The 55732-nt window shown below is 60.5% G+C and carries 55 protein-coding genes and 4 pseudogenes (1 of these 59 cut by a window edge); 35 read left to right on the top strand and 24 right to left on the bottom strand.

The genetic code is table 11. The annotated features are described in order from the left end of the window. Positions 1-423, top strand: the 3' portion of a protein-coding gene (gene petA, locus U5O12_RS09365; protein WP_322578375.1) for a ubiquinol-cytochrome c reductase iron-sulfur subunit. 201 nt of this gene lie to the left of the window's left edge; 423 of the gene's 624 nt are visible here — the last part of the coding sequence; the start codon falls outside the window, past its left edge; its stop codon occupies positions 421-423. Between the two features lie 150 nt (positions 424-573). Here petA and U5O12_RS09360 read toward each other — a convergent pair whose 3' ends face one another. From U5O12_RS09360 to cydP, 8 genes are all read right to left on the bottom strand, one after another. Continuing rightward, complete coding sequence (locus U5O12_RS09360; protein ID WP_416221473.1) at positions 574-1068, bottom strand: Dps family protein; 495 nt, start codon at positions 1066-1068, stop codon at positions 574-576. Positions 1069-2862: 1794 nt separating this feature from the next. Continuing rightward, on the bottom strand, positions 2863-3021 hold the full coding sequence (locus U5O12_RS09355) for a hypothetical protein (protein WP_322578373.1): 159 nt from the start codon (positions 3019-3021) through the stop codon (positions 2863-2865). A gap of 548 nt (positions 3022-3569) precedes the next feature. Continuing rightward, positions 3570-3881: a hypothetical protein gene (locus U5O12_RS09350; protein WP_322578372.1), complete on the bottom strand. Its 312-nt coding sequence runs from the start codon at positions 3879-3881 to the stop codon at positions 3570-3572. 606 nt (positions 3882-4487) lie between these two features. Beyond that, a complete protein-coding gene (locus U5O12_RS09345) occupies positions 4488-4736 on the bottom strand; it encodes a cyd operon YbgE family protein (protein ID WP_322578371.1) in 249 nt (82 codons plus the stop codon). 37 nt (positions 4737-4773) lie between these two features. Continuing rightward, positions 4774-4893 (bottom strand): cytochrome bd-I oxidase subunit CydX, encoded by a 120-nt coding sequence (cydX, locus tag U5O12_RS09340; protein WP_322578370.1) that lies wholly within the window; start codon positions 4891-4893, stop codon positions 4774-4776. A 63-nt stretch (positions 4894-4956) separates the two neighbouring features. Continuing rightward, positions 4957-6093 (bottom strand): cytochrome d ubiquinol oxidase subunit II, encoded by a 1137-nt coding sequence (gene cydB / locus U5O12_RS09335; protein ID WP_322578369.1) that lies wholly within the window; start codon positions 6091-6093, stop codon positions 4957-4959. Positions 6094-6104: 11 nt separating this feature from the next. Then, entirely contained in the window at positions 6105-7676 is a 1572-nt protein-coding gene (locus U5O12_RS09330; RefSeq protein WP_322578368.1) for a cytochrome ubiquinol oxidase subunit I, read from the bottom strand. Further along, on the bottom strand, positions 7673-7855 hold the full coding sequence (cydP, locus tag U5O12_RS09325) for a cytochrome oxidase putative small subunit CydP (RefSeq protein ID WP_322578367.1): 183 nt from the start codon (positions 7853-7855) through the stop codon (positions 7673-7675). Before cydP ends, U5O12_RS09330 begins: the two co-directional genes overlap by 4 nt. Positions 7856-8105: 250 nt before the next feature. Here cydP and U5O12_RS09320 point away from each other — a divergent pair, with 250 nt between their 5' ends. Continuing rightward, a complete protein-coding gene (locus U5O12_RS09320) occupies positions 8106-9389 on the top strand; it encodes a sigma-54 interaction domain-containing protein (RefSeq protein ID WP_416221472.1) in 1284 nt (427 codons plus the stop codon). 30 nt (positions 9390-9419) lie between these two features. Here the strand turns inward: U5O12_RS09320 and U5O12_RS09315 are convergent, their stop codons facing one another. The 3 genes from U5O12_RS09315 to ccoG are packed head-to-tail and all read right to left on the bottom strand — an operon-like array spanning position 9420 to position 12034. Further along, complete coding sequence (locus tag U5O12_RS09315) at positions 9420-10313, bottom strand: DUF2892 domain-containing protein (RefSeq protein ID WP_322578365.1); 894 nt, start codon at positions 10311-10313, stop codon at positions 9420-9422. Beyond that, the gene (locus U5O12_RS09310) at positions 10306-10554 is read right to left on the bottom strand and encodes a hypothetical protein (RefSeq protein ID WP_322578364.1); all 249 of its coding nucleotides are present in this window, start codon (positions 10552-10554) and stop codon (positions 10306-10308) included. The genes U5O12_RS09315 and U5O12_RS09310 overlap by 8 nt, the downstream gene beginning before the upstream one ends. A gap of 10 nt (positions 10555-10564) precedes the next feature. Then, the gene (gene ccoG / locus U5O12_RS09305; protein WP_322578363.1) at positions 10565-12034 is read right to left on the bottom strand and encodes a cytochrome c oxidase accessory protein CcoG; all 1470 of its coding nucleotides are present in this window, start codon (positions 12032-12034) and stop codon (positions 10565-10567) included. Positions 12035-12267: 233 nt separating this feature from the next. Between ccoG and U5O12_RS09300 the strand changes: the two genes are divergently transcribed. The 8 genes from U5O12_RS09300 to U5O12_RS09265 all read left to right on the top strand — a co-directional run bounded on the left by U5O12_RS09300 (position 12268) and on the right by U5O12_RS09265 (position 21250). Continuing rightward, positions 12268-13356 (top strand): efflux RND transporter periplasmic adaptor subunit, encoded by a 1089-nt coding sequence (locus U5O12_RS09300; RefSeq protein WP_322578362.1) that lies wholly within the window; start codon positions 12268-12270, stop codon positions 13354-13356. Positions 13357-13382: 26 nt separating this feature from the next. After that, positions 13383-16691 carry an efflux RND transporter permease subunit gene (locus U5O12_RS09295; protein WP_322578361.1) on the top strand — a complete coding sequence of 1103 codons (3309 nt, stop codon included), beginning with the start codon at positions 13383-13385 and terminating at the stop codon, positions 16689-16691. Between the two features lie 27 nt (positions 16692-16718). Next, a complete protein-coding gene (locus tag U5O12_RS09290; protein ID WP_322578360.1) occupies positions 16719-18011 on the top strand; it encodes an FAD/NAD(P)-binding oxidoreductase in 1293 nt (430 codons plus the stop codon). Positions 18012-18050: 39 nt separating this feature from the next. After that, a complete protein-coding gene (locus U5O12_RS09285) occupies positions 18051-18275 on the top strand; it encodes a DUF2892 domain-containing protein (protein ID WP_322578359.1) in 225 nt (74 codons plus the stop codon). A 71-nt stretch (positions 18276-18346) separates the two neighbouring features. Next, a complete protein-coding gene (locus U5O12_RS09280; protein ID WP_322578358.1) occupies positions 18347-18640 on the top strand; it encodes a metal-sensing transcriptional repressor in 294 nt (97 codons plus the stop codon). Between the two features lie 24 nt (positions 18641-18664). After that, complete coding sequence (locus tag U5O12_RS09275) at positions 18665-19999, top strand: TolC family outer membrane protein (RefSeq protein ID WP_322578357.1); 1335 nt, start codon at positions 18665-18667, stop codon at positions 19997-19999. After that, the gene (locus U5O12_RS09270) at positions 19999-20229 is read left to right on the top strand and encodes a hypothetical protein (RefSeq protein WP_322578413.1); all 231 of its coding nucleotides are present in this window, start codon (positions 19999-20001) and stop codon (positions 20227-20229) included. Before U5O12_RS09275 ends, U5O12_RS09270 begins: the two co-directional genes overlap by 1 nt. A 124-nt stretch (positions 20230-20353) precedes the next feature. Further along, positions 20354-21250: a DMT family transporter gene (locus U5O12_RS09265; RefSeq protein WP_322578356.1), complete on the top strand. Its 897-nt coding sequence runs from the start codon at positions 20354-20356 to the stop codon at positions 21248-21250. A 35-nt stretch (positions 21251-21285) separates the two neighbouring features. Here U5O12_RS09265 and U5O12_RS09260 read toward each other — a convergent pair whose 3' ends face one another. The 4 genes from U5O12_RS09260 to U5O12_RS09245 form a co-directional block, all read right to left on the bottom strand. Next, positions 21286-22212 (bottom strand): NAD(P)-dependent oxidoreductase, encoded by a 927-nt coding sequence (locus U5O12_RS09260; RefSeq protein WP_322578355.1) that lies wholly within the window; start codon positions 22210-22212, stop codon positions 21286-21288. Between the two features lie 14 nt (positions 22213-22226). Next, complete coding sequence (locus U5O12_RS09255) at positions 22227-22604, bottom strand: tautomerase family protein (RefSeq protein ID WP_322578354.1); 378 nt, start codon at positions 22602-22604, stop codon at positions 22227-22229. A gap of 35 nt (positions 22605-22639) precedes the next feature. Further along, complete coding sequence (gene gloA / locus U5O12_RS09250; protein WP_322578353.1) at positions 22640-23077, bottom strand: lactoylglutathione lyase; 438 nt, start codon at positions 23075-23077, stop codon at positions 22640-22642. Positions 23078-23149: 72 nt separating this feature from the next. Next, positions 23150-23758: a hypothetical protein gene (locus U5O12_RS09245; protein ID WP_322578352.1), complete on the bottom strand. Its 609-nt coding sequence runs from the start codon at positions 23756-23758 to the stop codon at positions 23150-23152. On the opposite strand from U5O12_RS09245, the gene U5O12_RS09240 reads away from it, so the two are divergent. Beyond that, on the top strand, positions 23717-24658 hold the full coding sequence (locus U5O12_RS09240; protein WP_322578351.1) for a LysR family transcriptional regulator: 942 nt from the start codon (positions 23717-23719) through the stop codon (positions 24656-24658). The two genes, U5O12_RS09245 and U5O12_RS09240, sit on opposite strands and share 42 nt — an antisense overlap. 73 nt (positions 24659-24731) lie before the next feature. Then, positions 24732-27386: a TrlF family AAA-like ATPase gene (locus tag U5O12_RS09235; RefSeq protein WP_322578350.1), complete on the top strand. Its 2655-nt coding sequence runs from the start codon at positions 24732-24734 to the stop codon at positions 27384-27386. Between the two features lie 18 nt (positions 27387-27404). Here U5O12_RS09235 and U5O12_RS09230 read toward each other — a convergent pair. Then, positions 27405-28146: pseudogene (locus U5O12_RS09230) on the bottom strand (PLP-dependent transferase); the annotation flags it as partial. A gap of 594 nt (positions 28147-28740) precedes the next feature. On the opposite strand from U5O12_RS09230, the gene U5O12_RS09225 reads away from it, so the two are divergent. Further along, positions 28741-29400, top strand: coding sequence for a flagellar brake protein (locus tag U5O12_RS09225; RefSeq protein WP_322578349.1), 660 nt, complete (start codon positions 28741-28743; stop codon positions 29398-29400). Between the two features lie 130 nt (positions 29401-29530). Here U5O12_RS09225 and U5O12_RS09220 read toward each other — a convergent pair. After that, positions 29531-30224, bottom strand: a pseudogene (locus U5O12_RS09220) (sulfate ABC transporter substrate-binding protein). Positions 30225-30610: 386 nt separating this feature from the next. On the opposite strand from U5O12_RS09220, the gene U5O12_RS09215 reads away from it, so the two are divergent. From U5O12_RS09215 to U5O12_RS09185, 7 genes and pseudogenes are all read left to right on the top strand, one after another. Continuing rightward, positions 30611-31915, top strand: coding sequence for a sugar ABC transporter substrate-binding protein (locus tag U5O12_RS09215; RefSeq protein ID WP_322578348.1), 1305 nt, complete (start codon positions 30611-30613; stop codon positions 31913-31915). Positions 31916-32001: 86 nt separating this feature from the next. Then, positions 32002-32862 carry a sugar ABC transporter permease gene (locus U5O12_RS09210; RefSeq protein ID WP_322578347.1) on the top strand — a complete coding sequence of 287 codons (861 nt, stop codon included), beginning with the start codon at positions 32002-32004 and terminating at the stop codon, positions 32860-32862. A 10-nt stretch (positions 32863-32872) separates the two neighbouring features. Then, positions 32873-33703, top strand: a complete 831-nt coding sequence (locus U5O12_RS09205) for a carbohydrate ABC transporter permease (protein WP_322578346.1) — start codon at positions 32873-32875, stop codon at positions 33701-33703. Positions 33704-33734: 31 nt separating this feature from the next. Next, positions 33735-34771, top strand: a pseudogene (locus U5O12_RS09200) (ABC transporter ATP-binding protein). Next, on the top strand, positions 34768-35508 hold the full coding sequence (locus U5O12_RS09195; protein WP_322578345.1) for an SDR family oxidoreductase: 741 nt from the start codon (positions 34768-34770) through the stop codon (positions 35506-35508). The pseudogene U5O12_RS09200 and the gene U5O12_RS09195 overlap by 4 nt, the downstream one beginning before the upstream one ends. A 43-nt stretch (positions 35509-35551) precedes the next feature. Next, positions 35552-36952 carry a D-arabinitol 4-dehydrogenase gene (gene dalD / locus U5O12_RS09190; protein WP_322578344.1) on the top strand — a complete coding sequence of 467 codons (1401 nt, stop codon included), beginning with the start codon at positions 35552-35554 and terminating at the stop codon, positions 36950-36952. A gap of 52 nt (positions 36953-37004) precedes the next feature. Then, positions 37005-37973 (top strand): AraC family transcriptional regulator, encoded by a 969-nt coding sequence (locus U5O12_RS09185; RefSeq protein WP_322578342.1) that lies wholly within the window; start codon positions 37005-37007, stop codon positions 37971-37973. Here the strand turns inward: U5O12_RS09185 and U5O12_RS09180 are convergent. Together U5O12_RS09180 and U5O12_RS09175 are read right to left on the bottom strand one after the other, a co-directional pair. Next, on the bottom strand, positions 37961-38347 hold the full coding sequence (locus U5O12_RS09180) for an AraC family transcriptional regulator (protein ID WP_322578341.1): 387 nt from the start codon (positions 38345-38347) through the stop codon (positions 37961-37963). The genes U5O12_RS09185 and U5O12_RS09180 overlap by 13 nt on opposite strands. A 33-nt stretch (positions 38348-38380) precedes the next feature. Further along, the gene (locus U5O12_RS09175; RefSeq protein ID WP_322578340.1) at positions 38381-38761 is read right to left on the bottom strand and encodes a hypothetical protein; all 381 of its coding nucleotides are present in this window, start codon (positions 38759-38761) and stop codon (positions 38381-38383) included. A gap of 90 nt (positions 38762-38851) precedes the next feature. Here U5O12_RS09175 and U5O12_RS09170 point away from each other — a divergent pair. Then, positions 38852-39799 (top strand): annotated as a pseudogene (locus tag U5O12_RS09170) (DMT family transporter). Between the two features lie 195 nt (positions 39800-39994). Continuing rightward, on the top strand, positions 39995-41164 hold the full coding sequence (locus tag U5O12_RS09165; protein ID WP_322576672.1) for an IS4 family transposase: 1170 nt from the start codon (positions 39995-39997) through the stop codon (positions 41162-41164). Between the two features lie 20 nt (positions 41165-41184). Here U5O12_RS09165 and U5O12_RS09160 read toward each other — a convergent pair whose 3' ends face one another. Continuing rightward, a complete protein-coding gene (locus U5O12_RS09160) occupies positions 41185-41931 on the bottom strand; it encodes a TerC family protein (RefSeq protein WP_322578339.1) in 747 nt (248 codons plus the stop codon). A gap of 240 nt (positions 41932-42171) precedes the next feature. Between U5O12_RS09160 and U5O12_RS09155 the strand changes: the two genes are divergently transcribed. After that, on the top strand, positions 42172-43215 hold the full coding sequence (locus U5O12_RS09155) for an amidohydrolase family protein (protein WP_322578338.1): 1044 nt from the start codon (positions 42172-42174) through the stop codon (positions 43213-43215). A gap of 3 nt (positions 43216-43218) precedes the next feature. On the opposite strand, the gene U5O12_RS09150 is transcribed toward U5O12_RS09155, so the two are convergent. Genes U5O12_RS09150 through U5O12_RS09135 form a run of 4 tightly spaced genes read right to left on the bottom strand, consistent with a single transcriptional unit; the run spans position 43219 to position 47754 of the window. Continuing rightward, positions 43219-44142 (bottom strand): ABC transporter permease, encoded by a 924-nt coding sequence (locus tag U5O12_RS09150; protein ID WP_322578337.1) that lies wholly within the window; start codon positions 44140-44142, stop codon positions 43219-43221. Next, entirely contained in the window at positions 44139-45200 is a 1062-nt protein-coding gene (locus U5O12_RS09145) for an ABC transporter permease (RefSeq protein WP_322578336.1), read from the bottom strand. Before U5O12_RS09145 ends, U5O12_RS09150 begins: the two co-directional genes overlap by 4 nt. A gap of 7 nt (positions 45201-45207) precedes the next feature. Continuing rightward, positions 45208-46743 (bottom strand): ABC transporter ATP-binding protein, encoded by a 1536-nt coding sequence (locus U5O12_RS09140; RefSeq protein WP_322578335.1) that lies wholly within the window; start codon positions 46741-46743, stop codon positions 45208-45210. Positions 46744-46761: 18 nt separating this feature from the next. Further along, entirely contained in the window at positions 46762-47754 is a 993-nt protein-coding gene (locus U5O12_RS09135; RefSeq protein WP_322578334.1) for a BMP family protein, read from the bottom strand. Between U5O12_RS09135 and U5O12_RS21160 the strand changes: the two genes are divergently transcribed. The 12 genes from U5O12_RS21160 to U5O12_RS09080 form a co-directional block, all read left to right on the top strand. Next, positions 47651-48001, top strand: coding sequence for a DUF6647 family protein (locus U5O12_RS21160; protein WP_416221471.1), 351 nt, complete (start codon positions 47651-47653; stop codon positions 47999-48001). The two genes, U5O12_RS09135 and U5O12_RS21160, sit on opposite strands and share 104 nt — an antisense overlap. Positions 48002-48010: 9 nt before the next feature. Next, positions 48011-48997 carry an MYG1 family protein gene (locus U5O12_RS09130; RefSeq protein ID WP_322578333.1) on the top strand — a complete coding sequence of 329 codons (987 nt, stop codon included), beginning with the start codon at positions 48011-48013 and terminating at the stop codon, positions 48995-48997. 5 nt (positions 48998-49002) lie between these two features. Further along, on the top strand, positions 49003-49671 hold the full coding sequence (locus tag U5O12_RS09125) for an Mpv17/PMP22 family protein (RefSeq protein ID WP_322578332.1): 669 nt from the start codon (positions 49003-49005) through the stop codon (positions 49669-49671). A 334-nt stretch (positions 49672-50005) separates the two neighbouring features. Continuing rightward, a complete protein-coding gene (locus U5O12_RS09120; protein WP_322578331.1) occupies positions 50006-50839 on the top strand; it encodes a phosphogluconate dehydrogenase C-terminal domain-containing protein in 834 nt (277 codons plus the stop codon). 71 nt (positions 50840-50910) lie between these two features. Next, on the top strand, positions 50911-51855 hold the full coding sequence (locus U5O12_RS09115; protein WP_322578330.1) for a D-ribose ABC transporter substrate-binding protein: 945 nt from the start codon (positions 50911-50913) through the stop codon (positions 51853-51855). Positions 51856-51944: 89 nt separating this feature from the next. Continuing rightward, entirely contained in the window at positions 51945-52625 is a 681-nt protein-coding gene (locus U5O12_RS09110) for a DUF2291 domain-containing protein (protein ID WP_322578329.1), read from the top strand. Then, entirely contained in the window at positions 52622-52789 is a 168-nt protein-coding gene (locus tag U5O12_RS09105; protein ID WP_322578328.1) for a hypothetical protein, read from the top strand. The genes U5O12_RS09110 and U5O12_RS09105 overlap by 4 nt, the downstream gene beginning before the upstream one ends. Beyond that, positions 52786-53166, top strand: coding sequence for an ATP-binding cassette domain-containing protein (locus tag U5O12_RS09100; protein WP_322578327.1), 381 nt, complete (start codon positions 52786-52788; stop codon positions 53164-53166). The genes U5O12_RS09105 and U5O12_RS09100 overlap by 4 nt, the downstream gene beginning before the upstream one ends. 93 nt (positions 53167-53259) lie before the next feature. Continuing rightward, positions 53260-54171 carry an ATP-binding cassette domain-containing protein gene (locus tag U5O12_RS09095; protein WP_322578326.1) on the top strand — a complete coding sequence of 304 codons (912 nt, stop codon included), beginning with the start codon at positions 53260-53262 and terminating at the stop codon, positions 54169-54171. A gap of 30 nt (positions 54172-54201) precedes the next feature. Continuing rightward, positions 54202-55104 (top strand): ABC transporter permease, encoded by a 903-nt coding sequence (locus U5O12_RS09090; protein WP_322578325.1) that lies wholly within the window; start codon positions 54202-54204, stop codon positions 55102-55104. Continuing rightward, positions 55064-55270, top strand: coding sequence for a hypothetical protein (locus U5O12_RS09085; RefSeq protein ID WP_322578324.1), 207 nt, complete (start codon positions 55064-55066; stop codon positions 55268-55270). Before U5O12_RS09090 ends, U5O12_RS09085 begins: the two co-directional genes overlap by 41 nt. Positions 55271-55273: 3 nt before the next feature. After that, positions 55274-55732: Gfo/Idh/MocA family protein (locus tag U5O12_RS09080; RefSeq protein WP_322578323.1), on the top strand; the 459-nt coding region annotated here is incomplete at its 3' end.

The following is a 55732-nucleotide window of genomic DNA, read 5'->3' as shown; positions in this document are numbered from 1 at the left end:
CTGATGCCCGGCCAGACCAAAACCGTGGAGTGGCGTGGCAAGCCGGTGTGGATCACCCGCCGCAGTCCGGAGATGGTGGAGGCCCTTGCGGGCCAAGAAAGCAAGTTGGTAGACCCACAATCGCAACGCGAACAGCAGCCGGAATACGCCCAAAACGCCACCCGCTCGCGCACACCTGATGTGTTTGTGGCGGTGGGAATTTGTACCCACCTGGGCTGCTCACCCACTGCGGTGGCTGCCGGCACCAGCAACCCCAGCCTCGATGCGGATTGGGCGGGTGGCTTCTTCTGCCCCTGCCATGGCTCCACGTTCGATGGTGCGGGCCGGGTGTTCAAGAACAAACCCGCGCCCACCAACCTCGAAATTCCGCCCCACTACTTTGCCGGTGCCAACCGGGTCGTCATTGGCGAAGACGCAGCGTAAGCAAATTCACTCCTGAATTAATAGCTGCTCGCGCAGTATTTATAAGGATCCAGGGCACTTTTGACCATCAACCCGACACGTTGAGGCTTGGCTGCGGGGGGCGGATGGATTGCGTGCCGTTATTGCAGCAGCGTTCCAAGGCCGGGACACTTACTCCGCAATAAGGCTGCGCAGCATCCAGGCGGTCTTTTCGTGCACGTCGATACGCTGGGTCAGCACATCGGCAGTGGGTTGGTCGTTGGCTGCGTCCACCACAGGGAACAGCTTGCGCGCGGTGCGAGCTGTGGCCTCCTGGGCCGCCAGCAGGTGGTGGATCATGTCGTTGGCATTGGGCACGCCTTCCACTTCCTTGATGCTGGCGAGCTTCACAAACTCTTTGTAAGTGCCGGGCGCCGGAAAGCCCAGCGCACGAATGCGCTCTGCAATGATGTCGAGAGCTGCCCATTGCTCGGTGTACTGCGCCATGAACATGGCATGCAGGCTGTTGAACTGCGGGCCGGTCACGTTCCAGTGGAAGTTGTGGGTCATCAGGTACAGCGTGTAGCTGTCTGCCAAGAGGCCAGACAGGCCATCCGCAATTTTCTTGCGGTCGCCATCACTGATGCCGATGTCGATTGTCATTCTCTTGTTCAAAGTCTTTGCCATACCAGGTTCTCCTTCAATATCGTGCCCTTCGTGGGCTTGTCGTGTATGTAGCGGTGGCTGCAAGCAGTCAACGCAGGGTCAGTCTATCAACTTGGTCCAGGGCCCGGCGTTGTAAACCGCGTTAAACCCGTTTTTCTTCAACAACATCCGGGCCATCCCGCTGCGGGTACCGCTGGCACAGCACACCACTACAGGGGCTGATCTCGGAATCTCTGCCAACCGTCCACCCACTTTGCAGCGGAATGTTCACGTGCCTGGGCAGGCCCTGCGCAATTCTTGACTTGACGACACCACAACGCTCGCCAGCCCACGCAGCGCGGAAGCTGGCTGTCACTCTCGTGTATTCCCCGCGGATTCAAGTCCGAAGTGCAACTTTGAATTAACCGTTGGGTGGGCGAGAGGAAGCATCCGAGCCCCTCGACCGCCAAGTCAGTTGCCCAATACCTATACACATCTCACCCAACGAACCTACCAGATTGCCATCCTCGCCAAAGCCCATCATGACCAAAGTAGCATTGCGCAACTGATGGGGCGCCACAAGTCAACCTTAGTCGGGAGCTGCGCCGCAACCGGGGTTTGCGCGGCCACCGCCCCAAGCAAGCCCATCAGCTCCACAGGAGCGTATGTCTGCCTGCCAAACGGCCGCGGATTGCTATGCGATATGGGTCGTGGTGGATAGCAAACTTGACCTTGCCGGGTCCCGAACAAATCAGCGCTACCTTGAAGTCAATGGGCAACCGGGCGTCAGTCATGAGAGCACTATCAGCGGATCTACGCCGACACATGCGGGGCACTTTGCACCAACGCACGCTCCAGCCCGCAGAAGCGCGGGGGCCGGAGCGGCGGGCACCATTCCCAATCGTCTCGATAGAGCTACGCCCCACATCGTGGACCAGCGCGCCGATTTGGGGACTGGGAGGCCGATCTGGTCACCGGTGCAGGGCAGAAGCAGGCGCTGGTGACGATGAACGAGCGCACCTCTCGCTTTCTTTGATCGCCCCGTGCCTTCCGCCCGCCGTGGGCGACCCATTGCCTTGTTGCACCGTTCGCACATTCGTGCCCCCCCGCGGCGAGTTTGCGCAGCATGAGCGTGTGGCCTCATCCCTGAACGCACTTCTTCTTTGCGCTCCCTATCCTCCTGGAGCGCGGGGCCAACGAAACAGCGTCTATCCGTCAGTTCTTCCCAAAGAAGAGCCTTTGATTCCATCAAGCAAAAGACATTGCCTTTGCCATGGATCGCCTCAATCATCGTCCCGAAAGTGCCTGGGCTTCAAGACGCCCCATGAAGTTTTTATGAACCAGTTACAGTTCCATCAACAAGCCGTTGCACTTCGAGCTTAATCCGCCCACCATTTCAGCCCAACCATACTCCAACAGAAAGCCAGACTGATTCACTGTCGAAAAAATCATTCAAGTCTACGTGGGTGATTCAAGGTCGGGTGTCTGTGTTGATCATGGTCGGCCATCTGGGCGAAGGTGTTGATGAGTTGATCGCGAAAGAAACGGTCACCTGTTCCGTGAGCGCCTGCGCATGCACACATCCATTCGTCGCGAACCACCAGACCCACCGCATAGGAGCATGCCGCCGCAGCGCGGATGCCCTTTCTTTGCTTACAAAGAGGCCACCAAGCCAGCCAGACAAAAACTCGAACAGACTGTTTCACTACCCGCCAGCTTTCTGGTGCATCTGCGCACGTTACGCCTCCAGTTCATCCATTCGCTGTAGAAGCTATGCCCTTGGCGGACCGCAGCTCGCCACCCAACCTACGTAGGGGGTGGTTTCTGCCAACGCACTCATCGGTAGACCTTCAGGTAGTTGCCTTCGAACCATCGCTTGGCCCAGTGGAACAGGCGGCTGGGCGGCAACAGAACTACGTCTGCATTGCGGAACACTAGTGTGCCGTGGTCCAGCGCGTCGATGATGCAGATCAGCTCCACCTTGAAGGTGGCCAACCAGTCTCGCCGCGCAGTCCTCCCACTTTTCCGCAGGCTTGCTCCCATGGGGCTTGCTTTGGCATCCAGTCCGGCCCCGGAAAGCTGCCGGAATCACCCACTACATACACATGTTGTGCCCTTCTACGCGGCACTGGCATCGGCTTTGAGCATGCCGCCAGGTGAGCGAGTCAAGGAGTCTGATCAAACCACGATTGCCGGAAGACCGGCAGAACGGACAGGTCGGCGATTCACCACCTCCTGACACCTTGTCGCCTCAAGCCCTTTGTCCCTGCTTTCCTCTCATTTTTGTAACAGTGCGCAACACTTTGTACCCAGCCGTTCCAGCCGTTGGGGGTAAACACAATTTCAAACTTGTCGCACGGCCTCACACGAACTCCGCATACCACAAAAACTCAAACATGACCACCCCTACCGCCACTGCTCGTTGGGCCCGCAAACCACATGTGCCACCGGTCATAGCTCGCGCGGTCCCGGTTTCTCCGCGCGTCCCTCGCAGCGGGCGTGCCTCCTTTTATAAACGTCCGCCCAGCTGACACGCGTCGTGACTACATCACCCAAGTGGTGCGCACCGTGCGACCATCTTCGCTCAGTCCAGTGACATCAGCCGCGATGGGCGCACGTTCATACGACGTAAGAAATTGTCCAGCGGCACCACCAACTGTTCGCGGCGGCGCAGACCACTGGGATCCAGATGATGCCCGGTAGATAGTGGAGTTCGGCGTGAGGTGCAATGGTGTGATCCCGACCTTGCTTTGCGCTTTCGTTTCGCGCCGGTGAGAGTGCGCCGAGCCCGAACCGATGATGCTGTGTGCGGTGTGGTGGCATTGGTAGTTAGCCTCATCGTTGTGGAGGTTCATGGGCGAGAAACCATGGGCTAGGAATTCATCTCGGGAGCAACGGGCAAAAAGGGGTTCCAGCGGCGCCGGTCCATCACAGTGCTGACAACGTGGGTCGTCGGGCGTGCCCAGAGAACAGCAGCGTTTCGTTGGGCAATCTCAATATGTGTGCGGTTGTGCTGTCCCACAGTGCACCCGGTGCTGCGGCGAAGGGCTGGTGCGGGCAGTCGGCAATGGTTAATAGGCCACCGCAGAAACAGCGATCCCGCCAGCTAAAGCTCATGCAATTGGCTGTGTGGCCGGGCGTGTGCCACGCATGCATGACTTCGTCGCCAAAGGGAAATATGGCGCCGTGCTCCGGGCGAAAGCAATCAGGGGCTGGATGCCCCTGTATTCGCTGGGCGTTCCAACGTGGCCAGAGCCTGTATTCATCCTGGGGCTGGAGATCGTCGTGGTGGTGGGTGCAGTGCCCAGCGAAGACGGAATTGGTACTCAGCCAGCAAAGCGCGGATCAAAGGAAGGTCACGCGCCCGCGGGTCGACGAGAACAGCTTCCTCGGTGACCAAGACGGCCAAGAGGTAGGTGAGTTCCTCCGTTCTCTCATCGCGCAGGATGCGGAAATACACCTCACATGCTCCAGCGCAGGTAGGCGGCAAGCAGCAGGGCCACACTGCATGACCAGCCGGAAAAGAGTAGTTTCCATACGCTGGCGTGCGGGACAAAACCGACACCGCGCACCATGCCCGCACTCATGGCCCAGAACAGTGCGAACGCCAAGCCGTGGTCAGGGCTGCCGTCGGGTCGCGCAAAGGCCAGTGGGTAAATGCTTCCACCCAGCATGATGAGCAACGCGGCCAGCAGGCTGGGGAAATGCATGCTCGATGCGGATGGGTGTTGTCAACGCTGGTGGCGTTCATGGGCCGTCTTTCTTGCGTGCTACCGCACGACTCTCTTCGTTTTCACCCCACATGGCGTTGAGTACCGCCAGAAGCACCGCAAAACCAACACCTAAAACCCAAGCGAAGTACCACATAGAAAACCTTTCGCGGCGCAGTGCCGCGCCAATGAAGACAGAAGAAAAGGGCGAGAGTGGGCTTCAATAGGCCGCATGGTCGTTCTCGCGAATGTACGCCGCCGTAACTTTGCCGCGCATCACGCTGTACGCCCATGAGGTGTAGCCAATGATGAGTGGCATGAAAATCAACGTGGCCCAGAACATGAGGCCCAATGTGAGGTGGCTGGAGACGCTATCCCATGCCGTCAGGCTGGCAGACGGCATGGAGCTCGAAGGCATCACAAAGGGGAACATGGAGGCCCCTGCCGTACCGATTACACCCACCAGCGCGAGCGATGAGCTGACAAATGCGCTCAGGGTCCACCGCCTGCGCAGCAGTAACGCCGCCATCAGGGCTCCCAGCACGCCCAGAGCAGGCAGCAACCAAAGCAGGGGCTGCCGGCTGTAGTTGGCCATCCATGCTCCTGCTTCTCGGACCACCGTCTTGGTGAGCGGGTCGGGCAATCCATTCACATCCACGGAAGAGGTAATGCGGAAGCCCGGAATACTTTGCATCCATATGCCAGCGCCAATGAATGCCAGCACCATGACCAGGGCGGCGATCGTGGTTGCTTTGATCGTCCGTGACTGAATTTCGCCCTCGGTCCGGTGTGCCAGGTAGGCGCCTCCTTGCATCGTAATCATGGCGCTGCTCACGACCCCCGCCAGCAAAGCAAAGGGGTTGAGCAGCTCCCAGAAACTGCCGGTGTAAGTGGAAACCATGTACTGATCGAAATGAAACGGCACGCCCTGGAGCAAGTTGCCAAAGGCCACGCCGAAAATGAGCGGCGGGACAGAGCCACCGATAAACAGGCCCCAGTCCCAAGTGCTGCGCCAAGTGGCGTTGTGGATTTTGCTTCGGTAGTCAAAGCCGACTGGGCGAAAGAATAGCGCCCATAACACCACCAACATGGCCCAGTAAAAACCGCTGAAGGCCGTTGCGTAGACCAGTGGCCATGCTGCAAATATCGCTCCACCCCCGGTGATAAACCAGACTTGGTTGCCATCCCAGTGGGGGCCGACGGTATTGATCACCACGCGGCGCTCAACATCGTTGCGTCCCACAAATGGCAGGAGTGTCCCCACGCCCATATCGTGGCCATCCATGATGGCAAAACCGATTAGCAAGACGCCAACCAGTACCCACCAGATGATTTTCAGGGTTGAATAATCAAACATCGTGATTCCTTTTATGCGTGTGCCACGGTGCCATGCAGAGGTTCGTTGGCGTAGCGACCGGTGCCCAAGCTACCCGGTCCCATCCGGGCAAACTTGACCATCAGGTACATCTCCACCACCAGCAATACGGTGTAGAAGCCGATGAAGCCAGCGAGTGAACCGTAGAGGCTGTTTACGCTCAAGGTGGAGACGCTCAGGTGTGTTGGAAGTACGCCGTAGATCGTCCAAGGTTGGCGACCGTACTCGGCGACAAACCAACCAAGTTCGCACGCAAGCCAAGGTGCTGGCAGCATCCACAAGGCGGTTTTAAGCAGCCACGGTTTCTGCATACAGGCCGATTTCAACGTACTCCAAAAGGCAAGTCCGAACAGCAGAAGCATTGCAAAGCCAAGGCCAACCATGATTCGGAAAGCCCAGAACATGGGTGTGACACGCGGCACCGTGTCGTTGACTGCTCTTTCGATGATCTCTGGTGTGGCGGTATTGACGTCGACCACATATTTCTTGAGCAAGAGCCCAAATCCGAGATCGGTTTTATATTTTTCGAACACTTGTTTGGCGACGGCGTCTTCCCTGTTGGCGCGCAATGCTTCCAAAGCGTTCACTGCAATGATCCCTTGCTGGATGCGCTCGCGATTCTTGGCCTTGATATCGTGGATGCCGGGTATTTCTTTGGTGATGGAGCGTGTGCCGATCAGCCCCATGACCCATGGAATCTCAACCTCCCAGTTGTTTTTTTGTTCCACCTCATTGATGTCAGCGATGAGAGTAAGCCCTGCCGGCGCGGGCTTGGTCTCCCACATCGCTTCGATGGCTGCCATCTTTGTTTGCTGGGCTTCGCCGACGGTGTACCCGGATTCATCGCCCAATACGATCACACTCATCACGGAAGCGAGACCGAATGCTGCTGCAACCCGGAAGCTGCGCTTGGCAAATTCCACATCGCGTTTTTTAAGAAGGTACCAGCTGGAAACTGACAAAACAAACATCGCGCCGGTGACATACCCAGCAGATACTGTGTGCACAAATTTGGCCTGAGCGTCCGGGTTGAACACAATGGCCCAGAAGTCCGTCATTTCCATGCGCATGGTCTGGTAGCTGAACTCTGCGCCGACCGGGTTCTGCATCCAGCCGTTGGCAATCAAAATCCACAAGGCGGAGAGGTTGGTACCCACCGCCATCAGTGTGGTGACTAACAAGTGCTGCGTCTTGCTCAGGCGATCCCAGCCAAAGAAGAACAAACCAATCATGGTGGATTCAAGGAAGAAAGCCATGAGGCCTTCAATGGCCAATGGCGCCCCAAAGATGTCACCCACGTAGTGGGAGTAATAGGCCCAATTGGTACCGAACTGAAACTCCAGCGTGATGCCCGTGGTGACGCCGAGCGCGAAATTGATTCCGAACAGTTTCCCCCAGAAGCGCGTCATGTCCTTCCAGACCACATTCCCGGTCATCACATAGACGCTCTCCATGATCACCAAAAGCCAGACCATTCCGAGGGTCAGGGGGACGAAGAGAAAGTGGTACATGGCAGTCGCTGCAAATTGCTGCCGTGACAGATCCACCAGTTGTTCCGAAATCATGGTTGGGTTCCTTTTGCCTGGGTAAGGGCGGGTGCGAGAAACTGCGTGGAAACGCTGTTGCTATCAACCGGCACATGCTGTTCCCGCACAAAGAGCCACCACAAACCCATCAGTGCAACCAACTTGATGGCCAACACGATGATGAGTTTTTTAACGAGGGTCTTGTCTGAGAGATTCATGGCGGGACATCTTGATGCCGATCAACGCAGTCAAGATCCGTGCCATCACAAAAATATTAAAATATCCTTTTATATCAACCACTTACGTGCTTTTGTGTTTTGATCGTTACCTAGGATGGCAGTCGTAATGCGCCATAATTGGCACACAAAGCCATAAATGGCACATATGGGTTCGGTGAAATAGGAGACACATGTGGCACTACTACCAGAGTTGCTGTCTTATCTAGACGGTTTGCAAGAACCGCACATCTTGTTTGACAAGCAATACCGAATACTTGCTGCAAACAAGGCATATCGAAAGCAATTTAGCCCGGACCACAGCGTGGTGGGACGCACCTGTTACGAGGTGTCCCATCATTTCAGTGTTCCATGCGACCAAGCGGGGGAGTCGTGTCCTTTGGCCAGGGCCCGGGAGTCCGGGCAACGCGAGCGCGTATTGCACCTTCATCACACGCCCCGGGGTGAGGAATACGTCAACATTGAGTTGGCGCCATTGCTGGATGCCCACGGTGAGCAAACCTTTTACGTTGAAAAAATGCAGGCCCTGGAGGTTGCACACGGGAAGCCGGTTGCGAAAGGGCTCATTGGCCGCTCACCCGCTTTTCAATCGATGTTGGAGTTAGTGGCCCGGGTAGCACCCTCGATGGCTTCCGTCTTGCTTCTCGGAGAGTCAGGTACTGGCAAAGAGTTGGTAGCGCAGGCTTTGCATGAAGCCAGCGAGCGTTCGCGCAAGCCGTTTGTGGTGGTTGACTGTTCAAGCATTCCAGAGAATCTTTTCGAGTCAGAGATTTTTGGCCACGAACGTGGCGCTTTTACAGGCGCCACCAATGCGCGTGGCGGTTTGGTGGAGTCGGCCAGTGGAGGCACTCTGTTTCTGGATGAGGCTGGCGACATACCGCTGACGATGCAAGTCAAGCTACTGAGATTGCTGGAATCAGGCACCTATCGACGCGTCGGTAGCACGGAGTTGCGCCATGCAGACATCCGGGTGGTCTCCGCAACCCACAGAAACCTAACTGAAATGGTCGCGGCTGGCACATTTCGGGAAGACCTCTACTACAGATTGGGAACTTTCCCTGTCCATCTACCGCCGCTGCGGGACAGGAAAGAGGACATCCCTTTGCTTAGTGCCGCTTTGCTCGAACGGATTGATCCAAAGAGGAGGCTTCAATTGAGTGAGGCGGCGGAAAGCTACTTGAAGGCGCAGCCGTTTTACGGCAACGTACGCGAACTACGGAATCTTTTGGAACGCGGTTCAATCCTTTGTGATGGAGAAATCCTGGAGCCCGACCATCTGCAAAAAGCGACCCAATCGGGTGTTCAAAATCAGGTGAGACCGAGGGCTCTGCAGGGAGGTTTGGATGCAGTGTCTAGGTCAGAGCCTTCAAAAAAAACCTTAAAGGCGGTCGAGGACGAGGCCTTTAAAGCGCTTGTTTCTGCTCATCGCGGTAGCCGCACAGAGCTGGCTCGGAGCCTGGGCATCAGTACGCGCTCTCTCTACAGGAAGCTCAAAGCTTGCAGTTTGGAGTCCTAGCGAACGCCTCCTGACGGCCACTAAGGCTTTTTAGCCCCGCTGCAAATAGACTTTCACGAAGCTGCTTTTGAGTGTTTCGCCTAGGGCGGGCAGCGCATCTGTTTGCTGGTTGCGGGTCGCAGCAACCACCGCATCCAGGTTGCGCCGGATCGCCTGGATGTCCGCATCCTGGGCTTCTGCCTCCACGGCGGCAAGCTTGTCACTCACACCGGGATAAAGGGCTGCCAACTTGGCCATGTCCTTGGCCTGGGCAGCTTCAAGTACCAGCTCCATGGCGTCATGAAAATCAACCAGCGCCACCGCCAGCAAAGAGAAGCCATTGCGCTTGAACACCTCTTGAAACACAGGCCGCACTTGCTCCAGTGCTAGGTGCGCAGCGTGCAAATCGCCGGTCTTCACAAGCCCGGCCACGTCGCCCACCATCCGGCTTACCCGGTCCAGATCGGCAACCCATTGCGTATCGCCGCGCAGAGCAAACGGTTGGTAGTGGGTGTACTTGCTTGCAAACCCTTCCAGGGCCGGCACCAGCAGTGCGTACTGGGCATTGGCTTTTTCCCGTTCATTCTTGCCAGTCAGAAACAAGGTCTGTTTGTAGAACCCGTTCATGGCATTGAAGTCTTCAAGGAAGAACTTGCGACTGGCAAAAGCACTTGCGTAACTGCCCCCCACCAGCGTTGCCAGCAGCACGGCCCAGGCCACGCCGGTTCGTACCGGGCTAACCGCAACTGCGTTTGCGGTGCGGGTACGGATGCCCAGCAATCGGTACAGCGGGCAAAAATTCAGCGCAGCGGTGGCTAGCATCACCACACTGGCGGCATAGGCGACCCACTGCCAGGCCCCGCTGAGCCAAAAGAAACCCAGCATCAGCAGGCAAATGCCTGCTAGCGAGCGCACAAAACGGTCTATGGGGTGGGTATTAGCCATGGTCAGGTCCTTGGTTGAGTTCGGTGGCCGACAGGCCCAGGGTGTAGGTCAGCCAGCTGCTGGTCGCGGTGACGCTCCAGAAGGCGAAGAAGGCCAGCGTGTAAACGCCCTGCTGGCCCAGACCCCAGCCACGCGCCCAGCCTTGCAGGTCGTGTGGGTCAAACAGGGCAAACACCACCATCTCCATCACACAGGCCGCCAGAAACGCGGGCCAGACCACCAGCATCCACTTCTTTTGCATAACGCCTCCTTCAGCGGGGAACAATAAACACCGACTTCTCCACCACCTTGGCAGCGCTCTGCTGCGCAGAGATGGAAAACTCGAACGGATGGGAGCCCGCCACGGCGGCCTCGTAGGGGATTTGCACCCGCACCGCCACCCAGCGTGCTTGCGCGGGGCCAATGGCCAGCGTGGGCTGGTCCATGGAGGCCTCGATGCCGTCCAGTCCGGTGGCCTCCACCACAAACTCTTGCGCCTGCTCGGTGGCGTTCATGATCTGCAGGCGGTAAACGTTTTCCATCTTGCCGCCGGCCACGATGCGGGCCAGCGTGCCGCGGTCACGCACCACGTCTACCTTGAACGGGCTGCGCAGCGCCAGGCTCACACCCATGGCCACCAACACCGTAGCCAGAATGCCGACGTACACCAACACCCGCGGACGCAACACATGGCGCAGGGTCTGGGCGCGGGTCCAGTGTTGGTGCACTGCGTTTTGGGTGGAGTACTTCACCAGGCCACGGGGGTATCCCACCTTGTCCATCACCGAGTCACACACGTCGGCGCAGGCGCCACAGCCTATGCACTCGTACTGCAGGCCCTTGCGGATATCGATGCCTGTGGGGCACACCTGCACACACAGGCTGCAGTCCACACAAGCCCCCAGATTCAAGGCGCGTGGGTCGGCCTTTTTGGAGCGGGCGCCGCGTGGCTCACCGCGTTCGCTGTCGTAGGTCACGATAAGCGTGTCCTTGTCGAACATGGCGCTCTGAAAGCGGGCATACGGGCACATGTATTTGCACACCTGCTCGCGCATGTAGCCGGCAAAGCCATAGGTGGCAAAGCCGTAAAAGAAGATCCAGAAGGTTTCCCAGGGGCCCAGCGTCCACTGCAACACCGCGCCACCCAGGGCGTGGATGGGTGTGAAGTACCCCACAAACGTAAAACCCGTCCACAGGGCCAGTGTGATCCACATGCCTTGGGTGGCGCCTTTGCGCCAGACCTTGTCCCAGTTCCACGGGCCGGCGTCACGGCGCATGCGGGCCGAGCGGTCGCCCTCTGCAAGTTTCTCCAGCCACAAGAAGATTTCGGTGTACACGGTTTGCGGGCAGGCATAGCCGCACCACAGGCGGCCCGCCACTGCGGTGAACAGGAACAGTGAAAACGCCGAGATCACCAGAATGCCCGTGAGGTAGATGAAGTCCTGCGGGTAGAGCACCAGGTTGAAGATGTAGAAGCGCCGCGCGCCCAGGTCAAACAAGACCGCCTGGCGTTGGCCCCACTCCAGCCAAGGCGTGCAATAAAACACCAGCTGCGTCAGAAACACCAGTGCCCACCGCCACTTGGCGAAGTAGCCCGAAACACTGCGCGGATAAATCCTTTTGTGCGCCTCGTACAGGGCCACCATTTCCGGCTCGGCGCCAGGCGGCGCTTCGATGGGGCTGCGGTCGCCGGATACGGCGATGGGTATCACCTTGCGGTTGGAGTCGGCATCTGGGTTCATAAAAATACCTGAAGAGCTTTGACCATGTGTTGCATCTAAAGCATACGGGTATGGGTATAAAAAATGATGATTTAAATCAATTATTAACGCGAATCCCGTTGAATTTCGTCTCCAGCGCCTAGATGTTTCGGTGGGAGTTTGGCCAATCTGCGCAAGTTTGTGGGGAAATTTCAAAAATGTCTTGATACCCAATGGGGTATTAAATATACTACGTAGGGTATCAAGGAATCATCATGCCCCACATCACCTACATCCAGTCTCTGCGTCACCGTCACCTCGGCCTCATGGCAAGCATGGGCTTGGCTGCGGTGTTGGCATGGGTTCCCGCAAGCGTGAAGGCGCAGGCTTCCCCGACATTCACCGTCGGCCTGAAGCAAAGCGGCGCCAGCACCTTTCTGGACGGTGTGGTCCAACCCGTCAAACAGAGCACCGTGTCAGCCCAGGCGTCTGGCCGTATTGCCAGCTTTGTGGTGAAGGCGGGCGACAAGGTCAAAGCCGGCCAACTGCTCGCCACCATTGACGACCGCGAAGCCTCGGTAGGCCAGCAGCGCAGCCAGGCCCAGGTGGACCAAGCCGACGCTGACCTGCGCAACGCCAAGGCCAACTACGACCGCACCAAAGATTTGCAGGCCAAAGGCTTCATCAGCCAGGCCGCGCTGGACACCGCCGATGCCCAACTCAAAAGTGCCAAAGCCCAGCGCGACCAGGCCAGCGCCGCCATCCGCCAAAGCAGCCTGGCCCAGGGCTTTACCCGCGTGACCGCCCCGTTTGATGGCTGGGTGCTGCAGACTGACGCGCAAGCGGGCGACCTTGCCGTGCCCGGCAAGCCCCTGCTGGTGATCTACGCGCCCCTGCCCCTGCGCGTGGTGGTGCAAGTGCCAGCCTCCCGTGCAGCACTGGTGGGCGAGGCCGCCAATGTGCAAGTACAGGCCGGTGAAGCCCTGCCCGACGCCTGGATCACCCCTAGCGCCACCAGCGTCATCCCGTCTTCGGACCCAGTTTCGCAAACCACCGAGTGGCGCCTGGAACTGCCTGCCGCCCAAAGCGCGGGGCTGGTGCCCGGCCTGCAAGTGCGGGTGAAGTTCAGCGCCGCTGCAGCCGCCAACCGCAGCTTGCTGGTCGTGCCAGAGCAGGCCATCGTCCGCCGCGGTGAGCTGACGGCGGTGTACGTGAAGAGTGGCGAGGTCTTCACCCTGCGCGCCGTACGCCTGGGCCAAAAGTTGGGCGCCGAAGGCACCGAAGTACTGGCTGGTTTGAAGGCCGGTGACGTGGTGGCGCTGGACACGGTGCGCGCCGCACAGGCCCGCCCCTCCGCCAAATAAGCCGCCACCACCGAACCGAGGCTGCCATGCACGCTCCTGAATCCACTCCCCAAAAACTGGGTGCCTCCGGCCGCATTGCCGCAGCTTTCCAGTCCAACGCCCTCACACCTTTGTTGGCGCTGGTGGCGCTGCTGCTGGGCCTCTTTGCCGTGTTGGTCACCCCGCGCGAAGAAGAGCCCCAGATCAACGTCACCATGGCCAATGTGCTGATCCCCTTCCCCGGGGCCAGCAGTGCCGATGTGCAAAACATGGTGGCCAAACCTGCCGAACAGGTGCTGGGCCAGATTGCCGGCATCGAACACACCTACTCCGTCTCCCGCCCCGGTGTGGCAGTGCTCACCGTGCAGTTCAAGGTGGGCGTGCCCCGCACCGAAGCGCTGGTGCGCCTGTACGACGTGCTCAACGCCAACCAGGACTGGCTGCCCCGCGACCTGGGCACCCTGGCACCTATCGTCAAACCCAAGGGCATTGACGACGTGCCAGTGGTCGGCATCACACTCTGGAGCCCCGAGGGCACCCCCGCCAGCGAGCTGGAAGCCGTAGCCCACACGCTGGAAGCCGAACTCAAGTCGGTGCCCGGTGTGCGTGAAGTCACCACCATTGGTGCCCCCGGCCGCTCCATCCAGATCGACATCGACCCCACCCGCATGCGCGATCGGGGCGTGGATTTGCTGAGCCTGCAAAAAACCATTGCCGCCGCCAACTTCGGCATGCCCGCCGGTAGCGTGGTGGACAACCAGGCCAGCCCAGGCGGCGCTCAGATGCTGAGCGTGGAGGCCGGTGAGTTCTTGCGCAGTGCCGACGACGTGGCCGACATGGTGGTCGGTGTGAGCAAGGGCAAGCCCGTGTTCCTGCGTGACGTGGCCCGCATCAGCACCGGTACCCAACAGGCCGGCAGTTATGTGTGGTTCATGCAAGGCGCGGCCAATGGATCCAACCCCAGCGGCGTAGCCGCGCCGGCGGGCCAGGCGTTGCCTGCGGTAACCATCCAGGTCACCAAGAAGCCCGGCGAAAACGCAGTGGATGTATCGCGCGCCGTGGGCGAACGTTTGCAGGCGCTGCAAAACACCGTCATTCCCGGCGACATGCAAGCCACGGTGACCCGCGACTACGGCGAAACCGCCGCCGAAAAAGCCAACAAGCTGATCCAGAAGCTCGCTTTCGCCACCGGCTCCGTCATCTTGCTGGTGGGCTTTGCGCTGGGCCGCCGCGAGGCACTCATCGTGGGCGCGGCCGTGATCCTGACGCTCACCGCCACGCTGTTTGCCAGCTGGGCCTGGGGCTTCACGCTCAACCGCGTATCGCTGTTCGCCCTCATCTTCTCCATCGGCATTCTGGTGGACGACGCGATTGTGGTGGTTGAAAACATCCACCGCCACCAGCAGCTCACCCCACACGATTCGCTCAAAGACATCATCCCCCGCGCGGTGGACGAGGTGGGCGGCCCCACCATCCTGGCCACGCTGACCGTGATTGCGGCCCTGCTGCCCATGGCCTTTGTGTCCGGCCTCATGGGGCCGTACATGAGCCCCATCCCCATCAACTCCAGCCTGGGCATGGCCATTTCTCTGGCCATTGCCTTCACGGTGACGCCTTGGTTGGCGCTCAAATTCATGCGCGAGCATGGTGCGGGCCACGCGGCACACACCGCCACTGCCACGGCACAGCCCGGCAAAGTACAGCGCATTTTTGACCGTGTCTTGATGCCCTTTTTGCAAAGCACACGCAAGCGCTGGTATCTGTTGGGCGGCATTGTGGGCGCGCTTCTGCTCTCGGTCAGCCTGGCGCTGGTGCCCAGCTCCATGGTGGGCGTGGTGCTCAAGATGCTGCCCTTCGACAACAAAAGCGAGTTCCAGGTGGTGGTGGACATGCCCGCCGGCACCGCGCTGGAAGACACCGCCGCCGCCCTGCAAGACCTGAGCGCCTACCTGGCCCAACAGCCCGAGGTACTGAACCTGCAAGGCTACGCGGGCACTGCTTCACCCATCACCTTCAATGGCTTGGTGCGGCAGTACTACCTGCGCGCCGATGCCGAGCAGGGCGACCTGCAAGTGAACCTGGTGGACAAGCAACACCGCAGCGAAAAAAGCCATGTGATCGCCCAGCGCTTGCGCCCGGCGCTCGAAGAAATTGCTGCCAAACACGGCGCCCGCATCAAGGTGGTGGAAGTGCCACCCGGCCCACCCGTCATGTCGCCCCTGGTGGCTGAGGTGTATGGCCCCGACGAGGCCGGCCGCCAGGCGCTGGCTGCCAAGATTGCCCAGTCGTTTGACGCCACCGGTGACATCGTGGGTGTAGACACTAGCCTGCGTGAAGACGCCCCGCGCGCGTTCCTGCGCGTGCGCCGCCAGCGCGCCGAATCCCTGGGTATTCCGGTGGCTGCAGTGGCGCAGACCGTATCAGGCGCACTCAGCGGTGCCGATGCGGCTTACCTGCACGACGGCCAAAGCAAATACCCCGTGCCCGTGCGCATTCAGCTTCCGCTGGAAAGCCAGGTTGGGCTGGAGCGCATCCTGGGCCTGTCACTGCGGGCCGCCAATGGCCAACTGGTGCCACTGTCTGAGCTGGTCACCGTGGAGCGCGGCATCATCGACAAGCCCTTGTTCACCAAAGACCTCAAGGGCGTGAGTTATGTGTTCGGTGACATGGCCGGCAAGCTCGATTCGCCCTTGTACGGCCTGGCAGCCATCCGCAGCACCATGGCCAGCGCCGCCAAAGAAGGTGACGCCGCAGTGGGCGAATACTGGATTCACCAGCCCACCGACACCTACCGCGGCTACGCGCTCAAGTGGGATGGCGAATCACAAATTACCTACGACACCTTCCGCGACATGGGCGCCGCCTACGGCGTGGGCCTCATCCTCATCTATCTGCTGGTAGTGGCGCAATTCAAGAGTTACCTCACGCCGCTGGTCATCATGGCGCCCATTCCGCTCACCATCATTGGGGTGATGCCGGGCCATGCGCTGCTGAACGCGCAGTTCACCGCCACCAGCATGATCGGCATGATTGCGCTGGCCGGCATCATCGTGCGCAACTCCATCTTGTTGGTGGACTTTATTGAGCTGCAGGTGAGCCAAGGCATGGTCTTCCGCACTGCCGTGTTGCAGTCTGCTGCGGTGCGTGCCCAGCCCATTGTGCTGACCGGTGTGGCCGCCATGATCGGCGCCTTCTTCATCCTGGACGACCCCATCTTCAATGGCCTCGCCGTCTCCCTCATCTTCGGCATCTTGGTGTCCACCGTGCTCACGCTGGTGGTGATACCTGTCTTGTATTACGCGCTGTACCGGCGCCGTATGGAGTCGCGCGAAGACGCGGCCCTCTCAGGTACTTAAACCCTACTCAACCAGGAGACAAACACCATGGCCCATATCGTTATCGTTGGTGCAGGCATAGGCGGCATGCCCGCAGCATATGAAATCCGCGAGCTGCTCGGCAAAGAACACAAGATCACGGTCGTCAACAACACCGACTACTTCCAGTTCGTGCCCAGCAACCCGTGGATCGCGGTGGGCTGGCGCCAGCGTGAAGACATCACCCTGCCTATTGCGCCTTACCTCACACGCAAGGGCATAGGCTTTATCCCCAAAGGTGTCGAGAAGATTGATGCCGAAGCCAATCAGCTCACATTGGCGGGCGGCGAAACACTGGCCTACGACTACTTGGTCATCACCACCGGCCCCAAGCTGTCTTTCAGCGAAGTGCCAGGCGCTGGCCCGGCGGCTCACGGTGGTGGCGGCTTCACCCACTCGGTGTGCAGTGTGGACCATGCGCAAGCCTTCTGGGCTGACTATGAGAACTTCCTCAAGAACCCCGGCCCGGTCATCATCGGCGCCATGCCCGGCGCCAGCTGCTTTGGCCCGGCTTATGAGTTCGCGTTCATCCTCGACACCGACCTGCGCCGTCGCAAGCTGCGCCACTTGGTGCCCATCACCTATGTGAGCAGCGAACCCTACATCGGCCACCTGGGGCTGGGCGGCGTGGGCGACAGCAAGTCCATGCTGGAGTCCGAGATGCGCAACCGCGACATGAAGTGGATTACCAATGCGAAAACCACCAAGGTCGAAGAAGGCAAGATGTTTGTGACCCAGCTAGACGACTTGGGCAATGTCTACAAAGAACACGAGCTGGGCTTCAAGCTCTCCATGATGCTGCCCGCCTTTAAAGGCGTGGACGCCGTGGCGGCCGTGCCCAATCTGTGTAACCCGCGCGGCTTTGTGATCATTGACGAATACCAGCGCAGCAAGGCTTACAAGAACATCTTCTCCGCCGGCGTGTGCGTGGCTATTCCACCCGTAGAGGTCACCCCCGTGCCCACCGGTACACCCAAGACGGGCTACATGATCGAGAGCATGGTGGGTGCCATTGCGCACAACCTGGCCGACGATATCAACGGCGGCCCCGCCAATGCCAAGGGCACCTGGAACGCCATCTGCCTCGCTGATATGGGCGACACCGGCGCAGCCTTTGTGGCACTGCCGCAGATTCCCCCGCGCAATGTCAACTGGTTCAAAAAAGGCAAATGGGTGCACCTGGCCAAGATCGCGTTTGAGAAGTATTTCATGCGCAAGATCAAGAAGGGCAATTCTGAGCCTGTGTACGAGAAATACGTGCTCAAGGCCTTAGGCATCGCCCGCTTGGCGGACAAACCGTAACCCCCATTTCCAGCTTTCTTTACTTCACCGGAGAACACCATGACCGTCGCACGCTACATCCACCTCTTTGCAGGCACCTTCATCCTCTTGTCCCTCGCGCTGGGCGTTCAGGGCAGCCCCATTTTTGTGTCGCAGTGGTGGCTGGCCTTCACTGCCTTTGTGGGTGCCAACCTGTTCCAGTTTGGCATCACCGATGTATGCCCCATGGGCTGGATGCTCAAGAAACTGGGCGTGCCTGAGTCCAAAGTGGCCTGCAGCCGCTGAGGTTTAACCCCGTGGCAACGCTTGCGTCCGGCTCCGAAGACAATACCCCCCAGACTATTCTGGAGGACTGCATGAAGACCGCATTGACTGACGAAGCCGCCCGCACCGATGTACTGAACCGCCTGCGCCGCGCCGAAGGGCAGCTGCGTGGCATTCAGCGCATGGTGGAAGAGGGCGAAGACTGCCTGAAGATTGGCCACCAGTTCTCAGCCGTGCGCAAGGCGCTGGACAGCACCTACCTGCGCATGACACTGTGTTTTCTGGAGCAAGAACTGGAAACCCGCATGCAACCCGATGCGTCCCAAAAAGACGATATGGATGACATGTTCAAAAACCTGGAAACCATGCTGGCCCGCATGCGATAGCAGCCCGCACCTTGGAGTGAAGATATGCAACGCCCCCCCTTTGCCCCCCGCTGGAAAGCGCTGAGCCTCGCCCTCGCGTTGGCAGGCGGTGCGCTGCCCTCGCTCCAAGCCCAAAGCCTGGTAGACCTGTACACCGCCGCACGCGGCTTTGACGCCAGCTACCAGTCCGCCAAGAGCCAGTTCGACGCAACCCTGGCCAAGTCTGCCCAAGCGCGGGCCGCCATCCTGCCTACCGCCAACTTTGCCTTGGGTGCCAGCCGCTCCAACCAGGAAGTCTTGCCCTCGGCTGAGCGCTCATATGGCTCCCAGACTGCCACCATCAGCGCCTCCCAGCCTTTGTACCGCCCGGCCAACTGGGCCAGCTACGAGCAGGGCAACAAGCAGGTGGCTTTGGCACAGGCCCAGCTGCAGGCGGCCGAGCAGGATCTGATCGTGCGGGTCAGCCAGACCTACTTTGATGTGCTGGCCTCGACCGACAGCCTGGCCTTTGTGAAGAGCCAAAAGACCGCCGTGGCCGAACAGCTGGCCTCGGCCAAGCGCAACTTTGAGGTGGGTACCTCCACCATCACCGACAGCCGCGAGGCGCAAGCCCGCTTTGACTTGGTGATTGCCCAGGAGCTGGCTGCCGAGAACGATCTGCGCGTCAAGACCATTGCCCTGAACCAGCTGGTGGGCAAGAGTGATGCAGCCCCCAAGCCTTTGGCCGCCCCGGTGGTGCTGGCACCTCTGGAGCCAGCCGACGCCGAAGTCTGGGTGCAGCAGTCCATTAGCCGCCACCCCGGCATTGCGCAGCAAGAGGTTGCCCTGGAAGTGGCCAAGCTGGAAACCGCCAAGGCCGAAGCCGGCCACAAGCCCACCCTGGACCTGACCGGCAGCTACTCGGCCGTTAACAACAACGGCACGTCCACCGCAACCGCCGACAGCCGGGTGAACGTGGCCACCATTGGGGTGAGCTTTAACCTGCCGCTGTTTGCTGGTTTCTCCACCCAAAACCGCATCAAGGAAACCCTGGCGCTGGAAGACAAGGCCCGTACCGACCTGGAAGCCACCAAACGTGCGGTCGCCCAAGGCACCCGCACTGCCTTCTTTGGGGTGCTGTCGGGTCAAGGCCAGGTCAAGGCCCTGGAAGCGGCAGAGGCGTCAAGCCAAAGTGCGCTGGAAGCCAACAAGCTGGGTTACCAGGTGGGGGTGCGCATCAACATCGATGTGCTCAACAGCCAGAGCCAGTTGTTTGACACCAAGGCCAAGCTGGCCAAGGCGCGGTATGACGTGCTGGTGGGTGGCTTGAAGCTCAAGCAGGCCAATGGCACGCTGGTGGCGGAGGATTTGAATCCGATTAATGGGCAGTTGGCGCCGTGATGCTGCGTTGGCTGGACAAGTTGCCGCTCACCTGGCTGGCCCTGCTGGCCGGCTGGTTGGCGGTGGCTCCCCTGTTTCCCGAGCCGCACCTGGTCGAGAAACTGCGCATGCTCAGCCAAGGCACCCTAGTGCGCCCCCTAGACATCTTCGATCTGCTCATGCACGCGGTGCCCCTGCTGGTGTTGGTGGCTAAGCTGTGGCGCATGGCGCGCTTGCGCAAGAAGCCTTGAATTAGTAGTGAAAACGGCCTTTCAGGCCGTAGATATTGCGCGAGAAGCTCCTAAAACAATAGCAAATGCGCCAACTGCAGGGCGGCAAAACTAGCCACGCCAGTGCCCCGCTACCATCAGGCGCATGCCCCATTTCTTCTCCCGCCTGCAGTCGGGCAACCCGCGCAGCATCACCGCCATGCTGCTGGCCGTCGCGTTCTTCTCCGCCATGGACACGCTCATCAAGCTGCTGTCCGTCCACTACCCGCCGCTGCAAATTGCAGCCATGCGTGGCGCGCTCACGCTGCCACTCATTGCCATCTGGATTCATGCGCGCGGCGCCTGGGCCGAGGTCTGGCGCGCCCGCTGGCCGCTGCACCTGCTGCGCGGCGCGCTGGTCATCGCCATGCTGGTGCTGTTTACCGTGGGCGTGCGCGGCTTGCCGCTCACCAATGCCTACACCCTCATGTTCTTTGCGCCGCTGCTCATCACCGTGCTGGCCTGGCCCGTGCTGGGCGAGCGCGTGCCGCGCGCGCACTGGTGGGCCGTGGGCGGCGGTTTGGTGGGCGTGCTGGTGGCGCTGCGCCCCAGTGCCGAGGGCTTTGCCAGCTGGGCCGGCCTGGCCGTGTTGGGGGCGGCCGTCTGCTACGCCGTGTCAGCGGTGGTCACACGCCTGGCCAGCCGTACCGATTCGAAAGACAGCCTGGTGCTGTGGGTGATGGTGATCTTGAAGGTGGTGGCCAGCGCGCTGGCTGCGCCGCAGTGGCTAACGCTGCGTGCCCAAGACCTGGGCCTGTGGGCCGGGTTGGCGGCGTCTGGCTTCTTGGGCCAGCTGGCTATTACCGAGGCCTTTCGCCACGGGCAGGCCAGCGCTGTGGCTCCGTTTGAATACACCGCTCTGGCTTGGAGCCTGGGCATCGATTGGGCGCTGTGGCAACTGCTGCCCGATGGCTTCACGCTGCTGGGTGCCGCCATCATCGTGGGCAGTGGCCTGTATGTGCTGCGGCATGAACAAGTGCACACCACGGCAGAGCACCCCTAGGGCGCTGCCGAAGCCATCTCGTCAGCGAATCACCTTCACTTCAGCCGCTTGATCAAGCTCGACGTATCCCAGCGCTTGCCACCCATCTGCTGCACATCCGCATAAAACTGGTCTACCAAGGCGGTCACAGGCAGGCGCGCACCATTGCGCTTGGCCTCATCCAGCACCAGGCCCAGGTCCTTGCGCATCCAGTCCACCGCAAAACCGAAGTCAAACTTGTCGGCCACCATGGTCTTGCCGCGGTTGTCCAGTTGCCAGCTTTGCGCAGCACCCTTTCCAATCACGTCCAGCACCTGGTTCATGTCCAGCCCGGCCTTCTGGCCAAAGGCAATCGCCTCACTCAGGCCCTGCACCAGCCCGGCAATACAAATCTGGTTCACCATCTTGGCAAGCTGCCCTGCACCGTTCTCGCCTAGCAGAGTGAAGGCGCGCGAGAATGCCATGGCCACGGGCTTCACGGCTTCAAACGCGTTAGCGTCGCCTCCACACATCACCGTCAGCAGCCCATTTTGGGCGCCGGCCTGGCCACCCGACACCGGGGCGTCGATGAACTGCAGACCTTTGGCCCGTGCTGCCGCGCTGAGCTCGCGGGCAATGTCGGCCGAGGCAGTCGTGTGGTCTACAAAGATCGCACCGGGCTTCATGCCGGCAAAGGCACCGTCCGCGCCCAGCGTCACGCTGCGCAGGTCATCGTCATTGCCGACGCAGCAAAAGATGATGTCGGCATTCTGCACGGCTTGGCGGGGCGTGGGGGCATGGGAATGTGCGCCCAATTGGCTGCTAGTGCTGGAAAATTCTGCGCACCAAGCTATCGATTTGCTAGCAGTTCGGTTGTACACGGTCAGCTGGTGACCCGCGCGTGCCAAGTGCCCGGCCATGGGGTAGCCCATGACGCCCAGGCCCAGAAAGGCAACTGAGTAGGCAGGAGCGGGTTCGTAGGTTTTGTCGTTGATGTTGGGCATGAAGTACAGAGGCCTTACGCGAATTGGGCGATGCCATTACCGAAACTCCAGTTCTCTTTGGCGGTTTCGATGAGATTGATGATCACGTCTTGTGCCTTGAACGGGGTGTGGTTAGCAATTTCGTTGGCAATCGCGCTGAACAGTGCCTTCTTCAGTTCTACAGTTCTGGGAGCCAAGACAATTTGGATCACAAGTAGCTTATGGGAGTGGGCAATTCCCAAGAACTCCTCCGCACAAATCAATTCATCGCTTGCTCGGCGTGTAATGGTTTGAAAGCGGTCTGCTACGGGAATGTTGAGCGAACTTACCAGGGCCTTGTGGACCAGGTCCGCCACATGGCGAACGGTTGAGGATGGTGTGTCGGTGGGAATATCAATTCGAACGAGAGGCATGATGTCTCCTGAAAATTTGCCATAAATGCGGTGGCCTACCGCTGGATCAGCTCAATTCGGTAACCGTCAGGGTCTTGAATGAAAGCGATGTGTTCTGCATCTGCCCGATCGGGTGATTTTGCAGACATGGGGCCGGGTTGACGTACGACGGTGACACCAGTGGTCTGGAGCGCATCACAGGTTCCGTAGAGATCGATGCATTCCAAAGCGATATGCCCGTAGGCGTCTCCCTGCGTATAGGTCCTCCCGTCCCAGTTGTGCGTCAACTCCAGGACCGAGTTGTCACTCTCTGCTCCGTAACCCAGAAATGCCAACGTGAATTGGCCATCGGGGTAGCGCTCCGTGCGCAACAGGTGCATGCCCAACTGCTCGGTGTAGAAGGTTATAGAGCGGTCCAAGTCGGACACCCGGATCATGGTGTGCAGCAACCTAGTGGGGCGATTGGCGCGCGAAGTTTCAGTGCTGTGAGTCATGGAGTGGTGCTGCATGGCGTTGGGCGGCGGCACACATGGTCCATGGACCAGTGGGCGGCCACCCAACGGTCTTTATCCCTTTGCCGCCGCTTCGCCCAACTCTTCGTTGGTATAGGCGTCACCACCAATGCCCCACATCCCATCGACGGCATATTTCAAATTCACCCAGATTTGCTCCCGTGGATGTTTGCCTTCGCAAGCGTCAAACACAATCTGTGTAGCCTCTTTCACATAGGCCTTCTGAATATCCCTCGTAGGGAATGCAAAGGACGGCGTAAGCCATTCGACGATGGCTACCGCCGTTGGCTTCATGCCGGCGAACGTACTGTCTGCAGGAATGTCCGCGATGTGTCCAATCACATTAGGTGTAAAGAATTGGTTGCCGGCCAATCCATGCAGCTTCAGGAAAGCTTCCGATAGCTTGGCGATGGTTGCCTGGCGACGGTCCTTCGGAATCAGTCCTTCGGTGACGATAAGTGTGAGTGGCATTTCTACTCCAAGAGGTATTTGCGAAATACAGAAAGGGGCGCTGCCCCAATCTGCGTTGCACGGAAAATCCGCACCGGCGTAATGTGCGATGGCAGGGACATTTCGGAAACCGTTTGCGGCGAACAGTGCTTGTGCAGAAAATGCACAACCATGAATGAATTGAATCTGGACGATTTTTTGCTCTTCGTGCAAGTAGCCAATGCACAGTCGTTTTCCACCGTTGCCCGCGAACGCAATATCGCCCCGAGCTACGTATCGCGTCGAATCGCCCGCATCGAGGCCGCGTGTGGCCTGCGGCTGGCCCATCGGACCACCCACAGCCTTTCTCTGACCGAAGAAGGCGAAGTATTTTTAGAGCATGCGCGTCGCATTCTTGAAGAGTTCGGTCAGTTGCAAGACGGCATTGGAGGCCGTAGCCAGAATATTTCGGGCGTGGTGCGCATTAGCGTGAGCCAGCTGCTGGCCGAATACGTGCTTATTCCGCGGCTGCACACGCTTGCCGGGCTGCACGCCGGCATGGCAGTGGAGCTGCAAGTGGATGACCGATTGGTAGACATGGCTGACGAGTCCATCGATATCGCCATCCGCGCGGGGGCGGAACCGGCACAGGCTGCTATCGCCAGAACATTGGGGACACACGGTCGCGCGCTCTATGCATCCTCGGCATATCTGCGCAAGTGGGGCACCCCCAAGTCGGTGGAAGACCTGTCCGCGCATCGACTTGTATCCAATGCGGCAACACCGTCTCACAATCGATGGGAGTTTCTAGTGGATGGGACAGCTACTTATCTGGATGTACGAGGGCATGTAAGAGTGAACAACAGCGCCTCTGTCATCTCGCTCGCTTTGAGTGGAGCCGGAATTGCACGCATCAATGACGTAGTGGGAAATGCGCTGGTGCAAGAAGGCAAGCTGCGCCCAGTATTGCCCAAGCTTGTCTTCCCCGGAAGCAATCCAATTTACGCGGTGATCTTGAGTACTAGGCTCAGAGCACCCAAGATCTTGGCCGCAATGGAATTTCTCCACACGTGCTTTGCGGAATTCAAGCCGCCACCGCCTCCCGTGACAAGGTCGGTACAAAAGTCCCAATGAAGTTGTGGTCATAACTGTGATTTCGGTCTAAGTTGTCGCAGACAATAAAACAGAAAGAAGCTCTGGGAGGAATATGAACTACCAATACACCTGCGCGAGATTTTGGCGGTGTGCGCTACAGGTCAATCCCGTTGGTTACAGCGGTACCTACAGAGGCACCGATCACGGGCTAGACGAAGGCGGCTACAACCAAGCACTGCTTCACAAGTGCCTTGAGCTGGACATCAAGGTTGTGGGTCTTGCCGACCACGGCAGCGTGGCAAGCGTCGATTCATTGCGCCAGGTGCTACAGCCGCACGGGATTGTTGTGTTTCCGGGCTTCGAGATCGCCTCGAACGACAAGACCCATTACGTCTGTCTCTTTCCCGAGGACACCACGGTACAGCAGCTTGATCGCTACCTTGGCAACCTCAAGCTGCATGACCCAGCGGACGGTATCCGGCCTTCTCGGCTGAGTTCGGAAGAGCTGATCGAAGAGGTCGATCTACTGGGTGGGTTCATCTACGCTGCACATTGCACGCAGAACAGCGGGCTTCTGAAAAACCGTCTGAACCACGTATGGAAGCATCCCAAGCTGCGCGCGGGCCAGATTCCGGGGTCGATAGACGACCTGACGAGCATCGAAGGGGACTTCTATCGCACGGTGTTCTTGAACAAGGACGACAGCTACCGGCGCGAGCGCCCTATGGCGGCGATCAATGCCAAGGATGTAGCCAAGCCTGATGACTTGGATCAGCCGAGCGCCACGTGCTTCATCAAGATGACACGACCCACTTTCGCTGCGTTCAAGGTCGCCTTCCTCGATCCGGCGTCACGTGTCCGGCTCAACTCGCAGCATGCCCAAAGTCCAATTGGCAAGGTGGTACGCATGACGGTGGCTGGTGGCTACCTTGATGGCATCCGGTTGGATTTTTCCGACCACCTCAACACAGTGATCGGCGGCCGTGGAACGGGCAAGTCAACCTTGCTCGAATGCCTGCGCTTCGCCTTGGACTTGCCACCTAAAGGCAAGCAGGCCCAGAAGCTCCACCAAGAGATCATCAAGGAGAACCTTGGTCGCTCTGCCGGACGGGTTGAGCTGACAGTAGTGTCCTCTGTCCAGAATGGCAAGCAGTACGCCGTCTCGCGCCGTCATGGCGAGCTGTCGATGGTGCGCGACATGGATGGCAATGTCTCCACCCTGCTTCCGCGCGACTTGCTGCCGGGCATCGAAATTTATGGGCAGAACGAGATTTACGAGCTTGCCCAAGACGAAACAAGCCGAGTGCAGTTGCTGGATCGCTTTCTTCCTCAAGATGGGGATTACGAGGCGAAGAGCGCCGGCGTGCATAGGCGCTTGAATGAGAACCAGCAGAAGCTCGCGAAGTCTCTGACCGATCTTGACGATATGAATGCACAGGTTGAGCGCTTGCCCAAACTGGAAGAGCAGCTTCGCGGGTTCGATGAGCTGGGGATCAAGGAGAAGCTGGCCAAGACCTCTTTGCTTGCACGCGAGCGAGAAATTGCCAAAACCGCTACCGATGGCGTGCAGAGCTTTCGCGACGCGCTATTGAACCTGCGAGAAGGCTTGCCTGATCTCGACTTCATCAATGATGAGGTCCTTGAGGGGTTGCCTGACGCTGCCCAGTTGCTCGCTATGCGCGCCACGCTGGATGGACTCAAGCAGGGCTTTACCGGCTATCTGACCGAAATGCAGGCCATGCTTGATGAAGGCGCAGGACAGTTCGCGACCCAGCATGCCGCATGGCAGCAGGCGATTCAGGAGAACGAGGCCGAATTGGAGAAAACGCTGCGTACGTTGCCTGCCGCTGCCGGCAAGAGCGGGCAGGAGATTGGTGTTGCCTATCAGAAGTTGATGGGCGAGATCGAGCATATCAAGCCCTTGAAGTCGCGGGCGACTACCCACGAGTCTCAGCGTGACGACTTGCTTCAGGAACGGCGCAACCTTTTGGCCGAGCTGTCCGATATGCGTGGGCAGCGCATACAGGCATTGCAGACGGCCGCGAAGAGGCTGAACAGGCGGCTTGAAGGCAAGCTCAAAGTGGAAATCGTGCCGGAGGCGGACCGCACGCCATTGATGACGTTCCTGCTGGAATGCAAGCTGGACGGCGTTGGTGAAAGGCGGCTTGCGTTCATCGAGGACGCCGCGACTATAAGTCCATTGTCGCTGGCCCAGTCGATCCAGCAAGGATCGGCCGAAGTACAACTGGACTGGGGCGTAACGCAGATGGTGGCCGACGCGCTCACCAAGCTCCAGTCGTCTCAGCTCATGGAGCTGGAGGCCTTGGAGCTGGAGCATCGAGTGGACATCTTCTTGAATGTTGCTCACGGCCAAGCCGATCCGGTATTCCGACCTCTCAACAAGCTCTCTACGGGCCAGCAGTGCACGGCAATCCTGCACATGTTACTGCTTGAGAACGTCGATCCCCTTCTGATGGATCAGCCAGAGGACAACCTAGACAACGCCTTCATCGCAGATCGGATCGTCACTGAGCTGAGGGAGGCTAAGACCAGTCGGCAGTTCTTGTTCGCTACACACAACGCGAACATCCCAGTGTTCGGGGATGCCGAGTGGATTGGTGTGTTCACGGCCGTTGAGAACCAAGGGTGTCTCGGGCTGGAGGCACAAGGTTCGATAGATGTGCCGACTATTCGCGACCAGGTCGCCAGTATCCTAGAGGGTGGACGGGATGCCTTCATCCAGCGAAAGGAGAAGTACGAGTTCTGAACTTCGGCTTGCTTCGAATCAAGCCTCCACAGCCACCGCACTATTCAACGCCTGCGCCACCACCTCCCGTGACAAAGTCGGCACGAAAGTCTCAATAAAGCTATAGGCATACCCCCGCAGCCAAGCACCACGCCGCAAACCCAGCCGCGTCACGTTCACTTGGAACAGATGCCCCGCATCCAGAATGCGCAAGTGGGTGTCGCGCTCTTCGTCCAGCGCGACAGACGCGACGATGCCCACGCCCATGCCCAGCTCCACATAGGTCTTGATGACGTCGGCGTCCATGGCGGTCAGCACCACATCGGGATGCAGGCCGGCGGCGGCGAAGGCGTTGTCGATGTGGGCGCGGCCGGTGTAGCCCAGCTCGTAGGTGATGATGGGATAGCGCGCCAGCTGCTCCAGCGTCACCGGGCCTTCTTGCTCCAGCAGCGGGTGGCCGGGGGGGCACCACGATGTTGTGCGTCCAGCGGTAGCAGGGCAGGGTGACGAGCTGGTGGTAGTCGGCCAGCGCTTCAGTGGCGACGCCAATGGTGGCGCCGTGGCCGCCCAAATATTTGGTGAGGGAATGCACCACGATGTCCGCGCCGTGTTCGATGGGGCGCAGCAGGTAGGGGCTGGCCACGGTGTTGTCCACGATGAGCGGAATGCCGTGCGCGTGCGCAATGTCGGCAATGCGGCGGATGTCGGTCACATTGCCCTGCGGGTTGCCCAGCGATTCGACAAAGATGGCGCGGGTAGCGTAATCAATCAGCGGGGAAAAAGCGGATTCCGTCTGATGCCGCGCCGCTGTCGTGTTCGCGTTCAGGCTGGCCAGTACACCCAGGTCGCCACACCGGCCGCCACCACGGCCATGACGCCAGCCAGCCAGTACCGAATCACCCGGGTCTGCACACAGTCTGTGCAGATGCGGCCATGTTTGTCGGTGCTGCTGGGGGTTGCGCCGCAGGCGTAGCAGCGCCCCGCCCCTATCCATGCGCTGCGCTGTTTGTTGCGCCAGGCAAATACCAACACCAGAACCAGCGCTACCAGCGCCACAAAGTTGAGCCCGAGCTTGCCCATGCCTCAGCGCTCCGCCGCAGCCATAGGGGCGCAGGGCATGGCGAAGAGTGCTTGGCAATGAGGGGCTGGGTTCATGGGGGTTCCTGCGGATCATGGGACTGTAGCGCCTCTGGCGCGCCCGGGTCCTCGCGTACAGTGCAAGGGTAGTGCCACTTTCACACCCACACCATGAATAGCTTGTTAACAGAGTCGCCCGATTCTGGAGTCAGACGCACCGTCTAACCAACGCGACGAGGGCCAGGCTGCGGCAGAAGCCGCAGGCGGCGCAGGCCAGGAAGCGTTTGCGTTCGAGGCCATGAACCTGAAGGTGGGTGACCGCCTGCAGGTGCAGCCGCCGGTGGCGGTGTCTACCGAGCGCAGCCCGGTCAAGCTGATTGGGTACCTGCAAGACCACAGCATGCTGGTCACCGCGCCCACCACCGGGGGCAGTGTGCCCATGCAAGTGATGCCTGGCGACCAGCTCATCATGCGGGTCTTTTCCGGGCAAAACGCGTTTGGTTTTGCCTGTGATGTGCAGCGGGTGTGCAAGGTGCCCTACAGCTATCTGCACATCTCTTTCCCCAAAAAAATCCAGGGAACCTTGATCCGCAAGGCGGCCCGTGTCCGAACCAAAATCATTGTGAAGGTGCGTGTCGAAGAGGGCGACACGACCGAACACACCGCGGTGATTTCCAATCTGAGTGCCAACGGTGCCTTGCTGGACGGGCGGCGCACCATGGCCAACATGGGCGACACCTTGCGCCTCAGCTTCAAACTCAAGCTGCACAACATCGAGGCCGAACTGTCAGTGGCTGCTTTGGTGCGCACGGTCTTTGATGATGAGACGCTGAAGCAAAGTGGCACCTCACTGGCGCATTTCGGCTTGCAATTCGTCGCACTGGACCCCAACGACCAGATGCCGCTGCAGAGCATGGTGTACCAACACATGATCGAGCGCCCCCAGTCGGTGGTGTAGGCGCCAGCCCATCCGGTGGGCTGTGCCTGCCCGTGTCCAAGGAGCCGACATATAAAACTCCTTGTAGCCTCTTCGCTATGAAAATAGGAGCTGTTCGCGCATATTCCACGAGCTCTAGAGGCTAACTTGATTACTTTTTGGTGTAGATCTGGTCAAAGCTGGCGCCGTCGGCAAAGTGGTCTTTGTCGGCCTTTTCCCAGCCGCCAAAGGCTTGGTCGATGGTGAACAGGTTCACTTTGGGCAGCTGCTTGGCGTACTTGGCCTGGGCTTTGGCGCTGGTGGGGCGGTAGAAGTTTTTGCCGATGATGTCCTGCGCCTCTTCGGTGTACAGGAACTTCAGGTACTCCTCGGCCACGGCGCGGGTGCCTTTGCGGTCCACGTTTTTGTCCACCACGGCGACCGGCGGCTGGGCCAGGATGCTGAGGGAGGGGTACACAAAGTCAACCTTGTTGCCAAACTCTTTTTCCAGCAAGTAAGCCTCGTTTTCCCACGACAGGAACACGTCACCCTGGTTGCGCTGGGCAAAGGTGATGGAGGAGCCGCGGGCACCGGTGTCCAGCACGGGCACGTTGGCGTAGAGCTTAGCAATGATGCCGCGGGCCTGTTTGCCCGAGCCGCCGTGACTTTGTTTGATGGTCACGTCCTGGCCAGTTTTGGCCTTCTAGTGTTTGGCAAATGCGGCGTTGTATTCCACGTACAGCTCGCGGGTCGGGTCGTAGGACACATTGAGCAGTTCCACGGGCTTTTGGGCAAAGCTACTTGGCGGCGGTGGCCAGTAGGCCGGTGGCGAGGGCGAGGTTCAAAACAAGACGGCGGTGGGCCATGACAACACTCCAAAAAGGCAACGCAACAGTGCGATGGGGTGGATTCTGGAAGTGGGTCGTTAAAACAGGAACTACTGTTTTCTCAGTTCTTAATTACCCAAACATCTGTAGGGCGGGTGGGCCAAGCCATGGTTAGGGCCGGGTTGGCAGCTTGCAAGTCTTCCAGCAAGGCGAAAACCTTCAGGCCAAACTCCGCCAAAATTTCCCAAAACCAATACGTTCTAGCGTGCATATGGGAAAACCCTAGCTAGTTTGTGCATGGAAATACATGCATTCGTGCCAAAAGTATCAACCCCGCAAGGGGGTGACTTCTACTATTCAGCCCTGTCGATGCATCGCTGGCATTGGCTGACGACCCCGGAATTTCAACAACAGGAGACAGATTCATGAAACTCAAAGCATCTCTCGCTTTGGCCTTTGGTTTGGCGGCTAGTGCCGCCTTCGCGCAGACAGAACTGGTGGTGGCCACCGTGAACAACGGCCACATGGTCGAAATGCAGAAGCTCAGCAAGAACTTCGAGCAAGCCAACCCCGACATCAAGCTGAAGTGGGTGACGCTGGAAGAAGGCGTGCTGCGCCAGCGCGTGACCACCGACATCGCCACCAAGGGCGGCCAGTTCGACGTGATGACCATTGGCATGTACGAAACCCCCATCTGGGGCAAAAAAGGCTGGCTGCAAGAACTGAAGACCGACGCCAAGTACGACGCCGACGACATCCTGCCCGCCATGCGCAACGGCCTGTCGGTAGACGGCAAGATGTTTGCCGCGCCTTTCTACGGCGAGTCCTCCATGCTGATGTACCGCAAGGACCTGGCGGACAAGGCTGGCATCAAAGTGGCCGACAAACCCACCTGGACCGACATCAAGGCGCTGGCCGCCAAGATCCACGACCCCAAGAACGGCGTGTACGGCATCTGCCTGCGCGGCAAGCCAGGCTGGGGTGACAACATGGCCTTCCTGACCACCCTGGTCAACACCAACGGCGGCCAGTGGTTCGACATGAACTGGAAACCCCAGCTGGAAAGCAAGCCCTGGAAGGACTCCATCAACTTCTACGTGGACCTGCTCAAAAACTACGGCCCTCCCGGTTCCGCAGCCAACAGCTTCAACGAAATCTTGGCGCTGTACAACGAAGGCAAGTGCGGCATGTGGATTGACGCGACCATTGCGGCTTCGTTCATCACCGACCCCAAGCAGTCCAAGGTGGCTGACAAGGTGGCCTTTGCACAAGCGCCTACCGCGGTAACCCCCAAGGGTGCCAACTGGTTGTGGGCATGGGCGCTGGCCATTCCATCGGGCTCCAAGAAAGTGGACGCAGCCAGCAAGTTCGTGACCTGGGCAACATCCAAGGAATACATCGAGCTGGTGGCCAAGACCAATGGCTGGGCCCACGTGCCCACCGGTACCCGCAAGAGCACCTACGCCAATGCAGAGTTCCAGAAGGCTGCCAAGTTTGCCGCCGCTGAAAAGGCTGCGATCGACTCTGCCAACCCGAACGACAGCACTTTGCCCAAGAGCCCGTATGTCGGTGTGCAGTTCGCTGCCATCCCCGAGTTCCAGGCGATTGGCGCCACCGTGGGTCAGCAAATGAGTGCGGCATTGGCAGGCAAGACCACTGTCGATGAAGCATTGAAGGCTTCGCAAGTAGCTGCCGACCGCGAAATGAAGAAGGCCGGCTACTACAAGTAAGCGGCGACTCGTTTTCTCTCTCTGGTATTTAGGCGCGCGGGGCAACCTGCGCGCCCTTTTCCGCACACTTGCCTGCGAGGCTCTTCATGAACCGCTTCATACCCCGTGCCCTCATGGCACCGGCCGTCATCTCCCTGTTTTTGTGGATGATCGTGCCCCTGGTGATGACCATCTATTTCTCGCTGATCCGCTACAACCTGATGCAGCCGGACCAGTCGGGTTTTATCGGTCTGGAGAACTACATCTACTTCATGACCGATCCGTCCTTTGGTACGGCCGTCATGAACACCCTCTTGCTGCTGGGCAGCGTGATCCTCATCACCGTGGTGTTTGGCACCCTCATTGCGCTGCTGATTGACGATCCCTTTCCCGGCCGCGGCCTGGTGCGCATCCTTCTCATTTCTCCCTTCTTCGTCATGCCCACGGTGAATGCGCTGCTGTGGAAACACATGATGATGAACCCCATCTACGGCGTGCTGGCGCAGGTGTGGATCTTCTTTGGCGGCACGCCGGTGGACTGGCTCACCGACCACCCGCTGTTCAGCGTCATCCTCATCGTGTCCTGGCAGTGGTTGCCGTTTGCCACGCTGATCTTCATCACCTCGCTGCAAAGCATGAACCGCGAGCAGCTCGAAGCCTCGCGCATGGACGGCGCCAACTACCTGCAGCAGCTGCGTTACCTCTACCTGCCACATCTGGCCCGTTCGGTGGCCATCGTGGTGATGATTGAAATGATCTTTTTGCTCAGCGTGTTTGCCGAGATCTACACCACCACCGGGGGCGGCCCGGGCGATGCGAGCACCAACGTGGCCTTTCTGATCTTTAAGCAGGCGCTGCTGAACTTTGACGCCGGTGTGGCCTCGGCCGGTGCGTTGTTTGCGGTCGTGCTGGCCAATATTGCCGCGGTCTTTTTGATCCGCATGGTTGGCAAGAACCTGGACAAGTGAGCACATTCCCATGACAACACGCAAAAATTTCTCTTGGCTGTTTTGGCTGCGCACGCTCACCGCGTGGGGGGTCACCTTCCTGCTGTTCTTCCCGTTGGGCTGGTTGGTGCTCACGGCATTCAAAACCGAATTGCAAGCCATCTCGGTACCGCCGCTCCTGCTGTTCACCCCCACGCTGGAAAACTTTGAGATCGTGCAAGAGCGCAGCGACTACATGCTGTATGCCACCAACTCGCTCATCACCAGTGTGGCGTCCACCATCCTGGGGCTGGCACTGGCATTTCCTGCGGCCTACGCCATGGCCTTCTTCAAGGGCAAGTACACCAAGGACATCCTGATGTGGATGCTCTCCACGAAGATGATGCCGGCCGTGGGTGCGCTGGTGCCCGTGTACGTGATGGCGCAGACCAGTGGTTTGCTCGACACACGCACCGGCTTGATCATTGTGTTCACGCTGTCCAACCTGCCCATCATGGTCTGGATGCTGTACTCCTACCTCAAGGAAATTCCGGCCGAGATTCTGGAAGCCTCGCGCATGGACGGTGCCGGCCTCTGGCAAGAGTTCCGCTACGTGCTGCTGCCGCTCACCATGGGCGGCCTGGCCTCCACCGGTCTGCTCACCCTGGTGCTGAGCTGGAACGAGGCCTTCTGGTCACTCAACCTGAGCGCCGCCAAGGCCGGCACGCTGGCCACACTGATCGCGTCCTACTCCAGCCCCGAAGGCCTGTTCTGGGCCAAGTTGTCGGCCGCCTCGTTCATGGCCATCGCCCCCATCGTGGTGTTTGGCTGGTTCAGCCAAAAACAACTCGTCCAAGGCCTCACCTTCGGTGCTGTCAAGTAACAAATAAAGATCAGATCAGGAGACCTCTTTCATGTCTTACCTCCAACTCAGCGGCGTAGAAAAACTGTTCGGCGAGCACCGTGTCATCAAGGGCATTGACTTGGCCATCAAGCAAGGTGAATTTGTGGTGTTCGTGGGCCCCTCCGGCTGCGGCAAGTCCACACTCTTGCGCCTGATCGCTGGCCTAGAAGCCATCGACAGCGGCAGCCTGCAACTCGACGGTCGTGACATCACCCACCTGCCATCCAGCAAACGCGACCTGGCCATGGTGTTCCAGAGCTACGCGCTCTACCCGCACATGAGCGTGTTCGAGAACATGAGCTTTGCGCTCAAGCTTGCGAATGTGGACCCGGCCATCATCAAGGACAAGGTGGACCGCGCGGCCAAGATCCTCAACCTGACCGACTACCTGGAGCGCACGCCCAAAGAGCTGTCGGGTGGCCAGCGCCAGCGCGTGGCCATTGGCCGTGCCATCGTGCGCGCGCCCAAGGTGTTTTTGTTTGACGAGCCACTCTCCAACCTGGACGCCGCGCTGCGCGGCCAGACGCGCATCGAGATTGCCAAGCTGCACCGCGATCTGGGCGCCACCACCATCTACGTGACGCACGACCAGGTGGAAGCCATGACCCTGGCCGACCGCGTGGTGGTGCTGCGCGACGGCAATATTGAGCAGGTGGGTACGCCGCTGGAGCTGTACGACCGTCCGGCCAACCAGTTTGTGGCGCAGTTCATTGGCACGCCGCAGATGAACGTGGTGCCCGCCGCCAAGCTGCCCCAGATCACCACCGTGGCGGGTATTGCCGTACCTGCGCTGGGGTCCATTGGCCTGCGGCCCGAAAGCATTGCTTTGGTGGCACCCGGCCAGGCCAGGTGCAGGCCAAGGTGGAGTTGATCGAAGCGCTGGGCGCCGAGACCCTGATTTATGTCAGCACCGAGAGCGGTGCCCCGCTGGTGGCCCGCCTCAATACGCGCACCGACCTGCAGGTCGGCTCGGCCGTGGGCGTGCAGATCGATGGAGATTCCGCCCACCTGTTTGACGCCAACGGCCGCGTGGTGGTGGCCCCATGAGCCCCGCACCGACGCTTCCCCTGCAAGGCCAGGTGGGCGCCGTCACCGGTGCCGCATCGGGTATCGGTCTGGCCAGCGCCCGCGCCATGGTGCAAGCCGGCGCCCGCGTGGTGCTGGTCGACCGTGACCAGGCCGCACTGACCAAAGCCTGCGCTGACCTCGGCCCCAACGCCATTCCACTGGTGCTGGACCTGCTCGACGCCAAACAATGCGCCACGTTGCTGCAGCGGGTGATTGAGCTGGCTGGGCGGCTCGATGTGTTCCACGCCAACGCCGGCCTCTATGTGGGTGGCGATCTGGTGGAGGCCGACCCCGACGCCATCGACCGCATGCTCAACCTCAACGTGAATGTGGTGATGAAGAACGTGCACAACGTGCTGCCCCACATGATCGAACGCGGCACGGGCGACATCATCGTCACCAGCTCGCTGGCTGCGCACTTTCCCACGCCCTGGGAGCCTGTGTACGCCTCGTCCAAATGGGCCATCAATTGTTTTGTGCAGACCGTGCGCCGCCAGGTCTTCAAGCACGGCATCCGCGTGGGCTCCATTTCGCCCGGCCCCGTGATCACCTCACTGCTGGCCGACTGGCCGGCCGACAAGCTTGCAGAAGCCAAGGCCAAAGGCAGCTTGCTGGAGGCCTCGGAAGTGGCCGATGTGGTGCTCTTCATGCTGACCCGCCCGCGTGGCATGACCATCCGCGACGTCGTGATGATGCCCACGCAGTTTGACCTTTGAGCCACCGCAGCCCCCTCCCAGATCCCTTCTTCCTTCTACGACCATGACCACGATTCTTCACCTCGGACTGGGCTCCTTCCACCGCGCGCACCAGGCGCTCTACATCCACCAGTTGCGCCAGCAGGGCGACATGCGGTGGTCCATCACCGGCGGCAACCTGCGCCCCGACATGCTGGACACCATGGCTGCGTTGCAGGCCCAGGGCGGTGCCTACACACTGGAGACCGTCACCCCCCAGGGCGAGCGCAGCTACACGCGCATTGAGTCCATCCAAAAAGTCATTCCTTACCAGCCCGATCTGAAGCCCCTGATCGCCGTCGGTGCTGAGGCCGATACACGCATCATCTCGTTTACGGTGACCGAAGCCGGCTACTACCTGGACGCCAAGAACCAGCTCGACTGGACCACCTTTGCCGACCTGCGCGCGGACCTGGCGGCCGTCAAGGCGGGCGAAGCCGGCCACACTATTTATGGCGGCCTGGTCAGCATCCTGCGCGCCCGCATGCAAGCGGGCGCAGGCCCGGTCACGCTGATGAACTGCGACAACTTGCGCCACAACGGCGAGCGCTCGCGCAGCGGCCTGCTGCAGTTCATCGATGCCTTGGGCGATGCGGAACTCAAAGCCTGGGCGGAACAACACACCAGCAGCCCCAACGCCATGGTCGACCGCATCACCCCGCGCCCCACGCCCGATGTCGCCGAGCGGGTGAAAGCCGCCACCGGCTGGGACGACCGCGCCGCGCTGATGGGCGAGAGCTTCATCCAGTGGGTGATCGAAGACCACTTCATTGCTGGCCGCCCGGAATGGGAAAAGGTGGGCGTGGAGATGGTGGACTCGGTGGACGCGTTTGAAGAAGCCAAGATCCGCCTGCTCAACGCCACCCACAGCTGCATTGCCTGGGCTGGCACCCTGGTGGGTTACCAGTACATCCATGAAGGCACGCACGATGCCGCCATCCGTCGCATGGCTTATGACTACGTGACCGACGACACCATCCCCGTGCTGGACACGCCCGAGAAGCCCAGCCCGCTGGACCTGCGCAAGTACCGCGATGTGGTGCTGGACCGCTTTGGCAACCCCGCTATCCAGGACACCAACCAGCGCGTGGCCATGGACGGCTATTCCAAGATTCCGGGCTTCATCGCCCCCACCATCCGCGAACGCCTGGCGCGCGGCGAGTCGATTGCCAGCGTGGCCATGCTGCCCGCGCTGTTTTTGGCCTACCTGCAGCGCTGGCACAAGGGTGAGATTGCCTACACCTACCAGGACCAGGCCATGGATCCTGCGGCCGCCCACGCCATCTGTGCATCTGCCGACCCGGTGGCCGCCTTTGCCGCCGACCCGGTGCTGTGGGGCCCACAGGCGTCGCGCCCGCAGCTGGTGGACGCCTTGCGCGTGGCCCACGCGCGGGTGCTGCGCTTTGTGGAAAACCACCTGGGCTGAAAACACAAGCCAATGCTGGTAATGTCATGACGTTGTTCTGAGGAAAGTCGCCATGGTTGCACCCCATTCACCGATCGCACCGCTGGGCAGCCCGGTCAGTCGCCGCCGTGCGCCCGAGCTGGAGGCGGACTACAACCGCAACCCGTCCCTGGGCTACGAGCCGACCGACGAGGTGGGCTTCATCCGCTGCCTGGGGCATGGGTACCCCACGCCGCTGGCGCGCTGGCATTGCCATGACGAGTACGAGCTGCACCTGATCACCGCCACCTCGGGCAAGGTGTTTGTGGGCGACTGGATTGGCCCCTTTGAGCCCGGCCAGCTGATCCTGTGCGGCCCGCGCCTGCCACACAACTGGATCTCGCTCGATGTGCCCGAAGAGGGCGTGGACAAGCGTGACCTGGTGATCCAGTTCCGCCACGAGCCGCTGGAGCAGGCCTGCCAGAGCATTCCCGAATTTGCCGAGGTGCTGCCGCTGTTGGAGCGGGCGCGCCACGGGATTGAGTTCTTTGGCCTGTCGGCGCAGGCCGAGGCCCATTGGTACGCGGTCAAGGCGTCGCGCGGCCTCAAGCGTTTGGCGGCGTTTTGCGAATTCATGACCGATCTGGCCCGCTGCACCGACTACCGTCTGCTCTCCAATGTGCAGATGCGTGGCGTGGAAAACGATGCCGAGCTCGACCAGATCAACACCATCGTCAACCGCATCACCGAGAACCCCTCGCACTCGCAGACGGCGGCCGAGGTGGCGGCCGAGCTGGCCATGAGCGAGAGCCGCTTCTCGCGCTTCTTCCGCCGTGCCACCGGCAACACCTACACCGACTTTGTGAACCGCGTGCGCATCAACCGCGCCTGCCAGCTGCTCATGAGTTCGGACCGGTATGTGACCAACATCTGCTACGACGTGGGCTTCAACAACGTGGCCAATTTCAACCGCCGCTTTCTGGAGCTCAAGGGCATGACGCCCTCGGAATTTCGCAAGCAGGCCGAGAGCCGCTTTGGCGGTGCGCCCGCTCAGGCGGCCTGAGCGCGCGCGCCTTTGCGGTACTCGTCGGGCGTGCTGCCCACCAGCCGTTTGAACATGCTGATAAACGCCGAGGCGCTGCTGTAGCCCAGGTCCAGCGCAACCGTCTCCACGGTTTGCCCCGCCTCCAGCAGGGGCATGGCGCGCACCACGCGCAAGCGCTGGCGCCACTCCGCCAGAGACATGCCCAGGTCGCGCTGGCAGCGGCGCGTGAGGGTGCGCTCAGTGGTGTGGGCGGCGTGGGCCAGTTCGGGCAGCGAGCGGTTGTCGCCCGGGTTGGCCTCCAGCACCCGCAACACGGCGCCCAAGAGCGGGTCTTCTGAGGTGGGCAGGTAGCTGCCCGCACGCGGCGCGGCCACCAGCTGGTCCAACAGCACCTGCAGCAGGCGGGTGTGCTGGGGCGTCGCGTCCTAGCCGGGCGGCTGCTGGCGCAGGTGCTCCAGCAGCGCACGCACCAGCGGGCTCACGGTCACCGCGCAGGGTGTGGCGGGCAGGCTGCTGCACAGCTGCGGCCCCACATAGAGCGAGCAATGGTGCGCCTCGTAGCGGTTCAGGCCCACGTGCTGGAGCTTGGGCGGCAGCCACACGCCGTACTGCGGTGGCGCCAGGTAGTGGTGGTCGGCCACCTTCACTTCCATCACGCCGCTGAAGGAATACACAAACTCGCCCCAGGCGTGCTGGTGCAGCGGGTAAATGCCTTCGGCCGGCGCCACCGCGCTGCGGAACATGATGGGCACCGGCAGGTTGGGGCTGGAGAGGGGTACCTCCAGCTTGGGTTTGAGGATGGGCATGGCGGGGGGGCGTGACAGTTGGCGGCTTCGGTGGATGGCTTGTCTGGTTTTCACTATATCAATGAAAGCCGTCACTTCAATAATCTGTGCATGGACACCCGAAAACCTCTCGATTCCCCGGCCATCGCCTGCATGCTGGTGCTGTGCGTGTTGTGGGCCTTGCAGCAAGTCGCCCTCAAGGCCACGGCCGCCGACATTGCCCCCATCTTCCTGATTGCCCTGCGCTCCGGCGCTGCTGCGGTGCTGGTCGCCCTCGTGATGGTGGTGCGTGGCGAGCGTTGGGGCCTGCGCGATGGCAACTGGCGCCCGGGCTTGGTGGTGGGCGGGCTGTTCGGGCTCGAGTTTTTGCTGGTGGGGGAGGGGCTGCGCCACACCAGTGCCTCGCACATGGTGGTGTTTTTGTACACCGCGCCCATCTTTGCCGCGCTGGGCCTGCACTGGCGCTTGCCCGCCGAGCGCTTGGGGGCGGTGCAGTGGCTGGGTATTGCGCTGGCGTTTGGCGGCATTTCCATTGCCTTCTTTGGCCGCGGCCAGCCGTCTGCGGCCGTACCGGGCAATATGCTGTGGGGCGACTTTCTGGGCTTGCTGGCTGGCATGGCCTGGGGCGCCACCACCATGGTGGTGCGCTGCTCGCGCCTCTCCAGCGCGCCGGCCACGCAAACCTTGCTCTACCAACTGGTGTGTGCCTTTGTCTTGCTGCTGGTGGCATCGCTGGCCACGGGCCAGGCCCACTTTGTGCCGGGGCCACGGGTCTGGGGCGCCTTGGCGTTTCACACGCTGGTGGTGTCGTTTGCCAGTTTCCTGGTCTGGTTCTAGCTGCTGCGCCACTACCTGGCGTCGCGCCTCGGGGTGTTCTCGTTCATGACGCCGCTGTTTGGCATCGTGCTGGGCGCCTGGCTGCTGGACGAGCCGATTGAGCTGAGTTTTGTGCTGGGAGCGGTGCCCGTGCTGCTGGGCATTGTGCTGGTCAGTGGCGGTGGCTGGCTGGGCCCGCTGCTGGCACCATGGCGCAAAAAAACAGCCCCTGATTTGCTATGAAATCAGGAGCTGTTCGCGCAGTATCCACGGCCTGAAAGGCCGATATAATGACTCAGTAGTGTCCGGTTTAAATGATGGCCATCGGCTTGCAAGCCAATAGCAACGCGGGTTTCAAGAGGTTCATGGCTGTCCACGATTTGAATTTCAATTGGCACATTTGCGATGCTCTCGGGTTTGAACAGCCTGGGGTGACGCATGAACGTGGGCAAGACGCTGTTTGCGCAAATCATGGAGTACGTGCCATGGAAGACGTTTGGTCGCATCATCGATCGCCACGCGGGCGATGCCGGAGTGCGAACTCTCAGTTGCGCCGACTTGTTTCGGGTGATGGCCTTTGCGCAACTGACCTGGCGCGAATCCCTGCGCGACATCGAGGTCTGTCTTGCTGCCAACCAAACCAAGCTGTTTCACATGGGCATGAAGGGCGTTCCCGCACGCTCCACGCTGTCCGATGCGCTGAACCTGCGGGATTGGCGCATCTACCACGCGCTGGCGATGCGTCTGATCCAACGTGCCAGAAGTCTCTATGCCAGAGACGCCCTGAACATCGACCTGGATGCCACGGTCTACGCGCTGGATGCGACCACGATCGACCTGTGTCTGAGTTTGTTCGACTGGGCCCCATTTCGTACCACCAAAGCGGCTGTGAAGATGCATACGCTGCTGGACCTGCGTGGCTCTATTCCCGCTTTCATTCACATCAGCGACGGCAAGATGCACGAGGTCAACGTGCTGGACATCCTGCCCATCGAAGCCGGTGCCTTTTACGTGATGGATCGGGGCTACCTGGATTTCGCTCGGCTGTACAAGATGCATCAGGCCGGAGCTTTCTTTGTCACCCGCGCCAAGCGGGGTATGGATGCGCGTCGGGTGTATTCGGCACCCACCCATCGGGATACCGGAGTGATCTGCGATCAGACCATTGCTCTGAACGGGTTCTACACCGCTCAAGACTATCCCGAGCACTTGCGCCGCATCCGATTCAAGGATCCCGAGTCCGGCAGGACCTTGGTGTTTCTGACCAACAACACCAGTCTGCCGGCGCTGACGATTGCCGCCCTGTACAAGAACCGTTGGCAGGTGGAACTGTTCTTCAAGTGGATAAAACAGCACTTGCGCATCAAGCGCTTTTTGGGCACGAGCGAGAACGCGGTCAAGACACAAATTTGGTGCGCCGTGTCCACTTACGTGCTGATTGCCATCGTCAAGAAGGAGCTTCACTTGGATGCCTCGCTCTACACATTTCTACAGATATTGTCAGTGTCGGTTTTTGAGAAAACCCAGATTTCATGCGCCTTGCAGCCCGACACCCCATTGCCAGAAACACCGATCAGCTCTAACCAGTTGAATTTGTTTACTTTTTAACCGGACACTACTGATAATGACTATTTCTTGAGGGCCTGGCGTTTGCTGCGGGCCCGGATGTTGAGGGCTTCCACCCCCAGCGAGAAGGCCATGGCGGCGTAGATGTAGCCCTTGGGGATTTCCTGGTCAAACGCTTCGGCGGTCAGCGCCATGCCCACCATCACCAGGAAGGCCAGCGCCAGCACCTTGACCGAGGGGTGTTTGTCCACAAACTCGCCAATCGGCTTGGCCGCCACCAGCATCACACCCACCGAAGTCACCACGGCTGCCACCATCACGCTGATCTGGTCCACCATGCCCACGGCGGTGATGACCGAGTCCAGCGAAAACACGATGTCAATGATGGCGATCTGGCCGATGATGGCCCAGAACAGTTTGGCCCCCGCAGCCTTGACGGCGGCGTCATCGGTGGCGGGGGGCGCATCTTGTTCGCGCGCTTCCACTTCCACAAAAATCTCGTGCGAGGCCTTGTAGAGCAAGAAGATGCCACCCAACAGCAGCACCATGTCGCGGCCGCTGAAGCCGTGGTTGGCCACGGTGAATAGGTCGCTGGTCAGGCCCATCACCCAGCTCAGCGAGAACAGCAGCAACAGGCGCGAGACCATGGCAAAACCCAGGCCCAGGCGGCGCGCCTTGTCGCGCAGCTCGGGGGGCAGCCGGCCCACCAGGATGGATATGAAGATGATGTTGTCAATGCCCAGCACGATCTCCAGGGCTGTCAACATCCCAAAGGCAATCCACACATTGGGGTCGGTCAAAAATTCCATGGTCAGTTTCTCAGTTCAAAAGGTCAGTCAAAAATTTCGCCGCGCCCGGACTTGCGCTTGCCCTCACCCGTTGGTTGGTGGTCCACGGCGTAGGAAAAGCCAGGGTTGTGCGGGAGCGAATGGTACTGGGTTGTACCACTGCTGGTGCACTTGCGCCACGTTTCAGCCCGACGCAGCTTGCGCAGAGGGGCAGACCCACTGCACCCGTATCATGGTGCAAATCACACGGAGGTTCACGCCATGAAACGCAGGCAATGCTTGGCTGCAGGTGGGTTTGCGGCACTTTGGCTGGGCGGCGCGCGCGCGCAAGAGGCCCCGCCCAACCTGGCCGTGCTCAAGGCCGGGTATGCGCGCCGCATCAAGCGCCTGTTGGCGGCGGGGCAGCTGCCCTACATCGATGTCGAGAGCTCATGCAACCCGTCCAAGGTGGACATCGCCGCACTGGCCGCCGAGTTGGACCGCTTGCATATCGGCGCCATGGCGCTGTCTTCCGACATGGGCAACAACCAGTTCGAGCGCGGCGTGCGGCGCGATAACTTTTCCCGCCAGACCACGGCGCAGTTTCCCGAGCACTTCATCCCCGTGGGCAACGGCGGCCAGCCGCCCTTCACCACCGAGGTGGCCGACGCGTTTTTGCAGGCCCAGGAGGCTGCGGCCCAGGCCGGGGAGTGGGCTTTGTTGGGCGAATACGAATTCCGCCACTACCCTTCGCCGCGCCAAGCCAAACGCGGCGACGATGACCGGGACGTGGTCATTCCCCTGGACGGCCCGGTCGGTCACCGCCTGTTCGCCATCAGCGAGGCCACCGGGCTGTGCTTCCAGCTGCATTACGAGATTGAGGATGCCCTGCTGCCCGTGCTGGAGCAGATGCTGCTGCAGTACCCCAAGGCCCGCGTGGTCTGGTGCCATGTGGGGCAAATCCGTTACCAGGAGCGCTCTACGCGGTACGGCCCGGCCTACCTGGACAGCTTGCTCAGCCGCTGTCCCAACCTGTATCTGGACACGGCCTTTGGCGATGCGCGATCGGTCTACCCCCTGAGCCGCCAGCGCCACTCGCGGGTCTGGGCCGAGAACGGTCAGCTCCAGCCCGCATGGCGTGACCTGATGGCTGCGCGTGCCAACCGTTTCATGTCGGCACTGGACCTGGGCGGCGATCGCCTGGACCGTATCGAGGAGTACGACAAGAAGCACCGCTACTTCTTGGGCTGCCTGCCCGCCGAGGTGCGCCAGCAAGTGGCCTTTGGCACCGCGTGGCGGTTGATGTTTGGCGAAGACTTCGCCTGAGGGTCAGCGCTCGCCCTTCCGGTAGGGCTTCATCAGCGCCTGCGGGTAGCTGGCCTTGCGGGCCACCAGTACCAGCGCCAGGATGGACAACACATAGGGCAGCATCAGGTACAGCTGATAGGGCAGCACCGCACCGCCGCTTTGCTGCAGGCGCAGCTGGAGGGCATCAAAAAAGGCAAACAGCAGCGCGCCCAGCAGCGCCTTGCCCGGCCGCCACGATGCAAACACCACCAGCGCCACACAAATCCAGCCGCGGCCGTTCACCATGTTGAAGAAGAAGGCGTTGAACGCCGACAGCGTGAGGAAGGAGCCCGCCACGCCCATGAGCGCCGAGCCGGCCACGATGGCACCCGTACGCACCTGGGCCACCGACACGCCCTGGCCCTCGGCCGCCTGCGGGTTCTCGCCCACCATGCGCACCGACAGGCCCAGCGGCGTGCGATACAACACGTAGCCCAGCAGCGGCACCAGCAGCAGGGCCAGCAGTGTGAGCGGTGTTTGCTGCGCCAGCACGGGCAGGCCCAGCCAGCCCATCTCGGCAAACGGGGTGATGGTGGGCGGCGTGCTCACCTTGGGGAAACTCACACGGTAGCCGTAGTAGCTGAGCGAGGTGGCCAGCAGCGTGATGCCCAGGCCCGACACATGCTGCGACAGTGCCAAGCCCACGGTGAGGAAGGCATGCAGCACACCCAACACGGCGCCGGTACCCGCTGCCACTGCAACTCCGGCCCATAACGGGGCACCCGCATACACCGTGAGCCAGCCGGTAAAGGCGCCCGCCACCATGATGCCCTCGATGCCCAGGTTCAAGACCCCGGCCCGCTCGCACAGCAGCACCCCCAGCGTGCCCAGGATCAGCGGTGTGGCAATGCGCAGCACGGCCGCCCAGAACGAGAGGTTGGACAGGATATCCAGCAGCTCTGTCATTTGAACTTCACCCTGTATTGCGTCAGCAGCGTCGCCACCAGCACCGAGATCAGCGAGGTCGCCACGATCACATCGGCAATGTAGGTGGGCACCCCCACCGCACGGCTCATGCTGTCGGCGCCCACCAGCACACCCGCCACAAACACACTGGCCGCCACCACACCCAGCGGGTGCAGACCGGCCAGCATGGCAATCACAATGCCGCTGTAGCCATAACCCGGCGACATGTCCAGCGTCAGGTAACTGGTGCGCCCGGCCACCTCAATGGCACCCGCCAGCCCGGCCAGCGCGCCCGAGAGCATGGCCACCAGCACCACCGTGCGTGTGACTGGCACGCTGGCAAAGGCTGCGGCGCGCGGGTTGGCGCCCACCGCGCGAATATCAAACCCCAGCACCGTGTACTTGAGGAGCACCCACACCAGCACCGCCAGCGCACAGGCGCCCAGCAGGCCGTTGTGCAGCCGCGTTTGTGCGATGAGCTTGCCCAATTCCAAATCGGCAATGAGCGCCACACTCTGTGGCCAGCCCATGGCGGTCGGGTCTTTCATGGGGCCGTCGAGCATCAGCGACACCAGCAGCAGCACGATGAAGTTCAGCAGCAGCGTAGTCACCACCTCGTCCACCCCCAGCCGCGCTTTCATGAGTGCCGGGCCCAGCAACAGCAGCGCGCCTGCCAGCGCCGCGGCCATCAGCATCAGCACAAACAGCAGCGTGGGCGGCAGATCAAAACCAGTGCCGCCATGCATACCGCCTACCGCCACGGCGGCCAATGCGCCCACATACAACTGCCCCTCGGCACCAATATTGAACAGCCGCGCCTTGAACGCCACTGCTGCAGCCAGCCCGGTCAGCATCAGCGGTACCGCGCGGGTGAGGGTTTCACTCAGCGCAAACACCGAACCAAAACCGCCCTGCAGCAGCAAAGCATAGGTCCGCCCCACCGGCGCCCCAGCCCACAGCACCAGCAGCGCGCTGATCAGCAGCGTAAACAACACTGCACCAACAGGCGCCAGCACCAGCGCGGCGGGGGAGGGGGTGTTGCGTTTGACGAGTTGCATGGCTGCTTTAATGTTCTGCACCGGCCATCGCCAGGCCAATCGCTTCACGCGTCCAGTCGTTGGCATTGCGCGCAACACTGAGCTGGCCGGCGTGCATCACGGCCACGCGGTCGCCCAGGGTCAGCACTTCGTCCAGGTCGTCAGAGATCAACAATACGGCCGCGCCTGCGTCACGTGCGGCCAGCAGCTGGCTTTGTACGTAGCGCACCGCACCAATGTCCAGACCCCAGGTGGGCTGGTGCGCCACGATGAGGGTGGGGGTGTGGCTTTGTGCCTGGCTGTCTGCCGCGTCGGGGTGCAGCAGCGCGCGGCCCAAAATCAGTTTTTGCATGTTGCCGCCCGACAGTGCGCGCGCCGCACTGGCCGCACCGCCGCCGCGCACATCAAAGGCGGCGATCACGCGTTGGGCGTAGGCTTTGGCAGCGGTGCGGCGCACCCAACCCCAGGCTGAGAAGGCCGCTGTGCGCAGGCGTTCGGACATGGCGTTTTCCCACAGCGGCAAATCGCCCACCACGCCCACGGCATGCCGGTCTTCGGGGATGCGGGCGACGCCGCGTTTCACCAGGCCGGCGGGGCTGGCTGGCAAGGGCTGGCCTTGCAGCAAGACCTGGCCCGCCGTGGCCTGGCGGGTGCCGCACAGCAGCTCTGCCAGCGCCACCTGCCCGTTGCCAGACACACCGGCAATCGCCACCAGCTCACCCCGGCGCAGCTGCAGGTTCACGCCATGCAGCTTTTCGCGGCCGCTGCCGGTGCTCACGCCGTCCAGGCTGCACACCACCTCACCTACACCGGGGCTGGGCTGGCGCACCGGGGTGTCGATGGCGTGGCCCACCATCCACTGCGCCAGCTGGCCTTGGGTGGTGCCCTGGGCGGGTGCCTCGGCCACCAGTTTGCCGCCGCGCAGCACGGCCACGCGGTGCGACACACGCAACACCTCGCCGAGCTTGTGGCTGATGAAAATAATCGACAGGCCTTGCGCCACCATCTGGGCCAGCACGTCAAACAGCGCTTCGCTCTCCTGCGGCGTCAGCACCGCAGTGGGCTCGTCCAGAATCAGAATGCGCGCGCCCCGGTACAGCGCCTTCAAGATTTCTACCCGCTGGCGCGCGCCGACGGACAGGCTGCCCACCAGTGCATCGGCATCCACCGCCAGGCCAAAGCGCTGGGCCACCTCGGCCAGCCGCTGGCGTGCTGCGCTGCGGCGGGTGAAAGGCTGCCACCAAGGCTCGGAGCCCATCATCACGTTGTCCAGCACGCTGAGGTTGTCGGCCAGCGTGAAGTGCTGGTGCACCATGCCAATGCCCGCGGCCAGCGCGGCCTTGGGGTCGCCTGCAGGCAGGGGCTGGCCAAAGGCGGTGATGCTGCCCGCATCGGCCACGTAATGCCCAAACAGGATGGACACCAGCGTGGACTTGCCCGCACCGTTCTCACCCAGCAGCGCCAGCACCTCGCCCGCACCCAGCTGCAGCGAGATGGCGTCGTTGGCCACCAGCGCGCCAAAGCGCTTGGTGATGCCAGAGAGAACGAGAACGGGGTCGCTCACGCGCGCCGTTTCAAACACTTATTTAGACGACTTGGGCTGGTTGTCGTCCACCTTGACGGTGAAGCTGCCATCCAGAATGGCTTTCTCTTTCGCCTTCATCTTGGCCACCACCTCTGTAGGCACCTTTTTCTCAAATGTGCCTAGCGGCGCCAGTGACGAGCCCTTGTATTTCATCATCGAGTACGGGCCGTAGTCTTCAGCGGTGAACTTGCCGTCTTTCACCATCTTGATGGCAAGGTCGGCCGAAGGCTCAAAGTGCCACAGGGCCGAGGCCACCACGGTGTCGGGGTACTGGGCCTGGGTGTTGATCACGTTGCCAATGGCCAGCTTGCCCTTTTCTTTGGCCGCGTCGCTCACGCCAAAACGCTCGGCGTACATCACGTCGGCGCCCTTGTCGATCATGGCGAAGGCGGCTTCCTTGGCCTTGGGGGGGTCAAACCAGCTGTTGATGAAGCTCACGCTGAATTCGACCTTGGGATTGACCTCTTTGGCGCCCGCCATGAAGGCGTTCATCAGGCGGTTGACTTCGGGGATGGGGAAGCCACCCACCATGCCGATCTTGTTGCTCTTGGTCATGCCACCGGCCACCATGCCCGACAGGTAGGCCGGCTCCTGGATGTAGTTGTCAAACACGCTGAAGTTGGGCGCGGCGGGCTTGCCGCTGGAACCCATCAGGAAGGCGGTCTTGGGGAAATCTTTGGCCACCTTGCGTGCGGCGGCTTCCACGGCGAAGGCCTCGCCCACGATCAGCTGGCTGCCACCGGTGGCGTATTCGCGCATGACACGCTCGTAGTCGGCGTTGCTCACGTTCTCGCTGGCCTTGTATTCGATCTCGCCACGCGCCTCCGCAGCTTTGAGCGCCTGGTGCAGGCGGCCAGCCCATTGCTGCTCGAAGGGCACGGTGTAAATGCCGGCCACTTTGAGTTTGGCCTGGGCCAGTGCCAAGCCGGGCGCCAGGGTGGCGAGGGCGGCTGCGAGAACAACCGCACGGCGGCGGGAGGTGAGGTGCATCGACATAATTTCTCCGGTTAAGAACGCTATGAAATTAGGAGCTGCTCGCGCAAATTCTGCGGAGCTTGGAGGTCTTTTTGACCCACAAACACAAAGCATTTTGTGTGCCAAGCCCTGGGCTTGTGACCGCCAGACCGGCTGGCGCTGCCAACGCACGGCGCCACAAAAAACCACCCGTGCCAGCGATGTGCTCCCCGACGGCTTGGGTTTAAAGAGCATAGCCGCGGCTGGGGGCACAAGTCCATAAAATCCTGCCATGACCCAAACCCCCACCATCGCCACGCACAGTGGCACTTTCCATGCCGACGACGTTTTTGGCGTGGGCATCCTGATGGGTGTGTTCCCATCGCACACACTCATCCGCACCCGCAAGCAGGAGTTAATTGATGCGGCCGATTTTGCCGTGGACGTGGGCGGCAGCTGGGATGTGGCCACCGGCCGCTTCGACCACCACCAGCGCGGCTTTGCTGGCGCGCGCCCCGCGCGCGAGGTGGATGGCGCCGCCGTGCCCGGCGTGGGTTATGCCAGCGCGGGCTTGGTGTGGTCCGCCTTTGGTACGGCCTATGTGAAGGCCTGGGCCGGCGCTGCGGGTCACACCTTGGACGACGCAGCTGTGGCCGAGATCGTGCGCTCCATCGACCATTCGCTGGTGCAGTACCTCGACATTGTGGACACCGGCCAGGGCGATGTGTCGCCCGGCATCTTTGGCCTCTCAAGCCTCATTGCCCAGCTCAACACCCATTGGCTCGAAGAACAGGGCCTGGACCTGGCCGCCAAGGCCGCGCTGCTGGAGACACGCTTTCGCGAAGCCATTGCCATCACCCGCAAGTTTCTGGACCACGCCATCAGCAAAATAGTGGCGCAGTTGCGCGCCATGGACACCGTGCGCAACGCGCCGCGCCTGCTGGGCGGACGCGTGCTGCACCTGGCCGAGGGCGGCATGCCCTGGACGCATGTGGTGGTGAATGAGATGCCCGAGGTGATGTTTGTCATCTACCCCGACTCCGATGGCAACCAGTACCAGATCAAGACCGTGCCGGTGGAGGCCGGTTCGTTCACCGCCCGCATGGACCTGCCCGACGCCTGGGCCGGCTTGCGCGATGGCGAATTGGCCGCAGTGAACGGTGTGACAGACAGCGTGTTTTGCCACCTCAACCTGTTCATCGGCGGCGCGCGCAGCTTTGACGGCGCGGTGAAGCTGGCCGAGCTGGCGCTGGCCGCCCGCACGGCGGTTGCAGCCTGATGGGGGTGGCGGCGCCATCCTCGGCCCTGCACCAAGTCCGCGCAGCCATTCGCGCCAATGTGCTGCCGGGCGTGTTGCTGTGGTGTGGTCTAGCTGCACTGCTGCTAGCCTACGCCACGGTGCCCGTTTTCCGGGTGGGCCTGGCCTACTGGGGCGATGTGAAAGAGGCATGGGGCCTTGCGTTTGCGTTTGTGTCTTACGTGGTGTTTGCAGTGCTGGTGCCCGAGGGCCTGAGCGTGGCACTTGGCCGTCAGACCTGGACCCGCAAGACAACCCGCGATGTGCTCTACGCCGCGCTGGTGTTCGGCAGCATCGGCCTCACGGTGGATGTGTTGTACGGCGTGCAGGTGTATCTGTTTGGCGAGCAGAGCGATGCACTCACGCTGGTCAAAAAGATGCTGTTTGACCAGTTTGTGTATTCGCCGGTGTCCAACTTTGTGATCGTTGCGCTGTTTGCCTGGCGCGAGGGCGGTTTCACCCGCAAGACGCTGCGGCATGTGTTTTCTGCCGACTTTCTGGCCCACCAGTACCTGCCGGTGCTGATTGCCATGTGGTGCGTCTGGATACCCGGGGTGATGGTGATTTACTTCATGCCCACCGAGCTGCAGTTCCCGGTGGCTTCGCTCATTCTGGTGTTCTGGATTCTGATTTTCAAGTTCGTTCGTAAGGCCTGAACGGCCTGCATCTGCTCCTGAAAAAGGAGTTGCTTGCACTCTATCTACGGCGGGTAGAGGCTGATTTTTCACCCGTGTGAGGCGCTGCGGGCAACGCCGCCTCGCGCGGCAAGTCGCCCTGCATGCCCACTGACTCCCCTTTCTCTCGCTGTATTGGTACGAACTGCGATGCCCGTCTGCGTGGCGGACGGGCAGTAGCCCAATTCCGCCGGATGGCGTCGACCTAGTAGAAATACCTATTTGTAAACAAGAGAAGTGATGATGTACTCATCATACCAGTTGGAAATAAGCCTGATTTAACTACCCGCCAACTGCTTCAAATGGAGTGATCAAAATGAATTTACCAACCGTTGCCCTGTTTGGCGCTGGCGGCAAAATGGGCGCAAGGCTGGCACGCAACCTTCAGCGCAGCGAGTACACAGTACGCCATGTCGAAGTCAGCGAAGCAGGGCGCAAACGCCTCAAAGAAGAGTTGGGTATTGAGTGCGTCGATGTGAATGTGGCCTTGGCCGATGCAAGCGCAGTCATCCTCGCGGTACCCGACACGGTGATTGGCAAGATTGCCGCCTCCATCGCCCCGCAACTCAAGCCGGGAACGATGATCATCACGCTGGATGCCGCAGCACCTTTCGCAGGACATCTCCCAGACCGTCCTGACTTGACCTACTTTGTGACGCACCCCTGCCATCCGTCCATTTTCAATAACTCCAGTAGTGAAGAAGCCCGGAAAGACCGGTTTGGCGGCTTGGCAGCACCGCAGTCCATCGTCAATTCGCTCATGCAAGGCCCCGAAGAACACTACGCTGTGGGTGAGGCGATTGCCCAAACCATTTACGCACCGATCTTGCGTTCGTACCCCATGACGGTGGAACAAATGGCGTTGCTCGAACCCGGCTTGTCCGAAACTGTGTGCGCAACCCTGCTGGCTGTCATGAAGGACGGGATGCAAGAAGTCGTGCGCCGCGGTGTGCCCAAGGAGGCTGCGCGAGATTTCCTTCTGGGGCATATGAACATTCTTGCCGCCGTGATCTTCGAGGAGATACCGGGCGCCTTCTCGGACGCGTGCAACAAGGCCATTGAATTTGGCAAACCCAGACTCATGCGCGAAGACTGGTTGGACATTTTTGAACCAGCGGAAATCGCAGACAGTATTAAGCGCATTACCTGAAGCCAGGCGCTTATCGGCGGCGAGCGAAACTCGCCATATTCATCCAAAGACCATAGAAAGAAGAGACAAGCATGAATTACACACGTCGACTGTTGGCAGCCATCCCCGCTGCTATCGCCCTGAGCTTTGGCTTGCCCGCAAGCGCCAATGCAAAAGACCTGATCGCGATCATCACCCCGTCGCACGACAACCCATTCTTCAAGGCCGAGGCGCAGGGTGCCGAGGCGCGCGCCAAGGAACTGGGCTATGACACGCTGGTGATGGTGCACGATGATGACGCCAACAAACAAAACCAGCTCATTGACACAGCGATTGCCCGAAAAGCAAAAGCGATCATTCTGGACAACGCTGGGTCGGAAGCCTCTGTTGCGGCGGTGGCCAAGGCCAAGGCTGCAGGCATTCCCTCATTCTTGATCGATCGGGAGATCAACGCCACTGGCGTTGCCGTCTCCCAAATCGTCTCCAACAACTATCAAGGTGCCCAACTCGGCGCCGAAGAGTTTGTCCGACTGATGAAGGAAAAAGGCAAGTATGTTGAACTGGTCGGCCGAGAAGCTGACATCAATGCGGGTGTGCGCTCCAAGGGTTATCACGATGTGATCGACAAGTACCCGGAAATGAAAATGGTGGCCCGCCAATCCGCAAACTGGAGCCAGCCCGAAGCGTTCAAGAAGATGGAGAGCATTCTTCAAGCCAACCCGGATATCAAGGGTGTGATCTCCGGCAACGACACGATGGCGATGGGTGCCTGGGCTGCGCTCGTGGCTGCCAAGCGAACCGACGTGATTGTGGTGGGCTTTGATGGCAGCAACGACGTGCGTGACTCCATCAAAAAGGGCGGAATCAAGGCGACAGTGCTCCAGCCGGCATACCGCCAGGCACAAGTGGCGGTAGAGCAGGCAGATACCTTCCTCAAGACTGGCTCCACAGGCAAGCCTGAAAAGCAGCTCATGGACTGCATTCTGATTACCGGCAAAAACGCCGGTAAGCTGGAAACCTTCACACTGGCAAAGTAAGGGATCCTCACACCATCGGAGGCTTGCATCCGGTGGTGTGACGGACGACTGAAGCACTTTCACACGTTGGCGTCCCCCCATCAGAGAACATGCAAATCAACACAAGTATTCAACACGGCTTTCGATGGACGCTGCTCCTCGGTCTTTGTCTGGCCGCCAGTGGATGCAAAATCGAACACAAGTCTGAAGCAGAGCGCCGCGCAAAAGCCAATCCGGCTGGAAACTTTGAGAGCAAGACGTTCAACCCCGCCGCCGAAGTGGACGCCATGTGGGACAGCAAGGCCATGCCGACCATCTCTTCCATGGCCATGGACTACCCCGCGCTCAAAAAGGCCATGCAAAACAGCATGGACAAGGCGGGGGCTCAGCACGGACACCGGGAAAAAGGCGAAGGCGCCCCCTGGAATCTGGCCACCAAAGTGACTGGAAAAATCGTGGAAACCGACACTGAAGTCAGTGCCGGGACAGCGGACATCGACGTGAATGGGGATGGCAAGGCCGACGTCCAGATTCAGATTGGCCCTGTGTTGAAAGGGGCCACCATCCGCGATATCCTGCCCTTCATCTCGTTCACCGCGTACACCAATCAAATTGAGTTCGCGCAGTTGGCCAACGCGTTCAATGACCGCAGTTACCAATCGACCTTCAAGTCGCTGGATCGTACGCAACTCAAAGGCCGCAAGGTGGAACTTACGGGTGTATTTGCAGCCGAGTCCGCCGAGGATTTGCCCTTGCTCACCGTTGTCGCCTTCAAGGTGCTGAACCCATGAACGAGCGGCAAACACCCCAAACGACCGACGTGGTGTTGCGACTCGAAGGGGTCTCCAAACAATACCCGGGGACCATGGCGCTCAAGGATGTGAACTTTGAGTTGTACACCGGCGCGGTGGGTGTGCTGGTGGGCGACAACAGGAACCCGACAAATCCACCATGATGAAGATCGTTGCGGGCGTGGAGCAACCCAGCAAAGGCCGCATTCTTCTGGACGGTGCGCCCGTGGAGTTGAATGGGACCGAGGCCGCTCGCCAACACGGTATCGGCATCGTCTTCCAAGAGCTCAACCTGTTCCCGAACCTGACGATTGCTGAGAATCTGTACATCGGTCGTGAGATCCACTCAGCCACCTATGCCATCGACCGCAAGGCACAGCATGAGAGGGCGCGTGCGCTGCTGCGCACTCTGGAACACGACCTGGACCCGGAAACCCTGGTGGGCGACCTGCGCATTGGCCAGCAGCAAATCATCGAAATAGCCAAGGCCATGGCGCAAGAGGCACGGATCTCATTCTCGATGAGCCCACATCCGCGCTGAGCGCGCCCGAAGTGGAAATCCTGTTTCGCGTAATCCAGGGATCTCAAGGCGCGCGGCGTTGCCATTGTCTATATCTCCCACCGGCTCGAAGAATTGATCCGCATTGGGGACTACATCACGGTGCTGCGGGACGGCCGCATTACGGGGCATTCCCGGATGGCGGATATCGATTTGCCCTGGATTGTTCGCCAAATGGTGGGTGCCAGCACCCGCGACTTTGCGCGAGCGCATGACCATGCCTTCGGTGAGCCCGTGTTGGAGGTCTCCAACGTCCATTTACCGCGCAATGGCGCACCGGGCTACTGTGTGCAAGACGTGAGCCTCACGCTGCGCAAAGGCGAAATCGTGGGCATCTACGGACTCATGGGCGCCGGACGCACCGAGTTGTTTGAAAGCATTTTTGGCTGTCATCCTGACCGCGCATCAGGATCCGTGCGCCTGTTGGGGCAAGAGCTCATGGGCAAAGACGTCACGGCCTGCATCCATGCCGGCCTGGCCCTGATACCGGAGGACCGCAAAGCAGACGGCTTGGTACACAGCATGTCGATTGCCGACAACTTGACGCTGGCCAATCTGTGGCGCCTGGCCACCCGTGGGCACTTGCGCGCGGAGACAGAGCGCTCGGCGGTCGCCAAGTTTGTGCAATCGCTGTCCATCAAGGCCCGCAACCCGGAGCTGGAGATAGGCGCCTTATCGGGCGGCAACCAACAGAAAGTGGTCATCGGCAGGGCGTTGATGACGGACCCCAAAGTGCTCTTGATGGATGAACCGAGCCGGGGCATTGACATTGGCGCCAAGGCCGACGTGTTCAAGGTAATGCGAGACCTGGCCAAAGCCGGATTGGGCATCCTGTTTGTCACCTCCGACCTGGAAGAGGTCATGGCACTGTCAGACCGGATTGTTGTTATGTCTGATGGCCGCCTGGCTGCGCAATTCGACGTGGGTGAGGCAACGCACGATGCGGTGGTCCAAGCCTCCAATAGCGGTCAGCTCATCCCTGCCTGACCCACCACACAAACTAACCTGCAATCCACCATGTCTGCTACGACCATTCCTCTCAGCAAGTCCCCAACGACGACGTCCAACGAAGCATTTGTGATGCTGCTGTTGCGCTTGCGTACTTTTATTGCCTTGTTTTTGGTAGCCGGTTTCTTTGCCTTCATGGCGCCCAACTTCTTCAGCGCCGAGAACGCGCTCATCATGTCAAAGCACGTGGCGCTGAATGCCTTCTTGGCCATAGGCATGACCTATGTCATCGTCAGCGGTGGAATTGACCTGTCGGTGGGCTCCATTGTGGGGTTGACCGGCATGGTGGCCGGCGGACTCATTCTGCATGGCCTGTCCATTGGCGACTACGTCATTTACTTCAATGTGGCTGAGATTATTGCCATTTCGTTGTTGCTAGGTATGTTCATTGGTGCCGTGAATGCATTTCTGATCACACGGCTCAATGTGGCGCCGTTCATTGCAACGCTTGGCACCCTCTATGTCGCACGTGGCATTGCGCTCTTGTCTTCGGACGGCGCAACCTTTCCCAATCTCGAGGGCAATCCAGAGAATGGAACAACCGGCTTTCCTTTGCTGGGCACCATGAGCGTCTTGGGCGTGCCTCTCGTCATTTGGCTGTTGGTGCTGGTGGGCGTTGCGGCTGCCTACTTGGGGGCGAGAACACCCTTGGGGCGTCACATCTATGCGGTGGGCGGCAATGAACGCGCGGCAATGCTCTCTGGCGTCAAGGTAAACCAAGTCAAATACTTTGTGTACATGTTCTCCGGCTTGTGCGCAGCCATTGTGGGCCTAATCATTTCGTCCCAACTGGTTGCGGCGCACCCCTTGACAGGCGAAACATTCGAGCTCAATGCGATCAAAAGCAGCTGTGGCTCTCGGCGGTACGTCGATGACGGGCGGTCGCGGCAAGATTGGCGGCACCATTATTGATTGCCTTGTCATCGGAATTCTCTCGGACGGCTTGGTGATGATGGGGGTGAGCTCATTCTGGCAAACCGTGATCAAAGGCCTGGTGATCATTGCCGCTGTGGTGGTGGACCAGTTCCAGCAGCGCATGCAACAGCGCATGGCAATGCAAATGCGCGCGGAGGCCTGATCGATGGCCGCACCCATCCTCAAGGGAGCCCTGATTGGCTGTGGTTTCTTTTCCAAGAACCACTTGCATGCTTGGCATCAATTGCCCGGGGCTGAAATCGTGGCACTCTGCGACGCCAATGTGCAGCGGCTGGAGGCGACGGCTGCCGAGTTCGGTATCACCAGGACCTATACCTCGGCACAGGACCTGTTTGCGAACGAAGCCCTGGACTTTGTGGACATCGCCACCACGGTGGGAAGCCATCGTGCGCTAGTGGGGCTGGCAGCGCAATACCGCGTTCCGAGCATCTGCCGGGGACCGTTTGCGGACTCCATCGCCGACGCGACGGCGATGGTGGCATTTTCTTTTCCCCCCCCTACCGCTCATGGTGCACGAGAACTTCCGCTGGCAAACCCCCATCCAGCAAACCAAGCGTTGCCTGAACGACGGCGCCATCGGAACGCCCTTCTGGGGCCGCGTCAG

The sequence above is a fragment of the Rhodoferax sp. genome (assembly GCF_034519335.1).
In the GTDB taxonomy this organism is placed as follows: Bacteria; Pseudomonadota; Gammaproteobacteria; order Burkholderiales; family Burkholderiaceae_C; genus Allorhodoferax.
Note: the sequence above shows the minus strand (reverse complement) of the source record. Positions and strands in the feature narration are given on the sequence as shown.

What these genes read in the sequence shown, in the direction of transcription:
- U5O12_RS09360 (WP_416221473.1), bottom strand. Translation starts at nt 1,068, where the DNA reads ATGGCAAAGACTTTGAACAAGAGAATGACAATCGACATCGGCATCAGT.
- U5O12_RS09350 (WP_322578372.1), bottom strand. Translation starts at nt 3,881, where the DNA reads ATGAACCTCCACAACGATGAGGCTAACTACCAATGCCACCACACCGCA.
- U5O12_RS09345 (WP_322578371.1), bottom strand. Translation starts at nt 4,736, where the DNA reads ATGCATTTCCCCAGCCTGCTGGCCGCGTTGCTCATCATGCTGGGTGGA.
- cydX (WP_322578370.1), bottom strand. Translation starts at nt 4,893, where the DNA reads ATGTGGTACTTCGCTTGGGTTTTAGGTGTTGGTTTTGCGGTGCTTCTG.
- cydB (WP_322578369.1), bottom strand. Translation starts at nt 6,093, where the DNA reads ATGTTTGATTATTCAACCCTGAAAATCATCTGGTGGGTACTGGTTGGC.
- U5O12_RS09330 (WP_322578368.1), bottom strand. Translation starts at nt 7,676, where the DNA reads ATGATTTCGGAACAACTGGTGGATCTGTCACGGCAGCAATTTGCAGCG.
- cydP (WP_322578367.1), bottom strand. Translation starts at nt 7,855, where the DNA reads ATGAATCTCTCAGACAAGACCCTCGTTAAAAAACTCATCATCGTGTTG.
- U5O12_RS09315 (WP_322578365.1), bottom strand. Translation starts at nt 10,313, where the DNA reads ATGGCTAATACCCACCCCATAGACCGTTTTGTGCGCTCGCTAGCAGGC.
- U5O12_RS09310 (WP_322578364.1), bottom strand. Translation starts at nt 10,554, where the DNA reads ATGCAAAAGAAGTGGATGCTGGTGGTCTGGCCCGCGTTTCTGGCGGCC.
- ccoG (WP_322578363.1), bottom strand. Translation starts at nt 12,034, where the DNA reads ATGAACCCAGATGCCGACTCCAACCGCAAGGTGATACCCATCGCCGTA.
- U5O12_RS09300 (WP_322578362.1), top strand. Translation starts at nt 12,268, where the DNA reads ATGCCCCACATCACCTACATCCAGTCTCTGCGTCACCGTCACCTCGGC.
- U5O12_RS09295 (WP_322578361.1), top strand. Translation starts at nt 13,383, where the DNA reads ATGCACGCTCCTGAATCCACTCCCCAAAAACTGGGTGCCTCCGGCCGC.
- U5O12_RS09290 (WP_322578360.1), top strand. Translation starts at nt 16,719, where the DNA reads ATGGCCCATATCGTTATCGTTGGTGCAGGCATAGGCGGCATGCCCGCA.
- U5O12_RS09285 (WP_322578359.1), top strand. Translation starts at nt 18,051, where the DNA reads ATGACCGTCGCACGCTACATCCACCTCTTTGCAGGCACCTTCATCCTC.
- U5O12_RS09280 (WP_322578358.1), top strand. Translation starts at nt 18,347, where the DNA reads ATGAAGACCGCATTGACTGACGAAGCCGCCCGCACCGATGTACTGAAC.
- U5O12_RS09275 (WP_322578357.1), top strand. Translation starts at nt 18,665, where the DNA reads ATGCAACGCCCCCCCTTTGCCCCCCGCTGGAAAGCGCTGAGCCTCGCC.
- U5O12_RS09270 (WP_322578413.1), top strand. Translation starts at nt 19,999, where the DNA reads ATGCTGCGTTGGCTGGACAAGTTGCCGCTCACCTGGCTGGCCCTGCTG.
- U5O12_RS09265 (WP_322578356.1), top strand. Translation starts at nt 20,354, where the DNA reads ATGCCCCATTTCTTCTCCCGCCTGCAGTCGGGCAACCCGCGCAGCATC.
- U5O12_RS09260 (WP_322578355.1), bottom strand. Translation starts at nt 22,212, where the DNA reads ATGCCCAACATCAACGACAAAACCTACGAACCCGCTCCTGCCTACTCA.
- U5O12_RS09255 (WP_322578354.1), bottom strand. Translation starts at nt 22,604, where the DNA reads ATGCCTCTCGTTCGAATTGATATTCCCACCGACACACCATCCTCAACC.
- gloA (WP_322578353.1), bottom strand. Translation starts at nt 23,077, where the DNA reads ATGACTCACAGCACTGAAACTTCGCGCGCCAATCGCCCCACTAGGTTG.
- U5O12_RS09240 (WP_322578351.1), top strand. Translation starts at nt 23,717, where the DNA reads ATGAATGAATTGAATCTGGACGATTTTTTGCTCTTCGTGCAAGTAGCC.
- U5O12_RS09235 (WP_322578350.1), top strand. Translation starts at nt 24,732, where the DNA reads ATGAACTACCAATACACCTGCGCGAGATTTTGGCGGTGTGCGCTACAG.
- U5O12_RS09225 (WP_322578349.1), top strand. Translation starts at nt 28,741, where the DNA reads ATGAACCTGAAGGTGGGTGACCGCCTGCAGGTGCAGCCGCCGGTGGCG.
- U5O12_RS09215 (WP_322578348.1), top strand. Translation starts at nt 30,611, where the DNA reads ATGAAACTCAAAGCATCTCTCGCTTTGGCCTTTGGTTTGGCGGCTAGT.
- U5O12_RS09210 (WP_322578347.1), top strand. Translation starts at nt 32,002, where the DNA reads ATGAACCGCTTCATACCCCGTGCCCTCATGGCACCGGCCGTCATCTCC.
- U5O12_RS09205 (WP_322578346.1), top strand. Translation starts at nt 32,873, where the DNA reads ATGACAACACGCAAAAATTTCTCTTGGCTGTTTTGGCTGCGCACGCTC.
- U5O12_RS09195 (WP_322578345.1), top strand. Translation starts at nt 34,768, where the DNA reads ATGAGCCCCGCACCGACGCTTCCCCTGCAAGGCCAGGTGGGCGCCGTC.
- dalD (WP_322578344.1), top strand. Translation starts at nt 35,552, where the DNA reads ATGACCACGATTCTTCACCTCGGACTGGGCTCCTTCCACCGCGCGCAC.
- U5O12_RS09185 (WP_322578342.1), top strand. Translation starts at nt 37,005, where the DNA reads ATGGTTGCACCCCATTCACCGATCGCACCGCTGGGCAGCCCGGTCAGT.
- U5O12_RS09175 (WP_322578340.1), bottom strand. Translation starts at nt 38,761, where the DNA reads ATGCCCATCCTCAAACCCAAGCTGGAGGTACCCCTCTCCAGCCCCAAC.
- U5O12_RS09165 (WP_322576672.1), top strand. Translation starts at nt 39,995, where the DNA reads ATGAACGTGGGCAAGACGCTGTTTGCGCAAATCATGGAGTACGTGCCA.
- U5O12_RS09160 (WP_322578339.1), bottom strand. Translation starts at nt 41,931, where the DNA reads ATGGAATTTTTGACCGACCCCAATGTGTGGATTGCCTTTGGGATGTTG.
- U5O12_RS09155 (WP_322578338.1), top strand. Translation starts at nt 42,172, where the DNA reads ATGAAACGCAGGCAATGCTTGGCTGCAGGTGGGTTTGCGGCACTTTGG.
- U5O12_RS09150 (WP_322578337.1), bottom strand. Translation starts at nt 44,142, where the DNA reads ATGACAGAGCTGCTGGATATCCTGTCCAACCTCTCGTTCTGGGCGGCC.
- U5O12_RS09145 (WP_322578336.1), bottom strand. Translation starts at nt 45,200, where the DNA reads ATGCAACTCGTCAAACGCAACACCCCCTCCCCCGCCGCGCTGGTGCTG.
- U5O12_RS21160 (WP_416221471.1), top strand. Translation starts at nt 47,651, where the DNA reads ATGCCGGCCACTTTGAGTTTGGCCTGGGCCAGTGCCAAGCCGGGCGCC.
- U5O12_RS09135 (WP_322578334.1), bottom strand. Translation starts at nt 47,754, where the DNA reads ATGCACCTCACCTCCCGCCGCCGTGCGGTTGTTCTCGCAGCCGCCCTC.
- U5O12_RS09130 (WP_322578333.1), top strand. Translation starts at nt 48,011, where the DNA reads ATGACCCAAACCCCCACCATCGCCACGCACAGTGGCACTTTCCATGCC.
- U5O12_RS09120 (WP_322578331.1), top strand. Translation starts at nt 50,006, where the DNA reads ATGAATTTACCAACCGTTGCCCTGTTTGGCGCTGGCGGCAAAATGGGC.
- U5O12_RS09115 (WP_322578330.1), top strand. Translation starts at nt 50,911, where the DNA reads ATGAATTACACACGTCGACTGTTGGCAGCCATCCCCGCTGCTATCGCC.
- U5O12_RS09110 (WP_322578329.1), top strand. Translation starts at nt 51,945, where the DNA reads ATGCAAATCAACACAAGTATTCAACACGGCTTTCGATGGACGCTGCTC.
- U5O12_RS09105 (WP_322578328.1), top strand. Translation starts at nt 52,622, where the DNA reads ATGAACGAGCGGCAAACACCCCAAACGACCGACGTGGTGTTGCGACTC.
- U5O12_RS09100 (WP_322578327.1), top strand. Translation starts at nt 52,786, where the DNA reads ATGATGAAGATCGTTGCGGGCGTGGAGCAACCCAGCAAAGGCCGCATT.
- U5O12_RS09090 (WP_322578325.1), top strand. Translation starts at nt 54,202, where the DNA reads ATGTCTGCTACGACCATTCCTCTCAGCAAGTCCCCAACGACGACGTCC.
- U5O12_RS09085 (WP_322578324.1), top strand. Translation starts at nt 55,064, where the DNA reads ATGACGGGCGGTCGCGGCAAGATTGGCGGCACCATTATTGATTGCCTT.